The sequence below is a fragment of the Motilimonas sp. E26 genome, from assembly GCF_021278025.1.
In the GTDB taxonomy this organism is placed as follows: Bacteria; Pseudomonadota; Gammaproteobacteria; order Enterobacterales; family CBDFNC01; genus Motilimonas.
This window is the reverse complement of sequence record NZ_JAIBHJ010000019.1, coordinates 1-57671: the sequence shown is the minus strand read 5'-3', so window position 1 is coordinate 57671 and position 57671 is coordinate 1. Positions and strand designations below refer to the sequence as shown.

The window sequence follows — 57671 nt, the reverse complement described above, 5'->3', positions numbered from 1 at the left end:
GTTAAAGTACTTAAGTTCGATCGTGAGCGTACTCGTGTATCACTAGGTCTTAAGCAACTAGGCGAAGATCCATGGGTAGCAATTGCTAACCGTTACCCAGAAAGCACTAAGCTGACTGGTCGTGTAACTAACCTAACTGATTACGGCTGTTTCGTTGAAATCGAAGAAGGCGTTGAAGGTCTAGTACACGTAAGCGAAATGGATTGGACTAACAAAAACATCCACCCATCTAAAGTTGTTAACGTGGGTGACAGCGTTGAAGTTATGGTTCTTGATATCGACGAAGAACGTCGTCGTATCTCTCTAGGTCTTAAGCAATGTATTGCTAACCCTTGGGAATCTTTCTCTAGCACTCACAACAAAGGTGATCGTGTTAGCGGTAAGATCAAGTCTATCACTGATTTCGGTATCTTCATCGGTCTTGACGGTGGTATCGACGGTCTTGTACATCTTTCTGACATCAGCTGGAATGTTGCTGGTGAAGAAGCCGTTCGCGACTTCAAGAAAGGCGACGAAATCGAAGCTGTGGTACTACAAGTTGACCCAGAGCGCGAGCGCATCAGCCTAGGCGTTAAGCAAATCGCTGAAGATCCGTTCAACAACTACATCGCTGACAAGAAAAAAGGCGCTGTAATTGTAGGTAAAGTAATCGAAGTTGACGCTAAAGGCGCTAAACTAGAACTTGCTGAAGGCGTTGAAGGTTACATCCGCGTAGCTGACATTTCTCGTGACCGTGTTGAAGACGCAACAACTGTTGTTTCTGTAGGCGATGATCTAGAGTCTAAGTTTGTTGGTGTTGACCGTAAGAACCGCATCGTAAGCTTATCTGTACGTGCTAAAGATGAAGCTGAAGAGAAAGCAGCTATCGAAGGCCTAAACAGCAAGCAGCAAGACGAAGGCGCATTCAGCAACGCAATGGCTGAAGCTTTCAAAGCGGCTAAAAACGACTAATAATTATAAATAAAGGGTAAAAATTTATACCCTTATATTTGTAAACTGGGCTACTTAGAGTAAACTAAAAAATAGTTACTGAATAAGTAGTTACAGAGTCAGAAGAGGGGCTTTGCCCCTCTTATTTGTTTCTGCAGTAGCACAAACAGTTTTTAACCCTATGGGAGCACCTATGACAAAGTCAGATCTCATTGAACGACTCACCAGCAGACATTTACAATTATCAGCTAAAGAAGTTGAGCTAGCGATTAAAGAAATCCTAGAGCAAATGACTGAAACTCTCGCCTCCGGCGATCGCATTGAGATCCGAGGGTTTGGTAGTTTTTCATTACATTATCGCGCACCTCGTGTCGGTCGCAATCCTAAAACCGGTGAAAAAGTTGAATTGGATGGCAAGTATGTGCCTCACTTCAAACCTGGCAAGGAATTAAGAGAGCGTGTAAACCTAAGTCTTGGATCTTAGTTGCGATATTTAAAAACGGCCTTGTGCCGTTTTTTATTGCCTGACAATTAGGATAGAAACCTGATTTGGTGTAATCTATGCCGAATTATGTATCTCTCTGTGTTTATGGGCATTTTGGAGGCCAAGTGAAAGCTGTTATTACTTTTATTTCTCTCGCAATTCTATTCGCGATAGCTATCTTTGTTGGTTTAAAAAATGACACGCTAGTGACATTCAACTATTTAATTGCCCAATCAGATGTCAGGTTGTCAGTTTTAATTGCGATTACCTTTGGCATTGCTTTTACTTTAGGCGCTGCGATCAGTAGCTTGTTATACCTAAAGCTTAAAATCAGCAACAAACGCTTAACCAAAAAAGTTACCCGTCAAACAGAAGAGCTCGCACATTTAAGGAAGCTTCCGTTAAAGGATTAATCCCGAATGCTTGAGCTGTTATTTTTGCTGTTACCCATAGCTGCCGGCTATGGCTGGTATATGGGTCGACGTGGGCTACATCAAAACCAACAGCAAAGTTCTAATAAATTAAGCCGTGACTATGTTACTGGCCTTAACTTTTTATTGAGTGACCAGCCTGATAAAGCCGTCGATTTATTTATTGAACTATTGGAAGTTGATAGTGAGACTATTGAAACCCATTTAGCGTTAGGTAATTTATTTCGCCAGCGCGGTGAAGTAGACAGAGCTATTCGTATCCACCAAAATCTGATTGCGCGCCCCTCTCTCACTGCCGAACAAAAACATTTAGCCATGTCACAGTTGGCGAAGGATTATAGTGCCGCGGGGTTAATTGATCGCAGTGAAGCATTGTTTTTACAGCTGGTGGTTGAGCCTGATTACAAAATTCAAGCACTGCAGCAATTATTACTGATTTATCAACAAACCAAAGAATGGCTCAAAGCCATTAAAGTGGCCCAGCAATTACAAAAAAGCCAAGTTAAAACAGCCGTGCGGGATATTGCGCATTTTCATTGTGAATTGGCCAATGAAGCCCATTTAGCGGGTGAAATAAAGGCCGCAATGTCGGAACTGAAAAAAGCGTTGCAAGTAGATAAACGTTGCGTTCGCGCCAGTATTGGCTTGGCCGATCTGATGATAGAGCAAGCCGATCACAAGCAAGCGCTAAAGTACCTTGCCATGGTGGTTGAACAAGATATCGACTTTGTCAGTGAAACCTTGCCACGTCTTGAAGTGTGCTTTCGCCAGGCTCACGATCCACAAGGGATGATTAGCTGGCTTGATAATGCATGGAATAAAGGGGCTGGCGCATCTGTAGGCTTAAAAATCGCTGACTATATTGCACAAAAGCAAGGTATTGAAAGTGGTGAAGCCGCAGTAGCGAAACAATTGGTTAAAAACCCAACCATGAAGGGCTTTTATCAGCTAATGGTTTATCACCTCGAGTTAGCTGAAGAGGGGAGAGCTAAAACCAGCTTAGACAGTTTAAGAAAACTGGTGCTAGAACAGTTAAAGATGAGCCCGAATTGTCGCTGTCGAAAATGTGGCTTTGCCACTAAATCAATTTTTTGGCAGTGCCCCTCATGTAAGAGCTGGGGCTCAGTAAAACCGATACGCGGATTAGATGGAGAATAAAATGAATACCAACCTTGTTGCCGATCCTAAAGTTGTGGTGGCGCTTGATTATGCCGACCAAAAGGCAGCGCTTAGTTTTATTGATCAAATAGATCCGGCTAGCTGTCGTTTAAAAGTTGGCAAAGAAATGTTTACCCATTTTGGGCCTAGTTTCGTCAAACAAATTGTCGATAGAAAATTTGATTTGTTTTTGGATCTTAAGTTTCATGACATCCCTAACACGGTAGCTAAGGCGGTTGCAGCATCTGCTGATTTAGGTGTTTGGATGGTTAATGTACATGCCAGTGGTGGTCGTCGCATGATGGAAGCTGCCAAGGCATCTTTAGACAGCTATGGTAAAGATGCTCCGCTGTTGATTGCGGTGACGGTGCTTACTAGCATGGAAGCGCAGGATTTAGCGGAAGTGGGGATTAATGTATCACCGCATGAGCACGTACAACGTTTAGCCAAACTCACTCAAGATTCTGGCCTAGACGGTGTTGTGTGTTCGGCGCAAGAAGCCAGCATGCTAAGCCAATCTCTTGGTAAAGAATTTAAGCTTGTCACTCCCGGTATTCGACCTGTTGGCAGTGATGCTGGCGACCAACGTCGTATTATGACGCCAGCAGAAGCGATTCAAGTAGGCTCGCATTACTTAGTTATTGGCCGTCCAATTACCCAAGCAGCAAATCCTGCTCAAGTGTTGGCAGAAATCAATCAAAGCTTAATGGTGTAATGCGACAAGGTCATTAGCCCTTTGCAGTGGCGAGGGCTAATGCTTTGATTTTTTGTGTTTAAATTGAAACGTAAAAAAGCCGATTAAATAACAACACAATCCTATTATGGCGCCATATAAATGGGCATCGACCATGACATTGGCCTCAATTAAGTTGGCCATCATGGTTGGCTCTGAGCCAAATTGCTCAAATGCTAACTTGCCGATTAGACCAAACAGCAACGGCCAAGCCAATGACACTTTCTGCGCGATGTCTTTACAAACGCCATAACTAAATAGGCCGTGCAGTGTGCCGGATAAGCCGACATACCAAATAACGTCAGGATTAAATAGCCACAAGCTAAGGCCTACTAAACTACTAATAATGATGATTAGCGTGGATAAGCGCAGCCAAGGTAAGTGAGGCTTAAATAGTTGCCAAATCACAATGAGCCCAGCGCTATTGATAGCGAAATGGTAACTGTTAGTATGGCAAAACGAGGCGGTTAAAAAGCGCCATGCTTGCCAAGGTAGCTCGGGCCTTGAGTAAATCAACCACAGTTGAGCCCATGTTTGATTCAGCATGATCATCGCCATGGTAAAGATTAGAATAACGATGAATAAAAAAGTGGACCTCATCTGTCTGAGCGCTCCAAGAAAGAGGAAAAAGCATGTCGACTCGGCCATGGTGCACGCGTTGCAATAAGGCTCAAGTAGCTTGTATTTGTCATATGATCACTGAGATAGACAATCAATACAAACTGATCATTCTACAGCATCCCAGTGAAGCAAATAAAGCCATCGGTACGGCGCGAATATTATCGCTAAGTTTGAAGCGCTGCGAGCTTGTTTGCGCTGAAACCTTACCTGTCGGGTTCATCGAAGCTGCCCCCACCTATTTACTTTATCCCAGTGAGCAAAACACAACTCAGGCAGGTGACACGTGTATCCCAGCGAACAGTCAATTTGTATTACTTGATGGCAGTTGGAAAAAAGCCTTTCGTTTACTGCAAACCAATCCTAGTTTGCAAAGCTTGCCTCGTGTGGCAATAGATGTAAAACAGCAAACACAGTATAAGATACGCAAGTCATCTAAACAGCAAGGCGTGTCGAGTGTTGAAGCGGGGTATTATTTATTAAGTCAATTGGAAGGTAACGAAGCTAAATATCAACCGTTACTGGCGGTGTTTCAAGAAATGATCGATTTTCAGCTCAAGCAAATGCCGCCCAGTGTTGTCACAAAGCATTACGGTAAATAGCCTGAATTTGAGATAAGAAACAGTACGCTTTGTGCTTCTATCGCTGAACACGAAATGTTGCCGTAAAACAAACTTTACTTGGCAGCGCGAATCTTAAAGAGTACTGAAGTTAAATGGCCAATAAAAGTAACGAGAGGCATCTATTAGCCCCTCCCTTAGCACTTACTCGTAACTTAGTGGGTCAGTCATGCCATTGGCAGCAAAGGCGCCTAAGCGCTCTTTACACGCGCCACATTTACCGCATGCTTGCTCGCGACCATTGTAACAAGTCCAAGTGTATTGATAATCTAACCCCATATTGATGCCGTCACTTAAAATAGCTTCTTTCGAAGCGGTAAGATAGGGAGTCACTATTTCCACAGCTTCATAATTAGCGATTGCTGCCACATCATTCATTCGGCGCACAAATTCAGGTCGACAATCTGGATAAATATCGTGATCGCCGCCGTGAGCGCCATACATTACTTGCTCGGCTTGGATTGAAACGGCATAACCAATGGCCAGAGAGAGTAAGATCATATTACGGTTAGGTACTACCGTTGATGACATATTTTCAGGATCGTAATCGCCTTCTGGAATATCGATATCTGAGGTGAGAGATGAACCACCAATAAGCTGATTGATGGCAGAGATATCGACAATTTTGTGATTTATATTGTTGTTTTGACAAAACTGACTGGCAACATCAACTTCTTTAACGTGACGTTGGCCGTAATTAAAAGTAAGGGCATAAACGTCATAGCCTTGCCTGATAGCTTTGTTTAATACAGTAAAAGAGTCCATGCCACCGGAGTAAATCACCACTACTTTTTTGCTCATAAGTCTTGAGTTTCGCTTATTATTCACATATAACAGCCGATTTTACGCAAAACAGGTGTATAAACCAATGGCTCAGCGCTACCCAATCAACGAAATATTTCAAACTATCCAAGGGGAAGGTTTATTCACTGGCGTACCCGCTATTTTTGTTCGCTTACAGGGTTGTGATGTCGGCTGCCCTTGGTGCGATACTCAGCACACTTGGACGGTTTCACCAGACCAAGAGACAAATCTGCACCAAATAACAGACAAAAGCGACACTTCAGCGGCTTGGGCGAATGTCACTACCGCAGAAATACTCAATGAATTTGTCCGTTTAGGTTATCAAGCTAATCATGTGGTGATCACTGGCGGTGAGCCTTGTATGTATGATTTGCGCGAGCTCACTCAAGCATTGGCAATGCAGGGCTATAAAAGCCAAATTGAAACCAGCGGCACCTATGAAGTATTAGTGGATGACGCGGCATTTGTAACAGTATCGCCAAAAGTAAAAATGAAAGGGGGGTTAGTGGTACGCCCTGACGCACTATTACGTGCTAATGAAATAAAGCACCCTGTGGCTACCGAGAAAGATATCGATGCCCTTGATGCGCTGTTAGCGCAGTGTAGCTGGACCATACCACCTCAGATTTGTTTGCAGCCCATTAGCCAAAAACCAAGAGCAACCCAACTCGCCATGGAAACGTGTATCGCGCGTAATTGGCGCCTATCTATTCAAACTCATAAGTACTTAGGTATCGATTAATTATGGACCAAGCACATATTGCACAAATGAAAGCCGCATTAGAGCAAGTGATGCCTTTTGGTAAATATAAAGGCCTACGGCTAATTGATTTACCTGAGCCTTATCTGGTTTGGTTTTCTCAGCAAGGTTTCCCTGAAGGGCTACTAGGTCAGCAATTGGCTTTAGCTTATGAAGTCAAACTTAATGGGTTAGAAACCATACTAAAACCATTATTAAAGCGCTAATTTCTCTTTAATTAGTCTATTGCTACACTTCAACTCAGCGCTGTAATATAATCAATTTATTATAAATACTTTGTTTTAACCAATACTCAATGGAGATGAAAGTGAGCATTTTAATTACGGGCGGTGCCGGCTATATAGGTAGTCATACTCTAGTAGAACTATTAGCGGCGGACTATGACGTAGTAGTAATTGATAATTTGTGCAATTCTAATGTGGAATCATTGGCTCGTGTTGAAACAATAACGGGTAAAAAAATACCCTTTTTTGAAATGGACATTCGAGACAAAGGGGCACTTGATCGTTTATTCAGTCAGCATGATTTCGACAGTGTTATTCATTTTGCAGGTTTAAAAGCAGTAGGTGAGTCGACACAAATACCACTGACTTATTACGATAATAATATTTCAGGTACGGTGACTTTATGCGAAGTGATGGCAAAGCATAATGTCAAAAACATCGTTTTTAGCTCGTCTGCCACCGTATATGGCGATCCTGCTACTGTGCCGATTACAGAAGATTTTCCAACGTCAGCAACCAATGCTTATGGTCGCAGTAAATTATTTATTGAAGAAATATTGGCAGATTTATATCGTAGCGATAATTCATGGAACGTAATTAATTTACGTTACTTTAATCCAGTGGGTGCGCATGTAAGCGGTACTATAGGCGAGGACCCCAATGGTATTCCAAACAACCTAACCCCGTATATTTCGCAAGTGGCAGTTGGCAAATTAAAGCAAGTTAATGTCTTTGGTGACGATTATGATACGCCAGACGGTACCGGTGTGCGTGATTATATTCATGTCGTGGATTTAGCTAAAGGCCATGTAAAAGCTGTTGAAAAATTAGCGCAAAACCCTGGATTGGCGACATATAATTTAGGCACTGGTCGCGGCTATTCGGTGCTTGAAATGATTGAAGCGTTTGCTGCAGCATCAGACAGAACCATCCCCTATCAAATTGCACCTCGTCGCCCAGGTGATATCGCACAATGTTACGCAGACCCCGCTTTTGCTAAACAAGAGTTGAACTGGCAGGCAGAAAAAACAATTGAAGACATGACCGCAGATGGTTGGCGTTGGCAGTCAAATAACCCGCAGGGTTACAAGGAGAAATAACCCGTAGGGTTACAGGGAAAAAACCACATATAAAATGACAATAAAAAAGGCCGGAAACGGCCTTTTTTATATTCGCAACGCGATGAAAAGACTTAATACAAACTATATTAGAAAATCTTCTAAGCGTTTACCTTCGTCTAATGCTCGTTGTATGGCTTTAGGTTTACGACCTTGACCCGTCCATTTTTGAGTTTGGCCTTCATCATCTACATATTGATATTTAGGTGGACGAGGTTCACGTTTTTTTGTTTCAGTGGTGATTGCGCCTAATAATTCAGCAGGGTCAATGCCATCGGCTTTAAGCATTTCTTTATATTCTTCGAGCTTCCGAAGCTTATCTTCGTTTGCTGCGCGAATTGCTTCTTCTTCAGCTCTGCGATCTTCAACAATTTTGCTGAATTTAGTGAGTGATTCTTCTAATTGTTCTAGGGTTAGTTCTTTTGCAGCGGCTTTTAAGCTGCGAGCATTTAACAGTGCTTTAATTATATCGCTCATTTTTATTACCATCGTTTGGATTAGTGAGAGAGAGATACAATATAGACTTATTTTTTTAATATTTCTAGTCTGAATTAGTTTCTAAATTAACTTAAAACTATTGATTAGAAAGTATTAATTTAATACTGAAGCACCATTGTATTTATTTGATTTCTTTTACCCATCTATTCAACAGGGGAAAACCATGAATAAAAATTAATCTTTTCCATGAAATGTCCTAGATGAACCACCGTAGGGCTGATATTCGTCTAATCATTTTTTCACTTATTGTTTGAAAAATGTTTGCAATCTCGCTCTGATGTATTCGAGGGTTGATTTGCATTTGTTAACTTTATGTTAATTTCTATTTGGCTCAATGGTGGTATTTGGGTGTCATTTAAATCTGAATATTTGACTGTAAGCTTTATTTTTGGCTATTCATTTGTTATTTTCTGGTGCTTAATCGTAGAGGAGCGCTATAAATTAGTATTTTCAGTTAGGGTGATGCCTTCGAGCTGGAAAGAAAGGTTATAGCGCCGAAATCGAGCCGTTTATCAAACGACTCGGTTGGGGTTGTATTGAATAAGTACAACACTGTCATAGTTAATCACTATGGGGAGCTACCGCATGACTTGTTTTGCTTATTCCCCATTACAAAAAAAGAAAACAAATGGAATTAATAAGCTTATCTCACTCCGCGCTTTCGCTCTTGCCTCCTGTTGTTGCGGTGTTACTCGCGATCATTACTCGACGAGTTTTATTATCATTAGGGCTAGGCGTATTACTTGGCTCTTTTTTAGTCGCAGATAGCAACCTTCTTTTAGCTTTTGAATACTTGTTTAAAACGGTCTTATCATTGTTCTGGCAAGAAGGTGAAATAAATAAATGGAATGTCGATATAATCGTATTTCTGATCTTGTTGGGCATGATGACCAGCTTAATGACTATTTCAGGTGCAACTAAGGCCTTCGCTTCCTGGGCTACAACGCGAATAAAGAACCCGCGTGGAGCAAAAATACTCACGGTGCTTTTAGGTATTTTTATTTTTATTGATGATTATTTTAATAGTCTAGCGGTGGGAAGCATTGCGCGGCCTGTTACCGACCAATATAAAATATCTCGCGCTAAACTTGCCTATTTACTTGATTCAACAGCCGCACCTATGTGTGTCATTATGCCAATTTCTAGTTGGGGCGCATATATTATTGCCATTATCGGCGGTATTTTAGTAACTCATAACTTAACCGATTTGAGCCCACTAATGGTGTTTATTGAAATGGCGCCGATGAACTTTTATGCGGTGTTTGCGTTATTACTCGTACTATTAACGGCTTGGTTTAAATTAGATATTGGCGTAATGAAAAGCCACGAAGAAGCTGCGCAAAATGGCCAATTATTTAACCCTAAGTCGGGTGTGCCAGCAGGCCAAATAATCCCTCCCGCACAAGTTAATCAGGCACAAGTAAAGGATTTATTGATTCCTATTCTAAGCTTGATTATTGCCACTGTATTTTCAATTATATATTTGGGCGCACAAGCAACTGAAGGGCCATTTAATCTCATTTTGGCTTTTGCAAATACCGATGCAACAGGGGCATTGGTTTATGGTGGACTAATTGGACTACTTGTCACCATAGCCATGGTGCTGCGTGGTCGTATTCAATCTAAAGACTTTTTTGTCTCTCTTTGGCACGGCGCTCGTTCTATGTTTCCCGCCATTGTTATTTTGCTATTTGCTTGGTCTATGGCCAGTGTAATCAGCCAGTTAGAAACGGGTAAGTATTTATCTAGTTTAGTGGATGGTAGTATTCATACGGCTTTTTTACCTGCGATCTTATTTGTTCTCGCTGGGTTTATGGCGTTTGCCACGGGCACGAGCTGGGGCACGTTTGGCATCATGTTACCCATTGCTGCCGATTTAGCCATGGGAACAAACGCAACATTACTTTTACCTATGATGGCCAGTGTTTTAGCGGGTGCGGTGTTTGGCGATCATTGTTCACCTATTTCTGATACCACTATTTTGTCTTCAACGGGCGCAAGTTGTCATCATATTGATCATGTTGTGACACAGCTTCCTTACGCTCTGTTGGTGGCGGGAGTCACACTAATCGGATATATGGTACTTGGCTTTAGCGGCTCAGTATTAGCAGGTTTATGTGCGGCGCTATTGTGTTTTGCGATAGTGGTTGGTTTATATGTCTATAAAGAAAAGGTGTCCAGTCCAAAAGAGGTGATGGCCGCTTCTTAATAACGATATTTAATAAATGGCATCGGTTAGACAAGCCGCTGAGTTGATGCCATTTATTACTGCCAGGTTTATTTTGTTGTGGTTAAGCTAAATGCTTTAGCCCAAGCAAGGGATTCAAGATAAACCTGTGCAATTTTCTCTGGCGTAGTGTGCAATTGCACGGCATCATCATCTATTTTTTGCCATAATCCCATTTCAAAATGTTCAATGCTGCCTAGGCACAGGGCCAGTGGTCCTTTGCGTTGCAATAAAGCGTCCTTAACTCGATCATCTAATTGAATCTGTTCTATTAATAAATTCATAGGTTGGTCTAGTAGGCTATCAAGTAGTGAAAATAACCCAGTAATAAACGCTTCATCAGGTGAGCATGATAAGGACGACTCACTGATTATCCTTTCACAAAACCGTGCCCGGATCACTGACATCACGTATAGCTCAGATGGTTTATCTTTACTGGATAGTGATGTTGCTACCAATGAAATAAATTTTCTTAGTCGCTCCTCGCCCAAATAAATACTGGCCTGTTTGAATGAGGCGATAGGCTTGGCGTCAGATTTTATTTGTTTATTAACAAACATTAATAATTTGTAAGAAAGAGAAACATCATGGGCAAAAATATCTTCTATCTGATTAAAATTAATATTTGGCTTATTAATTTCACTTAAAAGCTCCAGCACCACCAACTGGCTTGGTGAAAGGGCTCGATGTTTAAGTAGCTCTGGTCGGCTAAAAAAGTAACCTTGAAATAAGTTAATGCCTAGTCGGCTTGCCTGTTCAAACTCTTCATGAGTTTCTACTTTTTCAGCTAAGTATTGAATGTTGTGATGCCGGGAAAATCCAATAACTGACCTGATGTCTGCGAAAGAAGTTGCACGTAAGTCAAACTTAATAATATCGATATAGCGAAAAAAGCGTTGCCAGTCGGAGGTGTATTCAAAGTCATCTAAGGCGAGCGTGTAGCCCAATTTATGTAAAGCTTTGACTTCTTCTAGTAATTCCTCTGTTGGTTGAATGTCTTCGAGTAGCTCAATCACAACTTTTTCTTTGGGTAGCATACGAGGCAGTTGCTGTAATACGGCTTGATAAGAAAAATTGATGTAGCAGGTTTTATTGTCAGCAATGTTTTCAAAGCCTACATTCAGAAAACTGTTGGACACTAACGTCCTAGTCGCATCATCAGAATCGATGTTAGGGAATATGTTTTCAGCGCTGTCTCGAAACAAAAGTTCGTAGGCGACCACTTGTTTACGCTGGTTTAATATCGGCTGGCGGGCTACAAAAGAATACATAGGCGAAACTAAAATCCTAATTATCGTATAGTCGTTTCAGTATCAGGGATCGATTACTAATAAAATAGTTATTTTATAGCAAAGGATACAAAAAAAGCAGAGCTTGCTCTGCTTTCACATTTTTATGACTTTTAGTGCAAGGCTAAATAGACCAGTTAATAGTCGATTCTAGCTTTTGCTCAAGTTTGCCAACAGGCTCATTTTTATCAGCAACGATAATGAGGTTCGCATTTTGCACCGGCATCACTAGTGCGCGCATGTCTCCCTTGCTGTACATAGGATCTATGGTTAAAGACTTAGATTTTGGCACAACGAATAAGGTTACCTTACCTTTCTCGCCGGCCATGATCATATGAAAAGCAGGGGCACCATTAAACGAACAGTGATTGACGTAATAAATGTGGCCTATATCTTCCTTAACGGTACCGCCATATTTGATTAATTTTGCATTAACGGCATTAAGGTCGGCGTTTTCATTAATTTGTTCGGTAAAAATCCACTCATCTTGTACATGTTTAATTGCAATTTCCCCCATATTGGGTGACGTTGGAAATTGCACTAAGTTAACGCTCATCCCTATTAAAAAGGCAATAGAAGCCGCGAGGGCTAGATGCCAACGACTCGTTCTTTGCTTCTCTTGGAATTGTTCAAAAGATTGATTGAGTAAAATGCGATCCGCTAAGCCTTCAGGCACCGGTATCTCTTTCAGACTGGCTTCAATTTGTTCATCAAAATGCTTTATTTCGTCTAAAAATTTTTTATTTTGCTCGTCTTCAAAAGCGGCAGACAAGAACGCTTCATCTTGATCGTTAGGGTTACTATAAGCGCGGCGACGAAATTCGAGATCATCCATTATTTTGCCCCCTTAGTTGTGTTTTGTTATCCAGTGCTTCTTTGAGCTGATTGCGCGCACGAAAAAGCCGAGTCATCACGGTATTTTTGTTTAAGTTCAGTTGCTCGGCTATTTCATCACCTGACAGTCCACCAAGCACCTGAAGAATTAAGGGCTGCCTATACTCTTCTGGCAATTTATCTATTTGTCGGCGTAACCACTCGTTTTCCATGGTTTGTTCACTGTCTGTTGATACCGTATCAACCACGGTATCAGTTTCCATATCGACCATATCAAATTGTTTGCGTTCAAATCGCCTTGCATTCTCGCGGCGTAAAATGGTGATTAACCACGCTTTTGCCGCCTTTTCATCTTGTAATGAGTCTAATGCTCGCCAAGCCCGTAAAAACGTGTCCTGAACAATGTCTTCAGCCACGTGTTTGTCACGGCATAACCAGTACGCGTATCGGTATATATCGCCATGATAAACCTGTACTAGGGCTTCATAGCGCTTTTGTTTATTAGCCATATCTTTAATGACCGTATTCGGGGGCTTTTTATTTCCCAGAATTTTACTCAACATGTAAAAATCTCCTGAGCATAATGATTATGCTCATCTTTATACCGGATTAATTGGCCCTAACGTATTGGTTGGGGTAGGCGATTTCCGTTGTGCCCCTAATGCCTTACTAAGCGAAGCCCCTTGCCATGCTTCGCCTTTTGCAATGGCCTGTTGTAATTCTTTTATGGCTAATTGTAGTTCAGTAGAAACGGGAATCTGACTGACAGATTTAATCTCAGGCCATTGCTTGTTAGACCATTCAATTAACCCTTGCCATGCATCTTGGCTATTATTGGCTTTAGCACTTGCCAGCAATTGTTTATAAGGGTCGGATAACTTTGTTTTGGTTATGCCATTTTTTGCTACAGGGTAGCGGGGTTTACGTAAATAAAGAAATAAGGTTATCAGCCAAGCAATGGCAAACAGCAAGGTTAAATAGGGCCACATTCCAGCGTCTTTAACAACGGTGGCTTGCGATGGCGTTATGTCAGGTAAGGCAACTTCAGGAGCATCATTATTGGCAACCACCATCAGCTTACGTGCCGGAACCTTGGCATATTCAAGTTGGTCTGTTTGACTGTTCCACCATGGAATAACCACCTCAGGTAAGGTTAATTCACCTGCTTGTTCTGCAATAATGGCATGGCTACTGATACGCTGTGCAAACGCGGTGCCTTGATGAATAAAACCACTTACCTCATCTTTATCCGGATAAACTCGAATTGCATCTGGGTAATTAAACGTGATTTCAGGCAGTAATTTTTCACTGGTGTTGGCTGCAATAAGTGTAAAGGTGCGGGTGACGGGTTGGCCAACGGTCAGCGTGGTTGCATTGCCTTGCAGCTCTTCACTTAACATGACTTCATCACTGACTAACCATTGTTTACCAGTAAAAATGGCGGGTTTATCTTTCACCGTTAATTTTATGTCATCAGCTTGAATATCTAATACCTGACGAACGGTGCGAGGGCGGTAGCCGCTTTGGCTAACGGTTTTATATAATTCACCGGTTAACTTAGGGCCAGCAATGGTTAGCTCACCCGCTTGATTGGGTGTGATTGCAAACTTGCGGGTGATTTTCTGGTATTTCATGCCATTTTTCACCACTACCTGTTTCTCATCTTGCCCCATTTGTACCACATCGGCTTGACCTGATTCTGGGCTCGATAAACTGGCATTTTCCAACATGGCACCGATATAAAGGTCCAAAGTGTAAATTATTTGCTGGCCGACATAGACATTATTTTGGTCCAACGCGGCTTCAATAAATACGTCTTTATTTTTTTGCTGGCCTCGTTGCTGGTCTTGATTAAGCACGGTAAGTTTAATCGGTAAAGTTGTTTGTCCCGCTATAGTTAACGGGGGAATCAACACTTGCCCGGGCTGTTTCGCCATTAATGAAATGCTCCAGCGAGTCGTGCTGGAGAATTCGCCATTAATGAAGTTCTTTTGCCGGCTGACTGAAGGCCGAAATACATCAAAATAGGGCTCAAGGGCCTTGGTGCTAAGAGCATCAGGATCTAAACTCTCATCGGCTTCGACCTCTAAAGTGAAAACCTCTCCGACATAGACAGGGTTTTGGCTGACGCTGGCATTAATGGCCGCCAAACTTGAGAAAGACCATAGCCCACACAAAAGTAATAAAAAAGCGTTTATCTTGTTCACTGCTCGTTTCACTTGTTGTTCCTTGCTGTTAGCGGTTTTCACGTTGACGTTTTTGATATTCAAGACGCATTTTATTGCGTAATAAAATGGCTGGATCATCGGGCATTTGTTGCAATAAATAAGGCATTTCAGGGCCTTCCTCTTCAGGCTCTGCGTCGCCTTCAATTGCTTGGCTTATTGCCTGCTGAGCTGATTGTTGTTCGTCACTCGGCTCAGGACTGGCTACGCTGCCTTGTTGGCTTGACGGGACCGGGCTGGGCTCAGTTTGTGCCTGATCATTTTGTTGAGACTGGTCTTGTTGCTGTGCATTATCATCTTGTTGTTGATCACGTTGGCTTTCAGCATTTTTCGCCGCTTGGTTTTGCGTATTTTGCGCTTCGCTGTTTTGCTCAGACTGATTTTGCTGTGATTGTTCGCTGGATTGTTGCTCCTGCGATTCCTGTTGCGACTTATCGTCTTGTGACTGTTGTCCTTGAGATTGCTGCTCCTGCTCCTTGTCTTGTTGCTCTTTATTTTGTTGCTGTTTATTTTGTTGATCGGATTGCTGGTTATCTTGTTGTTGGTCCTGATTTTGGTTTTGCTGCTGTTGCTGTTTGAGCAATTCTTCAATTTTAGCTTTATTGTCTTTAGCTGACTTCAAGTTAGGGGCTAACTTAAGGGCTTGATCATACGCCGCTATTGCGCCTTCAAATTCTTGCTGCATGGCAAGGGCATTGCCTAAATTGTAAAAGCCCTCAGCAGTTTTAACTTGCTTAAATGCCTCGGCGGCGCCTTGGTAATCTTGCGCTTTATAAAGCGCGGAGCCTTGCCAAAGGGGAGCATCAAACTGTTGTGCGGCTTGTTCGTAGTTTTGTTGCTCAAACGCATCATAGGCTTGTTTTTGGCTGTTTTGCCACCAACTGGCTTGACTTGGTTGAGGGATTGTCAACATGCCCACCAAGATGAACGAAGCCAGCTGACCACGGCGAAAAGCCAATAAGAAAAAAGGTAAGATCAGAAACATCAGCCAGTAGCCATCATCAACGGCTTGATTAGTTTGCTGTTGTTCCAGGCCATCGGTGCGGCTGATCTGAGCGTCTAACAACTCAATATTATTGAGCAGCTCGATATCTCGTTTGCTGGCACTCAGAGGCACGTAAATGCCACCACTTGCTCGAGCCAGTTGCTGCATGGCTGGCGCATCCAGTTGTGCAACCACTATGTTGCCTTGTTCATCTTTGAGTAAGTCACCGTTAGCTAAGCTGATCGGCGCACCTTTTGCTGTACCCGTTGCCAGCACCGATATACGCCACGGTTGCCCCTTTAAACGTGATTGCATTTGCTCAACTTGGCTGGCGCTAAAACCGCCGCTGATAAAAATGATATCACCGTGTTGATAGCCTGAATTAGTAAGCAGTTCAATTCCTAAATCTAAGCCTGATAGGGGATTGTTACCCATTGCTGGCATAATGTTGGGCGCTAAATTAGGGATAAGGTTTAATAAGTTACCCGCGTCTGAGGTAAGCGGGCTAATGGTAAAAGCGTCGCCTGCGTAGGCGATCAAAGCTTGCTCACCTTCGGTGCGTTGCTTTACCAAGTCTAGCGCTTTAAATCGTGCTTGGGTTAAACGGTTCGGCTTTAAATCCGTGGCCAGCATATTAGCAGACATATCCATTACGATAACGCGGGCAGGGCTAATTTGTTTTATTGGTACTTCATGACTGCGAAAACTCGGGCCAGAAAGTGCGATTACAGCAATAACGAGCAGCGTAGCAATTATATTAACACCCTGTTGCGATGCCGTATCGCCTGTCACTAGCTGCTTACTTAAATGGGGCGCGATTAACTGTTGCAACGACTGTTTGGGGCAGCGGCGCTTTAATTGCCACCAAACTAATGCCACCATTGGCAGCAACAATAGATAATAAGGGCGGAGTAATTCCATGTTAATTGCGCTCCTTAACTAAAACTAAACGACAGCTAAATAGCATTAAGCTAAGTAACAAGGGCCAGAAAAAGAGATTTTTCTCAGGCCGAAAACTTTGCTCTTCATTGGCGATAGGTTCAAGCTGGTCGAGGGTTTGGTAAATTTGCTCGAGATCTTCACTGCTGCGGGCGCGGAAATATTGTCCTCCTGTCATCGTCGCAATATTTGACAAGGTTTTTTCATCTAAATCAGCGGAAGGATTCACTTTGTGACTACCAAACAGACTGCGTTGGATCATTACATCTGCTCCTAAGCCAATAGTATAAATTTTAATGTTTTGCTGTTTGGCTAATTCACCAGCCTGCTGCGGGGTTAAACTGCCAGAGGTATTTTGACCATCGGTCAGTAAAATCAGCACGCGCTGTTCATTCTCCGCTTCAATAAAGCGTTTTACGGCCAAGCCAATTCCTTCGCCAATGGCTGTTTTGTCACCGACTAGGCCAATTTCAGTTTCCTGCATTAATGTTTGTAGTGTGGCTAAGTCAAATGTTAATGGCGCTTGTAAGTAGGCGTGATCGGCGAACAAGATCAAGCCTAGGCGATCGCCACTGCGACGGGCGATAAAATCACTGATCACTTTTTTACTCACGGCTAAGCGATTGACTCGGCTGATACCCAGCTCCATGTCTTCAATTTCCATACTGCCGGATAAGTCTAGCGCGAGCATCACATCTCGATGTTGCTGGGTGATGCGAATGGGCTCTCCAACCCAGGTTGGTCGCATTAACGCTAATACAAAAAACAGCCAGGCCAGCCAAAGTAACAGCTGAGGCCATTTTGTTTGAACATTGACCGTTGTTTGCTGCTCGCTAATGGGGGCGAGTGGTAGCCACAAACTTAATTGCTGGCGGGCGAGGGGCTTTAACAGTAGTAATAGCAAAGGTAAAGGCAGTAATAATGCTAACCATAAATAACTAAACTCAAACATGGGCCGGGCTCCCCTTGCTGCTAGTTACTTTTAATGTTGTATGATTGGCTGGCAAGGCGTGGATTAGCCAGTTTTTCGCAAGGGTAAAATCAGCGTCATTGGCCATGACACTGCGTTGATAAAACGCGGCTAGCCAGCGCGATTTAACATCGCTAAAGTTTGCTTTTTGCTGGCTGCTTTTACTTAAGTAATCCAACCAAGCTGCGCCGTGCAGCGAAGCGACTTGCTCGCGTGGATAATAATGTAATGCAGCTTGTTTGAGTAACGCGCTCAGCTCGGTAATGGATGCTTGGGTCGCTTTTAGTTGCATGAGCTGTGCTATTGCGGCCCGTTTCACCTTGCGTTTAGTGCGATATTGAATAAAGAACACCACGCCTACGACGATTAAAATAACAATTACCAAGGCAATCAGTAGGGCTAATAGAGACGGCGGCCAACTTGAAGGTGCTGGTGGCAATATAATGTCATGCAGCCCCAAATCTGGCACGGAGGGATTTGCTTGCATTGTTGTTACACTCCAAAAATTTTAATCACGGATATCACTTCATTAAGACACATCTCAGCGTGGTCATATTGACATTTGTTGCAGTAACGGCTGTCCAGCATTCACTTGACGGTGTCCAATTGCACGACGCTTAAGGCGCAGCTCTAGGGATTGTTGACGTAATAGTGCTTGCTGCTGATAGCGGCGATTGTCCTTACCTAAATTTAGCCAGCCGCGGCCTTGCTCGCTAACCACATTCAAAGAAGCGGTGGCGCCCGTTGGGATGCTCTGTTCTAAAGGATCATGAAGCTGCCAAGCGGTGACTTGATTGTGCCGCTTAATTAACGCCAGCTGTTTTTCACCTTCGTCATTTAAATGAGCAAAATCACTGATAATGTGGATCTGACTGCCGGTATTGGCCAAGCGGCGGAGCCGGGTAAGCTGCTCGGTAAAATACTGTCCCGGATCGATATGTCGTTCGCCGCTTTCAGGCTGGTTGGGCGCGTTTTGCAAGGCTTGGGGCTGATTTCGGTGTAAATTTTGTAATTGATGAACTAATTTTAATACACCGCTGGCTCGGCCTTTCGGACGCAGCTCTTGGTGCTGATCTTGATTAAAGATCACGCCGCCAATACGATCGCCTCTTTGCTTAGCTTGCCAAGCCAGTTGCGCAGCCAAATGAGCCGCTTGAACGGACTTTAATAATAACTGAGAGCCAAAAATCATACTGTCAGAAAAGTCGACCAAAAGCAGCACTGGGCGCTCTTTTTCTTCTTTAAACACCTTGGTATGGGTACTGCCGGTGCGTGCTGTGACACGCCAGTCAATGGCGCGCACGTCATCACCGGCTTGGTAATGACGAACTTCATCAAACTCCATGCCTCGGCCTTTAATGAGCGAGCGATAAGGGCCCGCTAACATGCTTTTAGCCATGCCTTGGCTGGCGCGAGGTTTCTTTTGTTGTTGATAATACAGCAACTCTTTTAGTGTTAGATTAAGTCCGTCACTATAAGGTAGGGCTGGATTGATCATGCAGGTAACGCCACTTGTTGAACAATTTTTTGGATCACTTGGTTGGCATTGACGCCATCAGCTTCTGCTTCATAGCTCAGTAGTAAACGGTGTCTAAATACGGGATAGCAACAGCGGATAATGTCATCTGGTGTAACAAAATCACGGCCTTCTAACCAAGCGCGCGCGCGGCTGGTGCGAGCCAGGGCTAATGTTGCCCTTGGGCTCACGCCGTAACTGATCCAACTGGCTAACTCCGCTGAGTATTTTTCAGGGTGGCGCGTGGCCATTACAAGATCGACAACGTATTGTTCAAGTTGCGGCGCTAATGTCACCTTCATCACGGCTTGGCGAAGGGAGAAGATATCTTCAGGTGTTAATTTAGTTAGTGGCTTTTTCTGCGCGCCTACAATCTCACTTTGATTTAAGCGTAAAATCGCTTTTTCTGTTTCGCTATCTGGGTAGTCTAGCTCTAGATGCATGATAAAGCGGTCTAGTTGCGCTTCAGGTAGTGGGTAAGTACCTTCTTGCTCAAGCGGGTTTTGCGTTGCCATCACTAAAAATAGCTCAGGTAAGGGGTAGGTTTTTTTACCGACGGTCACTTGGTGCTCGGCCATGGCTTCTAATAATGCTGACTGCACCTTAGCCGGGGCGCGATTGATTTCATCGGCCAAAATTAAGTTATGAAACAATGGGCCCGACTCAAATACAAACTCACTGGTTTGTGGGCGAAAAATATCCGTGCCGGTTAAATCGGCGGGTAATAGGTCGGGTGTAAACTGAATACGGTGAAAATCGCCTGCTATGCCATCGGCTAAGGCTTTTACGGCGCGCGTTTTGGCAAGCCCTGGGGGACCTTCTACTATTATGTGGCCGTCTGCCAATAAGGCAATCAACAAACTGTCCACTAACTCGGCTTGGCCCAGAATTTCGTTATTTAGATACGCTCTAAGCGCTTGAATATTTTGTGCTGGCATGAGAAAAACTTTAGTCTGTTAAATAAGTGTGCAAATCTTACCCTTAAGCAACAGATCTGAAAAGACCGACTATGATTAAATAGTTGAATTATAATAAACATTTACATTAATTTACGCTGCTAATAATTCAAGGTGCCCGTATGTCAGCTGTTTCACCATCGTCGACGTTACCACGTATCGCTATTGTTGCGGGGCTGCGAACCCCCTTTGCTAAGCAAATGACGGCTTATACTGATATCCCCGCATTAGCGCTAGGTAAGCTGGTGGTGTCTGAGCTGCTACAGCGCACCGACTTGCCTGCTAGCGCCATTGAGCAAGTGGTATTTGGCCAAGTGGTACAAATGCCTGCCGCGCCCAATATTGCCAGAGAGATTGTGCTTGGCACGGCCTTACCCGCGAGCACTGACGCCTATTCCGTTTCACGTGCGTGTGCGACTAGCTTTCAAGCGGTGGCCAATATTGCCGAGTCTATTCTAGCGGGCTCCATTGAGACAGGCATTGCTGGTGGCGCGGATTCCACCTCTGTGTTACCCATTGGTGTGTCGCAGCAGCTAGCAAAACAATTAGTGCGACTCAATAAAGCCAAGAATGTGCGGCAGAAATTACAGTTATTATCCCAGTTGAAATTGGCCGATTTAGTGCCCGTCGCGCCGGCTATCGCGGAATATTCCACCGGACTATCGATGGGGCAAACGGCGGAGCAAATGGCTAAAAGCTGGCTTATTAGCCGAGCGGATCAAGATGCGTTTGCTCATCGCTCACATCGTCTTGCTAGTGACGCATGGCAACAAGGCTGGCTAAAAGAACATGTTATGCCAACGTGGACCCCGCCTTTTCGCGAAGCCATCTTGCAAGACAATAATATTCGCACCGATTCACATTTAGCAGATTACGCCGATCTCAAGCCAGCATTTGACAAAAAACACGGCTCAGTAACGGCGGCAAACTCAACGCCACTGACTGATGGTGCGGGTGCCATTATGTTAATGAGTGAAGCGAAAGCAAAGGCACTAGGGATACCTGTACTGGGTTATATTCGCAGTTGGGCATTTGCTGCAATTGATGTCTGGCAAGACATGCTACTTGGTCCTGCTCACGCCACGCCTATCGCTTTAAGAAAAGCTGGTTTAAGTTTATCTGATATGGATTACATTGAAATGCATGAAGCCTTTGCTGCGCAGACTTTGGCCAATATAAAGATGTTTGAATCAGAGCAATTTGGCCGTTCCATCGGCCTGACTGGCGCTATCGGTACCATAGATATGGATAAGTTTAACCCGCTTGGCGGTTCAATTGCTTATGGTCATCCTTTTGCAGCTACGGGAATACGAATGATATTGCAAACCTTAAGTTATTTGCGTCGCCGTGGCGGCGGGTTAGGCTTATGTACCGCTTGTGCCGCAGGTGGCTTAGGCAGCGCGGTTATCTTGGAGGTGAATTAATATGGCAGATTTAACCTTGATCCGAGCCGAAGATAACATCGCGCAAATTTGTATTGCAATGGCAGATGCGAGTGTGAATACCTTACAAGAATCGGCCATCGAAAAAATGTCAGCGCTGTTAGATGAACTTGAGCAAGACAGCAGCATCAAAGGGTTGGTTATCTACAGTGGCAAAAAAGATTGTTTTATTGCTGGTGCAGACATCAACATGTTAGATCAATGCCAAACCGCGCAACAAGCGCAGGCTTTGTCTGAAGCGGGCCAAAAGCTATTTAAGCGTTTAAGTAAACTACCGTTTCGCGTCGTGGCTGCCATTGACGGTAGTTGTTTAGGCGGCGGCTTAGAGTTAGCGTTAGCGTGTGATATGCGCATCGTGTCTGACAACCCGAAAACCCGCTTAGGTTTGCCTGAGGTGCAACTTGGCTTACTGCCAGGCAGTGGCGGCACCCAGCGTTTGGTTGCTCGAATTGGTTTGATGAAGTCGCTGGATTTGATCTTGACCGGTAAGCAGCTAAGAGCAAAGCAAGCATTGGCATTAGGGCTGGTAGATGAAGTATTGCCTAAAGACGTGTTACTCAATAGCGCTATGGAATACGCAGCATTAAGCAAAAAAGTGAAACGCTCGAGTCGCCAAAGTGTTTCCGAAACGTTGCTTAATTCATTTATTGGCCGCGGTTTTTTACTTAAAAAAGCGCGGCAACAAGCCTTGGCTAAATCGAAAGGTCATTACCCCGCGATTGACGCAATTTTAGATGTACTCAGTGTGCGTAACATGAGTAAAAAAGCCTTCACTACTGAAGCTGAGCAGTTTGCGCAATTAGTGATGACAAAGCAGTCTCAAGCTTTGAGAGGTTTGTTTTTTGCTTCAACCCAACTAAAGAAAAAGCGCGAAGATGCCAATGATCAGGCCATCTCGCAAGTTTGGTTATTGGGCGGTGGCTTTATGGGCGGCGGTATTGCTTATAGCTGCGTTAATAACGCAAATGTAGCTGTGCGGATCAAAGATATTCATCAATCCGGTGTGGCGCATGCGATGGCTTACGGTGATGGCTTATTACAGCAAAAGCGCAGTAAAAGGCATTTTTCACGGATTGAATATGACCAAGTTATGGCGCGTTATTCAGGCACGTTAGATTATCAAGGCATGGGTAAAGCCGATTTGGTGATAGAGGCCGTGTTTGAAGACCTTAAGTTGAAACAACAAATGGTCGCAGACGTAGAGCATTATGGTCGAGAGGACACTATTTTTGCTAGTAACACGTCATCGATTCCTATCGCCGCCATTGCCAAGAATGCTAAGCGACCAGAAAACATCATAGGGCTACATTACTTTAGCCCGGCAGAAAAAATGCCTTTAGTTGAAGTTATCCCCCATGCAAATACCAGCGAAGCTACGATTAATCGCACGGTAAACTTTGCCTTACGCCAGGGAAAGACCCCCATAGTAGTGAAAGATTGCGCTGGTTTTTACGTTAACCGTATTCTTGCGCCTTATATTAATGAAGCGGCTCGCTTATTGTTAGCGGGAGAGCAAATAGCGAAGATAGATCATGCCTTGACTCAATTTGGCTTTCCGGTGGGACCGCTACGTTTATTGGATGAAGTTGGCTTAGATGTAGCGGCAAAAATTGCGCCTATTTTAAGTCGTGAGTTAGGCAAGCGATTTACGCCACCCGATGTATTTAATCATTTACTGGGTGACCAGCGTTTAGGTAAAAAAGCCAGCAAAGGCTTTTATCGTTATGATCATGCTAAGTCTCTAAATCAAGCCGATGATAGGGTTTATGATGTGCTGGATATCCGTTTAAATGCCAATCTAACGGATGACGAGATGGCGTGGCGTTGTGTATTGCAAATGGTGCTCGAAGTGTGCCGCTGTTTAAATGAAGGCATCGTGCAAAGTGATCGCGATGCTGATGTTGGCGCGGTATTCGGTATTGGCTTTCCGCCCCATTTAGGTGGCCCTGTTAACATGATTAAACAACTGGGCGCAGCGGTAATATTAGATAAATTGGCCCTGTTTGCGAAGCTATATGGCGATCGTTTTATCCCTGAAGCTGATGTTGTTAATATGATCAAGGCTATATCAGCACCATCAGTGCCGTAGGATTGATTTAGTTAGCTGCGTGCTTATTGTTGGCTGATAACCCAATGAGCACTCAGTATTGCGTTGCTAGCCAGAGCAATATCTTTTATCATTTTACAAAAAATTGATAAAGGTTGTTTGTAGTGTTTGAAGTGATCATTGCAGCCATCATAGTGATAGCCATTATTGGCCTATTAAAGGTTTTCACTGGACAAAGAATTCAGCGTCGAGAGGCGTACATTTTGTCCTTTCAGTTCCCCGTATCCATCAAGGCTAAAGTGCTGCAAGTTTACCCGCATTTAACGGAGTCAGAAATAGACTTAGTGATGCAAGGGCTACGGGATTACTTTCAAGTGTGTAACTTAGCGGGTAACAAAATGGTGTCGATGCCTTCTCAGGTTGTAGATGTCGCTTGGCATGAGTTTATTTTGTTCACGCGTAATTATGCCTTGTTTTGTCAACAAGGGCTGGGCCGTTTTTTACATCACACGCCCGCCGAGGCCATGACCTCACCAACTATAGCCCAAGAGGGCATTAAACGAGCCTGGCGTTTTGCATGTAAAAAAGACCGCATTGACCCTAATGCAGCGTTTACCCTGCCGCTATTATTTGCCATTGATGCCAAATTACAAATTGCCGATGGTTTTACTTATCATTTAAACTGCCAAGCTGCTGGTGCCAGTGGCTATTGTGCTGGGCACATTGGTTGTGGCGGCGGGAGTGGTGATGGTTATGATAGTAGCGATTCATCTTGTGGCGGCTCAAGTTGTAGCAGCTGTGGCGGGGGAGATTAAGCTAAATCAATGAATTGTTATTTATAGCTAAAATGGTTTATTCATGCATTGTTATGAACTGAGTTTGTGGATATTCTCAAAATAAAAAACTAGTACTGGAAAAAAACATGCCCACAAAAGAACTGCCGTTTGAGATCCGTCCTTATCAGCCAAGTGATTTGAACGCCTTGTATGAAATTTGCTTATTAACAGCCGATGGCGGTAAAGACGCTTCCCATCTATTTGCAGACAAAAAGCTGGTAGGTCATTTTTACGCTGCCCCTTATGGTGTGTTTGAACCTGACGTTTGTTTCATCGTAACCCATAATGAAAAGCCCTGTGGCTTTGTCGTCGGTACGCGTTGTTCACAAAGATTTGCACAGCGTTGTGAAAATGAATGGTTTCCTCAACTGAGGGCACAATTTCCGCTACTTAACTCGGCTCCAGTCAGTTTGAACGACAAGTTAATATCTTATCTTCATCAAGGCTATCAACCGCGACCAGAATATCGTGACTATCCGGCCCATCTGCACATTAACTTACTGCCAGAAACTCAAGGACACGGTATTGGTCGTAAACTGATGGAAACCTTTATCGAGAATCTGAAACAGCTAAACGTGTCAGGTTTGCACCTTGAAGTGTCGGCATCGAATCAAACTGCGATCCGTTTTTATGAGAAAATGGGCTTTAGCCAAATCGCTCAGTTTGAGCATTCGTTTGGTTATGGCATCAAGTTTTGACTTATTGAGCTTGTTGTAAAAAATGCTGCCCTTCAAGACTCACCACTGGGCAGTTTAGTGCTTAGTAATACTATCCAAAAAAGTGCTCTCATTTCTTTCCCTTAAAAGCTTACTATCTTTTTGATACCAAAAGCTTAGTTATCAGTTTAAGTAATGCCAAAGCGGCTGCTTAAAAGTTAGATGAAGGTCGAGAAGATCTTGCTTTTAGTCGCGTCAGGTGAATTTTTCCATAGGGGACAGTACGCTAAAACGCTTTATCTCCGGCGTTCAAGTTATGAAATAGCGAGTCAATTTGCTTCACTAATTTAACCACGGCCACATAAACAGGCTCTACATGTACATCGCCAACGTTCAGATAGTGTACCCTGTCAGCAAACGCGGCAAAGTTTTCGTTGAGCATGGGCAAATGCTCAGTGCGATCAAGCGCAATAATATGATCATATTCGACGAAGTCTTGGGGTAATACGCTGATTGGTTTGCGGTTTTGGCTATGGCATGTAACTGCGATAGCCTTAAGTATCTCAACCACTTCGTGTGCAATATTGCCAACGTTGCCATTGCCTTCTAGTAACTGTGAAATACCACGCGAATCAGCGTGGTAGTCTAGATTAGCCTCCTGACAAAGATGGTAAAAATATTCTTCAGCCATGCGGCTACGATAATAGTTGCCAGTACATAGAAACAAAACTTTTTTCATTACTTCCCCAGTTAGGTAATAAATGTAACGTTGCTAGTACCCAAACATAGCGTGTTACTTACTGAGTTATATCGTTTTTTTACTGCGTTTTTGTTGGTACATGCGCTGGTCTGCTAGGGCCAAGCATTGTGATTGGTTCGCACTTTCCAAAGAGCTTGCAATACCGTAACTGATACCGCTAGTGGGCCACTTTTCGTGTAAGCGTACTTGGCAGTCTGTGATCATCTGCTTAATGTTTTGTATCGTTGGTGTAAATTGATTGGCAGATTTTAGGCTAAATAAGCAGATAAACTCATCGCCGCCGGTGCGAAAAATGTCGCCTTCTCCCCTAAACGCCTCATTCATGAGTTGGGTACCAAATTGTAATAGCTCGTCACCTTTACCATGGCCCTGTTTGTCATTAATGGTTTTTACACCATCATAATCAATAAAACAGACAAGATAATGCTTGGGCAATTTTGCTAATGCTTCATTCAATGCGTGTCGGTTACCCGCATGAGTAAGAGGGTCGATACGAGCTTGGCTGTAAGCGCGGCTGTAATCTTGTTTTTTATGCTGTAACCAAGTGGCTAATGACAGCAAAATACAAATACAATCGGCAGCGAGGGCTACTAATACCACCAGCTCGGCTTGACTTGCTACTGGCAATAATGGGCTATGAGAAAGCATATAGTAGATTAAAGATGCGCCATACAAAATGTTACCAATGAGGTAATACTTTGCTCTGAAATCATTAAATATCATCATTTTAAAGCCGGTTAAAATGGCTAATGGTACCCAAAGCACAGCAATGATATGGGCGATGGCAAATGATATTGAAAAAGGAACAAAAGGAGTCACCACGCCAAAAAATATACAAGCCAGTGCCACATAATTAAATAATTTTGCCCATGACTTTCGGTGATAATTCATATTAAACAGAAGTTTAGTGAATTGACAGGCTGCCGCTATGGCAAATGGAAATAAAATCATACCAAGGTAAGTAGTATTAATAACCTGAATATTAAACAGATCATCAATCAAGCCAGAGGCGGCCGCCCAACCTAAACCATGTAAACCAATATAGCCGGAGCAGGCAAGAGTCACAGTTAAACGTGTTTTTATGTATAAGGCCAGTGCGATAATGGCTAACGCCAGCATGGTAGCAATAGAAAAAATCGTCAGTGCATTAGTCATAAACAGTTGCTGAAAAAAGTGCTGGCTGCTAATGATTTTGAGTGTAAGCGGCTTAGCATAATGGTCAGCTTTGATATACAGCCATAGTTCGCCACTTTCATTGGGGTTTAATGTGAGTTGAAATACTTGGGCGTGCATTAGTTTTGGATTGTCGGTGTCATGGTGCTGCGAAAAATCCACTTGGTGCAGTGATGTTGTTTGGTCGGACTGCCAAAAGCCGAGCCCTATATCAACAAAATTGGCATTAATACGAAAAAAGCGGCTACTGGCGCGGTCCTCGCTGTTTGTCAATGTCAGGCGCGCTAGATAAGCGCCTGACTGATTTGTTAAGGAAGCGTTTAACGTATTTGCATGTGCAAATAATTGGCTTAAATCAGTTAACGACACAGGTACAGCATGGTTTTTTAGATCTATCGCCCGCCAAAGTTCAACATCGTCAATAACCACCGTTTCGTTGCCAGCAAGTGTGGCGGAGGGGGAGGCAAAGCCAGTGACCGGAATGCAAATGACGAACAATAAAACAAGGCTGTATAGCGTGATCCGAGCAGCGGTCCACATGGAGCATGGGAAAAATGCCATTTCATCAAATATTTCAATTAAGTATGAATAAATCCTAGGGTCTGTTGATCTTTCGTGATTGTTTTTGCAGCGAATTGTTGGGTATTTATACAAAACAATCGTTGTAGGCAGCGCTTTTGTGGTGTAGCTAGCTACACGAAAAGGCGATAACGCAGTAGAAATACCCAACAAACGCTGTCCTACGGATTCGGCTAAAAGCGTTTTGCCCATCGTTGAGCAGTATTTACTTAGAATGCTAAGCTACACACTGCTCGCCTTGCTCAAAACGCTTTTATCTCGAACAAAAATTAACCAGCAAAGATCAACAGACCCTAGCACAGGCCTAAGACATTCACCTTGCGAGCCAAGCGTGATTAATGCGGCACTCAGCACATCTCGATAATTGTTTATGATTAATTATGATAAAACCGCTGTTACGTTGAGAAAAACCAAGTGTTTATTAGATAGTTTGCTCGGATGTAAATTCACTAACGGCATTCACCTTGAACATGGCTATTTTTAATGGCGCTGCGGACGCTTGAAAGCACTAAATTTTGGCATGATGACGTCAACGCGTTCGTTGGCATCAAAAAATCGATAGTGTCCGGTAATATATTCAACTGCGATTAAGGTATTTTTATCACCTAGTTGGTTGATTGTGGTGATTTGGAATAGCTTGGTTATTTGGTTAATGTCAGCATCAACCAAGGACGCTAACTCTGCCATCGATTGTTGTTTTAGCACTGTTATTGGTAGCGATGAGACAGATATTTGCGTGAAGTAGGCCAGCTCAGGTTCATCTTCTTGCATTAATACTGCTGATAAGCGCGCTGTCCCGATGGCGGGTATACTGCCAGGTAGCCCATAGGTATAAGGCATGCCTTGTACCCAAGTCCACTGTTCATTGGCAACAATGGATTGGCCGAACAAACCACATTCAATACGGGCAATGTTGTTTAGTGGTGCTGGCAGCACCAACATGCGCTCTTTTGTATCACTCGTGCAGTTTACCTTCTCATCCGCTGCCATTGCAGCTGCGGTAACAAATAGCAGCATCAAGCAATAAATTTGAGTTTTCAAGTTGACCTCGATTGAATCTAATGTGGATTGATTTTTAGGCAGTTTTGTAATGGTGATTGTCAGGAATTAGTTTGGACAAGACTGACTCTGTAAAAATAGCTTAACAAAACTGTTGATACGACTCTTTAACCATTGTGGTCCTTGATCTGACATATCATTATGTTTTGCTTTCGGGATAGTGATGACGCAGCTGCCATCGCGACTCATCTCCCGCTCAGAAGGCAGCACCCCTTTATCAGCAGGAAAATCACTAGCACGAATTGAAAGCACTTTAATTGAAGCTGAGCGTGGTAAAGGTACACGTCGATGATCTAAAGTTATGATTGACTTAATATAAGGTTTTCCCTCATTACCGAGCCAAGCTGAAATATCTCCGCCATTAGAATGACCGATTAATAGCAAGTTATTAAAATCATAATGAGAAAAGCGCGGTTGCAGCTCGTTTCTGAGAAAGTTAAGGGTAGTTGCGCCACGGTGCCAATTTTCACTTCTGGTTGCAAAAAGATCCCCTGTGACCGATAGCGCAGGGTCGCCCGCGAGCTCATGGCCAATTGCGATAACCAAATAACCGAGTTCAATGAGTTGCTTGGTTAAAAACTGGTAATGAGTATGAGGTACACCATAGCCGGCACTGAGAAATGCAACGGAACACGGTTGTTGAGGCTGACAACTCGTTTTCTGAACAGGATATGATACCTCGATTGGAATAGACCGATTTCTAGACTGATCATAAATGATTTCAGCTTGCGCCGAACTAAGGCAACAATACATTAAGGCAATCAGCCCAAGTTTGCTTATCATTAGTTTTTCCTAAGGCTAAATTTCTTTATATTTTAAGTGGTTGCAGGGAGTTCTATGGTATACATAACTCAACTACCTGACAATCCTCAGCATCACTTAAATCATGGCTGACCAAGATCGCAGGGATCTGTGCGGCTTGAATATGGCTGAGTACAAATTGACGAAAATTCTGTCGTAAGGGTTTATCTAACTTTGCAAACGGTTCATCCAGTAATAGCAATTTTGGCTCAGCCAGTAAGGTGCGAAGCAAGCTAATGCGTGAACGCTGACCACCGGATAAGGTGGCCACATCACGGGTATTAAAACCTGCCATATCAGCAGCAATTAAAGCTTGGTTTATTTTTTCTCGACGTTGATCAGTACTGAGTCCTTGAGGCAGGGCAAAGGTTAAGTTTTGCGCCACATTCAAGTGAGGAAACAGTAAGTCTTCTTGAAACATCATCCCCACTTTACGGTTTGCTAAGTTTTGCCCAATCAGTGAGTTATTGTTTAAGCGTAAGTCGCCATGGCATCTAAAAATAGGCTCAATGGTGCCAGCGATGGCGCTTAGTAAGGTCGATTTGCCTGAGCCACTTGGCCCCATAATACACACTTGCTCTCCCCCCTGTACATTAAAGTTAAGGGGCGCAAACAAGACTTTGCCTTCCAGTGTGATTGAAAATTGTTCACAGCAAAAACGCATATTGTTTAATCCTTTATGACTGCTGGGGTCGTTGTTTATCACAATTGAAGCCAGCTGTTTAAATTCGCATGCCTTTGCGATGGCGGAAAATTATCCTCGGCAAAGCGAGGGCCGCAACAAACATTAGCAAGGGTAAACCTTGTAACAGCAGTGCATATACAGCGATTAAGCGCCTGTCAGCACCTGCGACCAATGCGACTAGCTCGGTGGCAAGGGTAGGGAAGCGTCCGCCGCCAATAAATAAAGTTGGCAGGTATAATGTCATGCTGACGGTAAAGCCTAAAGCGAGACTACTGAATAAAGCAGGGAGCAACATCATTAATTTTATTTGGAAAAAGCTGCGCCATGGGCTGCCACTCAATAACATGGCTTGGTGCCAATAGCGTGAGTCAAAGCGGCGGTAATAAGGTGCTAATGACAAAAAACAATAAGGCAATACAAACATCAAATGGCCCCACAGTAACGGCAAATATTGCCCATCAAGGCTGGCAAAAACTAAGCTGACCTGAATACCAAATAGATAAGCAATATCAGGAATAAGCAAGGGCAAATAAAACAACGCCACATAACGCAGCGGATTAGCGCGGTGTTTGGCAATTTGTGCCTGACGTGTTTCTAATTCTAAAATAACCACCGAGAGCAGTAATGCAATAGCCGCACTGAGCAGAGCCAAACTTAAGCTATTGATCAAGGTGGGGCTAAATTGGTCTAAGGTCTGTTGCCAGTAACTCAAGCGCCATTGACTAGGGAGCGGGTCGGGAAAGCGCCATTGCTTGGTGATAGACCAAATAGCTAAGACAAATAAGCTACTGATAATTAAAATTAAATAGCTAACTGCTACGGCAGTGCCCAATTTATTGATATGGCTTAATAGGCCGCGGCGTTGACCATTAACTAACCAACCTTGCAGCCAAGGCCAAGCGATACGAGGCAGTACAAATAACACGGCGATTGAGGCTAAATTGAGGCCTAACAACCAAATGGCGCCTGCAGCACCTTGCAGGCGCAGAGCAATATCAGCGTCATTAAACCAAGAGTAAACCAATACAGATAACGTTGGCGGAGTTGATGGGCCTAAGATCACGCTCACATCCACTGCGCTTAACGACCATGCCAGCACCGCACAGATGGGTAAACGCAGTGGCGGTAATAGTTGCGGTAGCACCAATTTTAACCAAGCTATGCTGCTGTGATAGCCCATACTTTGTGCCAGCGTAATAGTTTGCTTAATCGGCACACTCTTGGCTGCCGACAGTAACATCAACAGTAGAAATGGGGTTTCTTTTAATACCATTAACAAGATCAGTGATACACCCCAAGGATCTTGTGTGGTTTGCCAGTTTGGCGGGTAGTCAAAGCCGGTTAAAGCCGGAGACGTTAATCGTAATAGCCAACCGGAAGGCGCAATAACAAAACTTAAGCCAACGGCCAATGCGGCGTGGGGGATTGCCAGCACTGGGCTTAAAGCGGCATTGATCCAACGCCAGCCGGGCCGCAAATAAAAGCAGGCAAATAAAAACAAAGCTAAACACAGCGAAATAAATGTACTGATCCAGCCGACTCGCAAAGTTAACCACGTCGCGCTAAAAGTAGTTGGATGATTAAACAGTGTTGAAAAAGCCGTGGTTGATAACTCGTTATGACCTAAGCTGGGGAGATAATTAAGTGCGGGTAATAGTGTACCGAAAAGCCCGATAGCCAGTGGCAACAAGAATAGGGCGATGAAACAAAAGGCCAGCAGCCAAAAAGACAAGCGGGAAAAAATAATGACGACCTTAGCCTGTAAAAAACAAAACGATTGCGCCTACCTGAGTAGGCGCAAGGTAGGCTTATTGCGTTTTTACTGGCTCAATATCAAGCACATGCAGTAAACGCTCTGGCGTATCGGGCCAAACTACAGGAATTGCTTTGGGATTGTTAGCACTAAACCATCCTTTAAAGCTAACATCATCATATTGGAAGTTAAAGTTTGAACTAAACACTGGCATGGTAATTTGACGCTCACCGATGTAGTTCTCAATACGATGCATAATGTTTAGTTTTTCTTGCTCATCGGCAGTTTGGTTGAATGAATCAATCAACTTATCGAGATCTTTATCTATATAGTGATGGCCACCGAAACGCGCTTTATCCATTTGTTCAGAATGAAAAGCGGTGTAGTAATAACGATGTGGGTTAGCGCCGGCAAAGTAGTTGGTAAAAGCGGCATCAAAGTCGGCGTTTTTCACTAGTTCATTTAACACGCCAAATTCAGGTGTGCTGATCTTCGCGTTAATACCTATTTTGTTTAATCCCTCAATGCCAATCTCTACGGTTTGAATATGATCCGACCAACCTTTTGGCACTAAAATTTCAAACTCAATTTTGCTGCCATCGGGGTTTTCAACAAAGCCATCACCATCAATATCACGATAGCCCGCAGTTGACAGTAAGATTTGTGCTCCAGCAATATCAAGTTTGTTGAATTTGCCATATTTACTTTTAACCGATGGGTCTGCCCAAGCCTTAAATTGATCGCCTAAACCTGACGGGTATTCATTGACAGACCAGTATCCTGCTCCTGCAACATTGACGATTTTCTCTCTGTCCATTGCCATCGAAAAAGCGCGGCGAAATTGAATGTCGTTAAAGGCTTTGCGGTTGTTCTCATTAGGAGTTTTAAAGTTCACCATAAATGAAGCAGAGCCTGCAGCGGGGAACCAATATTTAGTGCTGGCGTTTTTACTAAGAAGCACTTCTTCAATATTTGGAATAAACGATGAAGTCCAATCTAAACGTCCTTTAATTGCTGCAGCCAATAATTGTTTGTTATTTTGAATAATCGGGCTTTTTAAGCAATCAATCGCCAAATTATCATTGTCATAGTAATAAGGGTTGCGGCATTGGGTATATACCTGCCAAGAGAACACTTCTATGTTTGTAAATGGTCCAGTTCCAACTGGATTTTCATTTTTGAAAGTGGTTAAGTCACCAGCTTTAGTGAAAATGTGTTTCGGCACGATAGGGGCGCGAACAATTTGCGTATCAATGCCGGTATTTACCTGGCTCAGTTTCACTTCTACTTTATAGTCAGATAGCTTATGTACGCTGAGGATATGGCTAGCTAAACCTTGTACGTCTGTTTTTCCACCTTTAGCTGCTAGGTTGAGAGAATAAACAACATCGTCTGCGGTAAACGGCGTGCCGTCAGACCATTTTACGTCTTCGCGAAGGTCGAAATACAAAGACATCAGGTCATCTGAAAAATAGTGTTTTTTTGCTAACCGATAATGGGGGGTGCCCCCTTTCATTTCGTTAAATACCACCAACGGCTCGTAAATAAACTGCATGGTTGTTGGCAAGCGGTCGGTTGCTGCAAATGGATTAAAGTTACGTTGCCAAAGAGGACGAAACTCAGACACTATGGTCAGGGAAACTTGGTCAGCCGCATTGACTGATGGCGCAGTTAGAGAAAGACCTAACAAAAGTGCGGTGGATAGTTTAGTGATCTTCGCGAGCATTCGAATTCCTTTTTACCCTTAATCGGTGATACAACAAAATTCTCTGATTAGGAGAAATAATCGGTTTGAAACATTAAGCCATTAGCATGCAAATTATCTTTCATATAACCAAGCCAAAGGGCATTTTGGCTATAGTTGTTTAACAATTAACTGTATAAACATGAAAGGCCATCACATCTAAGCATTAGCTTAAACCTTATAAAGCACACAATTACATAATACTAGCTTAATCTATTGGCTTTTTCAGCCACTGAGATCAAACTCACTCGCCTTGGTAACTTCGTTACTGACTCGGTAATGCAATGTTATTGTCACGTTATAAGATTTGATCATCAAGCTAACTTCATTGATACCGCGTAGTTGCTGGCGAACTGTTAGTCTTACACCCTGACATAAGCGACAGATTACTAGTTTGATCCGTAATTGCAAAACAACCCAATAAATTTGCTTTGTAGGTCTAATTTTAGTGCAAAATTCGTAACTTGCGTGAGCAGTTAAGTATGAAAAATAGACTAATACGCGACTTTCCCTTTCATCTAAAAGTTAGGGTGATTGTAATCTGAGATAAAATCAGTATCGTAGCGCGGATTTATGTAAGTTTGGAAGCAACGATGATTCGATTCATTTTAGGCGGTGCCCGCAGTGGTAAAAGCCGCCATGGCGAACAGCTAGCATTACTCTCTCCATATCCTGTGTCGGTCGTGGCAACGGCACAAATATGGGATGATGAAATGCGCGAACGAATTACAAGGCATCAGCAAACCCGCCCAGCCAATTGGCAAACACTTGAAGTGCCCCATAATCTTGGCGATGGGATAATGAAGTACAGCCAAGAGAACACTTGCCTATTGGTTGATTGTCTAACGCTGTGGGTGACGAACGAGCTTTTGCGTTATGACATAGAAAAAGAAAATGATCAGCTAACTGCCCACTGGCAGCAACAAAAACAACAGTTTTTGTTAGCGTTAAAGCAAGCGCCGGGTGACATCATTCTGGTCAGCAATGAAGTGGGCACAGGCATCGTACCTATGGGGGCAATCAACCGGCGATTTGTTGATGAAACAGGTTGGCTACACCAAGCCATTGCAGAGATTGCCGACGAGGTTTATTGGGTGGTAGCCGGCTTGTCGCAGCGAATTAAATAACCCAAGTTTTGGATAAGCAGAATAGTCTATTTCTACTCTTGTAATTAGCTTAAGCAAAACTGAGATTAAATAAATTTAAATCATATACATTAGTGCAACAGCACAATTATCCCTACAAATAAAATAAATGAAGGAAGTAACATGTCGACTCAAGATGAAAAAGCACAACGCCATAAAGAGCGCCAGCAACGTATAAAAGAAAAAGTAGACGCACGTATTGCTAACGCCACCGATGAAAAAGGGGTGTTAATGGTGATCACCGGTAATGGTAAGGGTAAGTCTACCGCAGGTTTCGGTACTGTCACTCGCGCGGTGGGTCATGGTTTGAAGGCGGCGGTCGTTCAGTTTATTAAAGGCACATGGGCTTGTGGTGAGCGCGATCTATTAGCGCAGCATGGCGTTGAATTTTTTGTCATGGGCACTGGTTTTACTTGGGAAACACAAGACAAAGAAAAAGACACGGCAGCGGCGCAACAAGCATGGGCTGAAGCTGAAAAACTTCTTCAAGATGAAAGCCTAGATTTCGTGTTACTTGATGAATTAACCTACATGGTTACTTATAAATACATTGAACTAGAGCAAGTGATCCAAGCACTGCAAAATCGTCCTGCGCACCAGCATGTTGTGGTCACGGGCCGCGCTTGTCATCGAGGTATTATCGATATTGCCGACACGGTCAGTGAAGTACAAAGTATCAAACACGCTTTTGAAGCGGGCATTAAGGCGCAGAAAGGCTTTGACTATTAATGATTAAAAGCTTTATTTCTCTCGTTAAGGCTAGCGCCTTAGCGGGGGTAGGGTTAATGCTAGTTACTGCTCATGTCGCAGCCGAGTCGCAGCAAGTTGTTAAACAACCTGTTAAACGTATCATCACTTTATCCCCTCACTCAGCCGAAATGCTCTTTGCAATTGGTCAAGGCGATAAAATTGTCGGTACGACTCGATTCACTGATTACCCCGAAGCGGCCAAAAGCATTCCCGTGGTAGGTGGATATAATGGTTTGAATATTGAACAAATTATTCAACTTGAACCTGATGTGATCATCAGTTGGGGCAGCGGTAACTCAGTTCGAGAACTAAACCAATTGAGTAGTTTAGGCTTAACGCTGGTCGACAGTGATACCAAGACACTAGCAGGCATTGCCGATACCATTATCATGCTAGGTGAATTAACCGGCGCACAAGAAAAAGCCAAGCAAGTTGCGAACGATTACCTTAAACAGTTGCAACTAGCACAGGCAAAATATAGCGATGCGCCGAAAGTGACGGTGTTTTATCAGCTATGGCCTAATCCGCTTCGCACCGTCGCAAAAGGCAGCTGGGTGCAGCAATATATTGAAGTGTGTGGCGGTGAAAACCCTTTTTATGATAATCCTGCGCAATATCCAGTGATCAGCACCGAAAGTGTATTATCGGTAGCGCCACAAGCTATTGTCATGACCGATGAAGTGGGGCAAAAACAGACCATTAATTGGCAACAATGGCGCGGTATTCCTGCTGTGGCCAATGAGGCCATTTTTACTTTAAATGCCGATTGGCTGCACCGTGCGACGCCGCGCTCTATTTTAGGGGTTAATGCCCTCTGCGATGCGTTAGACCAAGTAAGGCAGCAAAAACTCAAACCTACATCAAGTTAGGCCTAAAGGAAAGCCTTGGGCTAGCGCTCAAGGTTAAACTTAAATACAATAAAAACAATTCTCATTACATATTGTTTTTCATGTCCCGTATCCTTATTGTTGACCCCGATGTCAAAGCTTGTACACGCAACAAAATACAACTCTCTCAGGCAGGCTATGAATGCCAAGTGATAGCGTGTCCCGAAAAAGCCCTTGCGTATCTTAGTCGTCAAATGGTTGACTTGGTCATCAGTGACATTAATTTACCCGCAGCGCAAGGACGTGCGTTTATTCAGCGAGCAAGGCAGCGTTTTGATATGCCCATCATCGGTTTGTTGGCGTGTTTTAGTGCAGAGCAACGAACGAAAGCTTATCGTCATGGTGTAGACATCTGCGTGACTAAATCGGACAACAGTAATGAATTGTTGGCCTGTGTGTACGCCATGTTACGTCGTGTGAGCATCGAGCAGCAGCGTAAACCGTTAAAATCAGACGATATGCAATTTAATCAACGCTTGAAACGCCTTCCTTTAACTAACACAGAAATGGAGCTACTGAACTATTTATTTGCCCGAAAGGGAGATGCGGTTTCTAAAATAGAGCTGCAAGAAGGTGTGTTGCAGCGCGAATACAGCCCATTTGATCGCAACCTTGATGTGCACATAAGTAATATTCGTAAAAAAATGATTAAGACAGGGCTTAACATGGCATTGATCAAAACAGTGAGAGGAGTGGGTTACCGGTTTGAGCTGCCACAGTAGGCAAATGCAAAGATTGTAAATTAAATGCAAATGAAAATGGTTATCAGTTATATTACCAGTCCTTAAAGCGTTAGTCACCTCAGGTGGCTCCTAAATTAGTTACTTGCTGATGAAGAATTTCGGGGCAAGTAGCATAAGTTGTTTTCGGAGATAACGGAATATGTTTGCAAAAAGCCCGCTCAGTTTGATTATTGCGGCCATCTTAACCCCTTCTTTTGTTTTGGCTCAAACGACGAGTAACGACGATGATGCCATGGTCGTGGTTGGTCAACACTCAAGTTATAAAGTGGATACTAATTCAACGTCAATGCGTATGGAAACCACGCAGTTAGAAACGCCAGGACAAGTGAATGTAATTGATGAGCAAATTATCGATGAGCAACGGGCGAGTACGTTGGGTGATGTGTTAGAAAATGACGCCAGTATATCCGCTGGTGGTGATAGCCGTAACCGTGAACGATTTTCCTTACGTGGTTTTGAATTAAGCAGCAGTAGCAGCTTTTTACGTGATGGTAAGCAGCATTGGTCACACTATCGTCAGCCTATTGAATTACTTGAACGTATAGAAGTACTAAAGGGACCCTCTGGCTTATTGTATGGTAAATCGGCTCCGGGCGGCTTAGTTAACATGGTGTCAAAAAAGCCAACTCATGACACCTTGGTTAATTTTTCTCAAGACGTGGGGGCAAATAATGCTTTTCGCAGTGTGCTTGATGTCAGCGGCTCGTTAAACCAAGCGCAAACTTTGCGTGGCCGCACTGTGCTCGCTAAGCAAAGTTATGATAACTGGCGTCGCTATACCGATGGTAGCACCCCTTCAACAGAGCGTTTTGTTGGTGGGCTATTTTTGGACTATGACTTAAACGATAAAGTACTGCTGTCGATGCATTACGATCGCACCAATGATCATGGCAGTGTCGATTCTGGTGCCTACATTCAAGATGGCAAAGCCGTATTGGGCAACAAGCATATCTGGGATGCGCAGTGGTCTAAAATTGAAAACGATGTTGAAAACATTGGTTTTGACATCAATGCTGCGTTATCAGAAAACTGGAACCTCAGCGTGGCATATAACCATCAGGATTTTGAGCGTCGCGACGTTGAAAGCTTCTCAGACGCAAAGTCTTACGATCCGGCAACCGGGCAATTTAAATATCGTGGTTACGATCGCTGGGACAACTGGCGCTTTGACACGGCATACGTTGATTTAACGGGTCAGGTAACAGCCATGGGAATGGACCACCAACTTCTAGTTGGCGCAAATTGGTTAAAGTATTACTACGTCAGACAAATACAACAAATTAAAGGCCTAACGGGGACTGTGGGTCAGCCTCTCGCTAAACCGGATGGTTTGAACTATCAAAATGGCAAAAAATCCGATGCAACCAAAACCGACTCATACGGTATTTATTTACAAGATTTAGCGACCATCAACCAATATTGGCAAGTGCTTGCGGGTGTGCGTTTTGATCGTGAAGAAACTAAAACCGACTCGTTTAGCAATATTTTGCCTAAAGCGGCGGTGATCTTACATCCCAATGTGAATAGCTCAATTTACTTCACCTACTCAGAAAGCTTTGAGCCGAAAAACCCGATTGATAACCCTCGTGATGTTAACAATGGCATGGAGCTCGACCCTATCAAAGGCAAGCTACTAGAGCTGGGAACCAAATGGGAATTATTGGATAACCGCTTGTACCTGTCGGGTGCTTTGTTTGATATCAGCCAAGAAAACATCCTGATTAGCCAAGATGCTCCTAATGGCCAAATAGAAACCACACAAGCGGGTGAACAAGTGCATCGCGGTATTGAGTTTGCCGCCACAGGTTACATCAGTAATGCACTGTCATTAAATGCATCGATGATGGCGTTAGACGCTGAAATTAAAGATAAATTTGATGCCAGCATTAATGGTAACCGCCCTACAGATGTACCTGAGCTATCAGGTAGCTTGTGGGCTCGCTATTCGTTTGAGCAAGGAACAGACGTAAACCTTGGCGCAATTTATCAAGGCGCGCGATACGGCGATGAACAAAACACCTATAAGAAAGACGCTTACACCCGTTTTGACTTAGGCGTGTCTCATACCCTTAATTACGATGAAAACCTAGACGTGATTATGCGCGTTAATGTTGAGAACTTACTAGACACAGACTACCTGAAAGGTGGCGGTCAATCTGGTACGGCAGTCGGCGAAGGGCGCAACCTTAATGCATCTGTGATGATCCGCTACTAAGGCATACAACAATAGCAGGCAAGGCTCGCCTTTGCCTGCATTTCATTAGTGCACCGCTTTTGGTACTGAAAATACAATTATCATGTTGAAAAATAAAAGTGTTCAGTCTTGGGCACGGGTTTTACATATCTATATTTCGATGGCGTTATTAATGGTGGTGCTGTTTTTTGTGGTGACGGGTATCACATTAAATCGTGCTGCTTGGTTTGTTAGTGATACGCCCGCTGTGCGGTTGGTTGAATTCACTGTGCCAGCCGGTTTATTACGAAGTAACGATCAAGCAGACACGCCAAACCAATTTGCATTAGTTGAGTTTGTCAAAAGCCATGGCGGGCTATCGGGCCAAGTGTCGGGCTACGAGTTGTACCGCGATCGTGATGGTGATGAGCTAGTGGCGGGTGAAATTAGCTTTAGCTTCAAAGGACCGGGTTATAGCGCCTCGGTGTTTATCGATATGTTAACTGGTCAAGGAGAAGTGGAAGAGCAGCGTTTTGGCTTAATAGCAGTGCTAAACGATTTACACAAAGGTCGAAATAGCGGTGCAATTTGGCAGCTATTTATCGACATTAGTGCGTTATTAATGCTGGGTTTTGTCCTAACCGGTGTGTGTTTGTTAGTGCCAAAAAAGAAAAGCTTCATAGCTGGACTGAAATGGTGTGGTTGGGGCAGTTTAGCGACTTTTTTACTCTATTGGATCGCAGTTCCCTAATCGGAGTTGGTACAAGGATAGCAATGAATAATTTTACTTCACCTAATGGTATTAAACGTCAGCTTGGCGTCATCGCCTGTTTAGTTTTTGCGCTGGGCTGGCCCAGTGTTGGCTCTGCTACAACGGTGCCGGCAGCGGCTAAGTTAACATTTGAGTTAGCCTTGCCTGACATTAAAACCAGTCAATATAACCGACCTTATGTGGCCGTTTGGATTGAAAATGCAGATCGCGAAGTGGTGCGCACGGTGACTTTGTGGCTCGGCAAAGACGAATGGCATAAAGATTTACGTAGCTGGTGGCGAAAAATTGGCCGTTACCAACAGCCGTGGATTGATGGCGTAACAGGCGCCACTAAACCCGCGGGCAGTTATAAATTTGACTGGTCATTAGTCGATGATCATGAGCAAAAAATTCCCGCAGGTGACTACACGGTTCATATTGAAGTCGTCCGTGAGCACGGCGGTCGCAACTACCTCAAGCAACCCATACATCTTGGCGAAAAAGGGGTCGTTAAAGTGTTAGATCCTACTGCTGAAACAGGGCTTATCAGCCTGATTTATCAGCCCTAACCAAGCTTATCGTTGCTAGTTAATTTTAACGATTAAAGAAATAGGAACTTGTTATGATTTTTAAACAGAGTGTTAGCCAACTAGCCATCGCTAGTTTTGTTATTTCGGGGTTACTCGCCAGCGGTTTAGCTCAGGCGCATCCGCGCTGGATCTTGCCTTCTCACTTCAATGTCTCTAAATCGGACGGTGAGTGGATCACCTTTGATGTGACAGCCTCACATGGCACGTTTGTAATGGATAAACCTGCCAGTGCCGAGTCAGCCAGTATCATCTTGCCAACGGGTCAGGTGTTGCGCCCTGATCATGTGAGTCGTGGTAAACGCCGCTCGGTATTCGACTTTCATTTTGTTGAAACGGGTACCCATAAAGTAACGGTGAATAGTGAGCCTGTCTATTACACCCGTTACAAAGCCGGTAAGCGTGACACGGAGAAGTGGCTACGCGCAGATAAAGTCAGTCGCTTGCAATTACTGCCGAGTAATGCACGAGATATCACTACCATGCTATCGGTCAGCAGAGTTGAAACCTACATTACTGTGGGCAAACCGACCACTGATGCCTTTAAGTTGCAAGGTCAGTATTTAGAGTTAAAACCCATTACGCATCCGGCGGACATTGTTGCGGGATCGCCCGTGACTTTTCAACTTTATTACCAAGGTCAACCAAAAAGCGGCGTTAAAGCCGAGATCACCCGAGATGGCACCCTATACCGTAATAGCCAAGAGCAAATTGAGGTGACCAGTGATGAGCAAGGTAAAGTGACTTTTACTCCAGTGAATGCAGGCCGCTACATCTTTAAAGCCAGCCATAAAGGTCCGCTGGAAGGCAACCCATTAGCAGACGAGTCGGGTGCAACGTTGCATTTAACTTTTGAAGCCGTTCTGCCTTAGTGAGAAGAGAAGATCATGTTATTTAGCAAAGGTGTTAAGCACCCCCAGATCAACTTGCCGGCTTTTGCTGTGGCTTTTACAGCATTATTTGCCGCACCTGCTTGGGCGCATTTTCCGTTAATGGCTTGTTGGTATCAGCAGCAAGCCTTAATTTGTGAAGCGGGATACAGCGATGGTAGCGGCGCCGTGGACTATGACGTCAAGGTATACGACTACAGTGATAATGTGATTGCGATGGCGCGCACCGATGCGCAGTCACGGGTACAGCTGCCGCGACCGCAAGGGGATTTTTACGTGGTGTTTGATGCTGGCCATGAGATGCCCGTTGAACGTGATGGCAGTGAGATCAGTGAAAAATGAGTGTGCAGCAAGTTATTCATGCCGCTAATGGTGTACGTGAAATGCGCTGGGTTGCTTTGGTCATTACGCTGCTAGTTGTAATTGGGGCTGGGCTGCTGCCTTTTCATCAAGCTCAGCAACAGGGCAGAGCATTAGCCAGCCATGAAGTTGATGTTAATCGGTTAGATCCTAACATCAACGCCATGGTGTCTGAGTTACGCTTGGCGGACATGGAAATTCAGCTACTTAAAGCTGCGTCAGCGTCTGGCTCCGCTGAGCACTGGCCGTCTATTGCGCAGCTTGAAGCCATGTGGCTAAGTCCTTTTGTCCGCGACAAAGGTTGGCTTGATAAAGGACAGCACCAATGGCAGCAAATTAGCCCTGGAGTTTATCAGGGGATCAGCCTGTCAGCACAAACATACCCACAATATTTACTGAATGTATCAGCCACGCCGTCACAAATATGGTTTCGTGGCAACGTCGGCCATGGCCATGAAGAGGCCGATATTGAAGCTAAATCTTCGTCCTCTTACATTAATGTCGCGATCAATGACAACCTGCTTATCAAGCAAGGTTGGCAACAGGTTATGGGTCCCCGAGCCACAAAGTAACCTGTTATTTGGTCACAAGGAAATTACATGAAACAAATCTATTTATGTCTACTGTTTTGGTTTAGTTTGCTCCTTCATTCAAATGGTGCAATAGCTAAAGACAAACCAACTATAGGTATTACCTTACAACCCTATTACAGCTATGTTAGCGCCATTGTTGGGGACACCGCTGAGGTATTGCCTCTCGTGGTTGCGGGCTTTAATCCCCACAACTATCAACCGCAGCCAGAAGATCTTGCCCGTGTGCAAAAAATGGATGTCATAGTGGTTAACGGTATCGGTCATGATGACTTTGCTCTCAAGGTGATCAAAGCCGCTCAGCGTAGTGATCTATTGGTGATCGATGCGAATGCCAGTGTGCCTTTATTATCTGCCAGAGGGCAAAGTGTGGGGCAGGGGGCGGTAAACCCACACACTTTTATGGGGCTAAGTGCCACCATGACGCAAGTTTATGAAATTGCTAACCAACTGGCGGCATTTTATCCAAGTAACGCCAGTTTGTATCGGCAAAATGCGCGTCATTATGGCCAACAGCTAAGAACCATGAAATACCAAGCCATGCAAGCGCTTGCGCAAGTTGATATGCAAACTATCAAGGTGGCAACCACTCATGATGCATACGGATATTTATTGCAAGAATTCGGTATTGACGCACCCGCAGTGATTGAGCCTGCTCATGGCGTGGCCCCAAGTGCCAGCCAGCTACAAGATACTATTAATCAAATTCGCAGCAGTGGCATAGATGTGTTGTTTTATGAACTCGACATGCCTAACCGATTTGTGACCACCATTGAGCAAGCGACAGGTGTAAAGCTGTTCCGCTTTTCCCACATGACCCATGGTGACTATGAGCCAGAAAAGGTAATGCTTGAGATGCAAAGTAACATTAATACCCTAATCGAAGCCATCCATTACGCCAATGCGTCTGCCCAAAAAGAGGCCGTTCAATAATGCAAATAAACGAACGGAACGCTAATTCAACTGAAAAATGTGCATTTCAGATATGATGAATATAAAAATCACTGGGCCACAAATTCAACTGCAAAATGTATGTTTAAGTTATGGCGAGCACGGCGCGCAAATATTAGGCCCGATCACCCATACTTTAGCTGCCGGTCAATGCCATGTGGTAATGGGACCAAATGGGGGAGGTAAAACGTCTTTATTGCGTTCAATGCTGGGCTTAACCCCATTCACTGGGCGCATTCATCTTGATTGGCCTAACGGCCGTGGCCGGGTTGCTTACGTGCCGCAAAAAGCCAGTTTTGAACCCAGTCTGCCGTTAACCGTGATGGACTTTATGTTACTTAACCAAAGTCAAATCCCACTGTTTTGGCGCCGCAAAGCGAAAACCATCAAGCGGATAAAAGACCAGCTTGGTGTGCTGGGCATGGTTGAAAAAGCAGAGCGTAAAATGGGCCGTTTATCGGGCGGTGAGCAACAGCGGGTGTTATTCGCTCAAGCCTTATTGGATGCGCCGGATCTCATTATGCTGGATGAGCCCGCCAATGGCATGGATGAGCAAGGGATAAGCTTAATTGAATTTTTAATCAAAGAATTAGTCACCAAAGGTGCCACCGTTGTGGCGGTACATCACGACTTAAACGCAATCAAACGTATCGCTCATCAGGTGCATGTTATAAATAAAACCTTGCTAACCAGTGGTAGCGTAGACCAAGTGTTACCTAAAGCGCAGCCGACTGACTTTGTGAGCTTATGCCAGCTTAGTCAGCATCAGTCTAACCATCAAATAAGGGCGATGGCGTGATCCAAAGTATTCGAGATGGCGCGGCTTATGCGGCCGAGCAAGGTTGGTTAAGTGAAAGTTTTAGCTATGGCTTTTTGATTAATGCATTATTAGCGGCGCTTATTTTAGGGCCTATTTTAGGTGGTTTAGGCACATTAGTGATAGCTAAACGCTTGGCATTTTTTTCTGAAGCGGTGGGCCATGGCGCATTAACCGGTATTGCCCTTGGTATTTTGTTAGGCGAGCCAGTGCAAAGTCCACTGGTTGGACTGTTCACCTTCTGTATGGTCTTTGCTCTATTGCTGCACTTTGTCCGTAGCCGAACCCAAGTGCCTTATGACACCTTAGTTGGGGTGTTTTTGGCGTTGGCCTTGGCCGTTGGGGCGGCGATGTTGACCTTTGTTGCGCGTAAGGTCAACGTGCATATTTTAGAAAATGTGCTGTTTGGTTCGATTCTAACGGTGACGGATCAAGACCTATGGCTATTGTTGATCAGCTGTGTGGTGATTCTGGCTTGTTTACTGCCAACGTTTAACCGTATTTTGTTGAGTAGTATCAGCCCTGACATCGCTAAAGTGCGAGGTGTGCCAGCTACATTTTTCGATTATCTATTTGTCATCATGATCACTTTAATCACTATTGCTGCGGTGAAAATGATTGGTGCCGTGCTGGTGGGCGCGTTGTTGTTGATTCCCGGTGCAACGGCTCGTTTATTTACGCCTAATATGAGCAGCTTTGTCCGTTGGTCTGCCGTGCTTGCGACCGTGAGTTGTTTATTGGGCACTTGGTTGCCAATGGAGCTGAAACTACCGGTGCCATCTGGTGCGGCCATCATTATGGTTTCAGCCACTTTTTTTCTGATTGCTTGTTTGTATCAAATTATTTTTAAGGAGCGCGGTAGTGCTGTCTAATCTTTATTTCGTCAAGTTGCCATGTGTTGCCATTATGCTGCTGAGCGTACTTGGTTTAGCCAAACCTGCGATGGCTGATAATGCAAACATAGTAACAACGACCCCAGTTACATTCATGTTAAGTCAGGCTCTCACCGTCAATACGCCATTGCTGTCAGACTATCTGGCACCCGCGCGTTATGGTTTAACCCGTATGCCTAACTGGTTTAAACAGCATGGCATTAACATGGCTGCAAAGGCAAAATCTGTGCAAGTGGCCGTGACACTCGGTTCGGTATGGGCCAGCGACCCGCTTTATTTGGCGATGCGAGAGCATAATATCAGCATTATTGAAGTGGATGCCGCGCAAGCCCTGCGGCCAAACGGCAAAAGTGTGATGTTTCAGCGCACCGAGCAAGGCGTATCACCTTATGTCTGGCTAAATAGTGCTAATTTGGTTGCGATGACCCAAATAGTAAGCCATGATTTTCAGCAAATTTGGCCCGAACTCGCGCCAGTTATAGCGCAAAATGAAGCTAATTTACTAAATCAAATTAAAGCGTTACGTTTATCACAGCAAGCCTATGTCAAGCAGCAGCAACTTGACGCTGTCGTGCTACTGTCACCCGAGCTTGAAGACTTAGCCGCAGGGTTACAGCTATACGTGTTACATCGTCAATTTAAGCCTGCATTAGCCTGGACCGACGCTGATAAAATCGCATTTGCACAAGCCCTTAGTGAGCCTAATGTCATGATACTCTCAACGCAAACGCTTACGGATAAACATCCTTTACGCTCATTGGTGTTGCCACAACAATGGTGGCAAGTTGATGCCATAGATAGATTAGGTAAGCAAGGAATCGAGCCCGAAGAGCCATTGCTACGTTGGCAGTTTTAACTTATCAATTAACAGTGTTGTCCCACTGTTTCACAAACGCTTGCAGTGGATTATCAGTATGGGTAGCTTGAATGTTATTGATGGCTTCAATCACCGCTTTCCCTGCTGGCGTTTTTGAACAAGCCATATAAACCTTAATCATTGGAGCCGATTCAGTAATGGCCACAGAGGCAAGCTCATCTTTAGCAAAACCTTGCTGAGCTTGTTCGTAGGAAATTATCCAAGAATATTCAATAATAAAGTCTACCCGACCCGCCAGCAGTCTATTAACGAATTGAGAGCTGAGTTTGTACTGAGTAGAAACATGCATTTTATCGTGATACTGATCGAGTATTTTATCGCGATTAGCACCATAGCTGCGTCCTGCTGCGATGGCAAATACCAGCTCATCTAAGTGCTTCATAACCGTTTCTAGACTAATAGGTTGCTCTAAAGATTGTTCCAGTTTTGCTTCCAATTGAGCCTTATTCCGAGCTAAAAAATAGAGCCGATGGGGGGAAAGTATTTGCAGTGGTTGTGAAAAATAAAGATCCTTTTCACGCGATTTATTTTTTAACATCGAGCTGCACACTAACTGTTTAGTTTGCGCCATCGTTAACAATCTTGGGATAGTTCCTTGTTTATTTACATGACGCCATTGCGGCATATATTGTTGAAACCAATTAACAGACTGGTTGGCAAATCCCATCCCCTTATTAGGGCCAGTAGCAATAAAACCGGGGGGAAGGTCATATTCCAGCCAAGTGATGGTTTCTTTGCCATAACTGGTGCCACTGAAAGCGCAAAGCAGTAAAATGAGCATGCTATAACGATACATATATTTTATTAACACCATAAGCCTGCCCTTTTTGCCCAGTTAATTAAGTGTAGGCAAAATGGTTGAATATGACTATTAGGCACAATTGATTGTTCGTGAGCATGTATTCAACAGCAACTAAGCTAAAACCAATTAAAATAATATTCAGTGATTACTCTATGCCTAAACAACTAACATTAATTAGAGGCTTACCTGGTAGTGGTAAATCTACTTTAGCGCAAACCCTTGATGGCGTTCATTTAGAAGCTGATCAATATTTTGTTAACGAGCAGGGCATTTATTGTTTTGAGCCAAGTTTATTACCAGCAGCACATCGGTGGTGTCTAGATAAGACGCGTGAGTATTTATTAGCGGGTCACTCTGTTGTCGTTGCTAATACGTTTATTGAACACTGGGAAATGCAACCTTACGTTGACTTAGCACGCTCCCTTAAGATCCCATTAGAGGTAAAGGTTTGTAAGGGGCAGTATGAAAATATTCATGATGTGCCGGCTGACACGATCAAAAATATGCGTCAGAAATGGCAGCACTAACTACCATTTCGATAGCCTCCAATCTGATAAATTTGTGAGCTTGTAAGCGCTATCACCGATTAACACTTGTGTTGTGACAGAACATCGCTTTTAGTGAATGTTATCAATGATATTCATTCGTTAGTGGTGGTTAATTTGGACGTGTTGCAACAGTTCTGCGAAGAATTAAGAAAATTTGTCTCTGAGAGTCGGGTGATTCTTGACCCTTTGCGCACATTAGCTTATGGGACCGATGCTAGCTGTTATCGGTTGGTGCCCAAAGCGGTATTATTACTTGATAATGAAACCGAAGTGAGCCGCGTATTACAACTGGCGGCTGAATTTGCTTTGCCTGTCACCTTTCGCGCTGCCGGCACGAGTTTATCGGGCCAAGCGATTACCGACTCTATTTTAATCAAATTAACCAACAGCTGGCGCAATCATGAAATACTCAATGACGGTAAGTTAATTCGCGTGCAACCAGGCCTTATTGGCGCGCGGGTCAACCAAATTTTAGCGACATTACAGCGCAAAATCGGTCCTGATCCGGCTTCCATTAATAGCTGTAAAATTGGTGGGATTGCGGCCAATAACTCCAGTGGCATGTGTTGTGGCACGGCGCAAAACTCGTACAGTACCTTAAAAGCGATGCGGCTTATTTTAGCCGATGGGACGATATTGGATACGGCTAATGAGCAAAGTAAGCACGATTTTAGGATTAGCCATAAACATCTGCTACATGAGTTGGCGCAATTAGCGATTCAAACCAAAAATGACGCGCAATTAGCCACGTTGATCAAGCATAAGTTTCGCCTTAAAAATACCACGGGTTACAGTATTAATGCCTTGGTCGATTTTACCGACCCTATTGATATTTTGATGCACTTAATGATTGGCTCAGAAGGAACGCTTGGCTTTATTTCAAACATCACCTATCACACCGTGCCAGAGCAACCCTTTAAAGCGAGCTCTTTAGTGGTGTTTGAAAACATTGAAACCACCTGTTTGGCGGTGGCCAAATTAAAGCAAATGAACGTGGCAGCGGTTGAACTGATGGATGGTGCAAGTTTACAAGCCATTGCCGATAAACCTGATATGCCAGCCTTTATTGCTCAGTTAAACATTAACAATGCTGCGTTGTTGATAGAAACCCGCGCGAATGATCAATTTATGTTAAGCCAGCAAATAAGCCAGTTGGCAGAGGTTTTAGCTGAGTTTAAACCGATAGATAGTATCGCTTTTACTCAAGATCGTGCTACTTGCGAGCAACTTTGGGCGATTCGCAAAGGGCTATTCCCAGCGGTAGGCGCGGTGCGTGATACAGGCACCACGGTAATTATTGAAGACATTGCAGTGGCCGTAGAGCAATTAGCCAGCGCCACACGCCAACTGCAGCAATTATTTTCAGAATATGGCTACCATGAAGCCATTATTTTTGGTCACGCCCTTGATGGCAACTTACACTTTGTGTTTACTCAAGATTTTAATAGCCCAGCGCAAATAGAGCGTTACCAGAATTTTATGCAAAGGGTAGTGCAGCTCATTGCCTTAGACCACCAAGGATCGTTAAAAGCCGAGCACGGCACGGGGCGTAACATGGCACCGTTTGTCGAACTAGAGTGGGGCAAAAAAGCCTATGAGCTAATGTGGGAAATTAAAGGGTTGTTAGACCCTGACAATATTCTCAGCCCAGGAGTGGTGCTCAGTGAAGATCCTTTTATTCATTTAAAAAATCTAAAAACCTTACCAGCTGCCGATGCCATTATTGACAAATGTATAGAGTGTGGCTTTTGTGAGCCCAACTGCCCAAGTAAAGATCTCACCTTAACTCCGCGCCAACGTATTGTTTTATGGCGGCATATTCAGCAACGGCGTAATCTTGGTGAAAGTGAAAAAACCTTAAAGCCTTTACTCGATGCCTTTCAATATCAAGGCATTGATACTTGCGCCGCCACCGGTTTATGTGCCGACAGTTGCCCCGTTGGCATTGATACCGGCGCCCTAATTAAACAATTACGTAGTCAGCAACTGGCAAGCCATTCCAAACTTGCTAAGTGGAGTGCGGCGAACTTTGGTCGCGTCACCAACTTAGCCAAGCACGGCTTAGACCTCGCTCAATTAACCAGTCGTTTACTTGGCAGAGACGGATTAAAACGTTTAACGGAAGGGCTAAATCACGCCAGTGGCCATCGTTTTATAAAATGGAGTCAATTTACCCCCGTAAGCGCGCCGGATTTCAGTGCCATACAAAACTTGGCGGCTAATTTACACGTGCAACCTGAGCAGGAACAACCGACCGTGGTTTATTTCCCAAGTTGTAGCAGCCGTGTGATGGGGCCAGATCCCGACATGGCAGCGCACGGCGAGTTGAGCTTAATGGAAACCACCATTGCGTTATTACATAAAGCAGGTTTTAGAGTGATTATGCCGGAAGCCACCACCGAACTTTGTTGTGGTATGGCTTATCAAAGTAAAGGCAGAATGAACTTAGCCCGGCAAAAATCTCACCAACTTGAGCACGCGCTGCTTACTACCAGTGAGCATGGTAAATATCCAATTTATATGGATACCAGCCCTTGCGCAATGACCGCTAATGCGGGCATCGCCTCCACCTTGAAAATTTATGATTCAGTTGAATTTATTGATCAATTTGTGTTGCCGCGCTTAACCCTAACACCACTTGATGAGCCCGTTATGCTGCATATTACTTGTAGCACGCATAAACGCGGCTTAGCCACGACAATGCAGCGTATTGCTGCGCAATGTACAACCAACTTAATCGTGCCTCCTGATATGCAATGCTGTGGTTTTGCCGGTGATAAAGGCTTGCTATTTCCTGAGCTCAATACGGCTGCGCTGGCAGATCTAAAAGGGCAAGTGCCTGAAGGTTGTCACATTGGCGTCAGCAACAGCCGCACTTGTGAAATTGGCTTGTCAGAGCACAGTGGTATTAGCTACAAGGGATTGGTCTATCTGGTGAATCAAGTGAGTGAAGCGCTAAATTAAGTGATCATAATGGCGAGAAATATTGTGGGAGTTAACCCTATTAAACAAGTGAGGGTTGAACAAAGTGGCGCGCTACCCAGCAAATGGGTAGCGCGCTTAGTTTACGTGTTTGTCTTTATTCGATGTAATGCGCGATCAAAATCAGCACCGTGATTGACACGCTGATGAGCTTCATGTTCAAGACCAATGTCTTTTAAAATATGAGCGCTCAGTTGCTGCGTGCTTAGAGCCTCAATTTTTTTCTGCTTTTTAACGGTTCGTTTAGTGTCTAATTGAATAAAGAAATCAGCAAGGGTTAAATAAATTGATTGAGCCATGGGTGTATCCTCTTTTTAGTTAAAGAGGTCAATGGAAAAAACAGCTCACAATAGAAGGGACTAAATGGGCCGTGTTATCCACGACCTCAAATATATTAGGTGGTGAATTTATTGTGTTGTTTTACCTGCTCGATCGCCTTGGTGACGGACGATACCTGCGGATAGACGAGTAGAGATCTGCACGGTGTTATGCATAGGCTTATTCATGTGATCTCCTTTCGTTAGCAATAAATTCAAAAAATAAGTACTAGCCAGTGTGGGTTTGATGCCGCAGTGACTAGATTTGATATATTAATGACTTAATTTCTTTTGGCAAGCTGTAATTTTTTCAATTTAGTCATTAACTAGCTGTTTTTACTTCACTTAATGGTGTAATGATGAATATTTATTTAGCGTCGTTAATTGTGTCAGGGAGGCAAATAATATGGGGTGATCACCTAAGCTTAAGCATTATATTTTGCAAATTGGTCTGAGCTAATATTAGTTTCGATATTTTAGGACTGAATAAGCCAAGCACTTCGGCGCAAATATGGACAATCAATCACGATTGAATGTAGTTTTTATGCAACGTTTTCGAATAATTTTTCGGATTTAATTTAGTTAAAAATATTTTAAAAATTATCTTCTATAACATCTTTAACTATGCAGCCTGCTCTTTCGCTGTAATCATAAGGTTGATACCATTTTTAAAGTCCTAGCCTTGGTTCATTTACTTGCTTTAACAGCCGAGGAAGCGCATCTTGCGTTCCCGCATGGCTTCTGGATAATACCCCCAACCAAGGAGTTTACATGGCAAAACGAAATAACCCTTCCCCAGAAGTGGTTGCAGAAGCAATGCAAGTAGCAAAAGCCACACAAAAACCGGGGCAGACCATTACATACGGGAAATATAATGTAAAGAAGCAATAATGCATTAGGGGACTATTGAAATAGAAATTTATACTTTTTAACCTTTACAAAAAGAATAAGTAGTCTAATTGTTAAATATACATAACATACGGTGCTTTTTGTAATGGATTTTAGAGTAGATAAAGTCGCTATAAACAATGTTCAGCATGTCTGTTTTATTGATAAAGATCATTCACCCATCACCATAAGTCAGGTTATTAATTGGGCTAATACATATATAAGTAAAGAAAAAGGCCACAATACCATCACATCGCAAACTGTGGAGGCGAAGCACTTACTCGTAGGCTTGAATTATTTTACTTCTCATCAGATAGATCTTGTAAAGCGAGTTGCTTCAGAGCAATTTCTCACTGAGTCCGAAGTATCTGACTTTTCAAGACATTGCTTTAAAAAAGCTTCAATTATTCAACAGGATAATGAGCCTAGATGTAAGGTTTTATCATTTTCATCAAAAGATCTACTATCTCCCGCCTTTAAAAGTGCAACATTTCAAGCTCAAAGAGTAGCTAATGGGACCGCTGCCGCTAGAATTAAGACCATGAAAAACTTTATCGAGTACTTGCACAAGAGGTTGCACAATACCTTTACCGGTAAAATTCAAAATTATAGCCGTACCATTAGGAGCTTTACACTTGAGATCAAAAAGGCAAAAACTGAAAAACACAAAGTTATTGATGTTGATAAGCCTATCTTTGATGAAGAGGTGATCCGCGCTATCTTCGAGATAACCCAAGAAAGACACCCCGAGAATCCTTTTCGACCTAGAAGCCAATGTCGAAACCGATTAATTCTCGATACGTTTTTCTGTACAGGAATGCGTAAAGGAGCCTTATTACAAGCTAAAACGTTGGATTTACATGATGAGAATATTGAGTTTATTGCAATTGTAAATCGCATTAATATTGATGATCCAAGACTTCACCGACCTACACAAAAAACACAATCTACTACTGCGCCTATTGAACCTCAATTAATGAATAATTTAAAAAGGTACATTAACGTTTCACGTAATACGCACCCGTCAGCGGAAGAACACGATTATATTTTTATTTCAGAATCTGGAAAAACGGCAGGACAGCCACTGAGTAAAACAGGCGTTGATTACATTTTTAAAACCTTATCTCTTGCTATAACACATAAATTGGGAAGAAGCGTCAATGTAACCCCACACATGATAAGGCACTACTGGAATTTGGACTTTAGTGAAAAAGCTCGAGATGCGGGAATATCAAAAACTGAGACTGAAAGGCTCCGTAGGCATATTATGGCTTGGAGTGCTAAATCTACCATGCCTGATGTATATGATATGTTCGATAGGCTTCGACAAGTAAGAAATATAAAGCAAGGTTTTCAAAATGATCTATTTGATGAGAAAGAAAATGGCTTTAATTAACGCATTAAATTACAGAAAAGACCTTTATCTTACAAGAACGGCTAAGAACAAAGCTTTCGAGTTCATTCCTGCTGCTCAGGAATGGCAGCTTGATATTAAATGGAGAATGAATTTACGTTTTATCCATGAATCTAATTTATCGAAAGAACAAAAAGAGGACATAATTTCTCTACTGGCATTCAGAGCACAGCATTTGTCCCAAAAGGGTCTAGAAAAAACGATCTGGGGGCTTATTGCTATTTTCAAGGAAAGACCTAATACCTTTACCGCAAGTAGCTTTGATAAAGCTTTTAAAATATATGTTCCAGATAGTTATAAAGGTGCTATTAAGTACTCTATCAAAGCATTTATTAATGCCGCTAATGAATTTAAAAGCCAAGTCTTCAATGCTTTCTATCTAAATCATTGCCAAAACTTGGGAGGAAGAAATGCTAAAAGGAGACATTTAGACTCCGCAAAGGGAGCACATACACCTGCTGAGTTCGATTCTCTTTTTGAAGGGGCTCGTATGCTGATCCAAAAAATGCATCAAGAGCTGGATAAACCACGTCCGTTTTATGCGAAAAATAAAAATTCCAGTGTTGGCTTTTTAATGGGCGGGATGCTATGGATCTTGATGCTCTCCATTCTCAGAAGGCCTGTCCAGTTGGCTCAAATAAAAATGGGCGACTTTAGAACAAGTGACGGTGAGTTTGTAGGGTGGGGCAGCAGTAATTCAACTATTCTGATGGATTACGATGAACTTAAGCTCCAAACTTACCGAGCCAAAACTGGTTTACCCCCTCGTTCTGACTTGGATACAGATTTACACCTCTTAAATCGCCAAAACAGCCTGCTCATTTTGAAATACAGCTCCAAGCTTTTTCTAGAACAAATACACCGTCTCAAGGAAGTTGGTATAACCCTGTCTCCATCAGAGACAAAAGACTTATTTAAGAAATATCCCATATTTCCATCGTACACAGCCCTCGTTAGTTCAAAGCGATTTGGAAGTAAATGTGATATTTTACAGTATCTTAGTTTTGATACGCTTGCTGGGCATTCGGATGTTAATTCTCTAATTACATTATCCCAAATAGCTGCAGAAAATATATTAAGACCAATCTATTTTTCTGATCGAGTGCCAGATCCTGCAAGGGTTTCTGGAAATAATCGAATCCGACATACAGTTCTTACATCTATGGCGAGAGAAGGTGTGGATGTGCATACACTTGCTGCTATCACAGGAGTATCAGTGAATTCAGTAAGAATGTATGTTGATATGTCGCCTGAAGAGCGCATTTTGGTAGATGAAATACTAGGGAAAAATGCTGCCCTTTCAAGCTTTGGTAAGGTTCGTATTCAAGACCAAATGTATGAAGATGACGACTTGGCATTTAATGAATACGGTGATTCTTTTGGCTCTCATGAAAAAAGTTCTCGCTGTACTGGCTGTAGAGAAGTTCTCCCCGTACCATTAAGTTGTTATGGTTGTGATAACTTCAATGCTTTCGTTGATGCAGATCATACATCAGAGCGTGATAAAGCAATAAAAAAATACAAGTTTAATATCAATAATGGTCAGTCAGAGGATTCTCTTAAACGTTTGGCGAAAGCTATTGAATATATAGATATTACTATCATTAAATGTGAGCAGCGTAAGTATCAATTAATGGAGATAGGCACCCATGATTAATATGTACCTGAATAGAATGATTAATGATTTTGAGGTAGAAAAATGGGACCCTCGGTTAAAAAATCATGATGATAGCTCCTTCCCTTTAGTGGTGAGTGATAAATTAGAAATAAAACCTTTTCAAGATAAGTCCGAGTATTTAATTTTTGCGAATAAACACAAGGCTAACATGATGATATCTCGTCGAACACCTTTGAAGGAAGCTTGGTTGCTTCCAAGAGAAACAAAAATGGTGTTTGCCCTCTATCTTAATTATAAACTATCATCTAGCACTATCTCTTCTGCTAAAAGTATCGCGCAAAGAGCACTATCAATTCTGACTTTGAAACCTTACCTAATACATGAGCTAACTCAAAGTAAATACTTAGAATTTATTGATGTAGAGAAAAGTACCAATCTTGTTCGCTTTAATGACTTCATTAGTTGGTGTGTAAGTAAGCAATATTGTGAAGGTATTCGCACCCAAGAGTTAGCTATTTGGGATACGTATGACGGCGCAAAGCGGATAAAAGAGAAGCTCCCAGAAGTTTCTAGTATAATTGCGCTAGGAGATATATTTTGTCAAACTATCCCCGAGAATAAGGCTTTATGGAATATATCTGCTAACTCAAAACAAGCCAATGCTATAGCCTCTATGTACTCAGCACTTTGCTTGGCTTCTCCAAATCGAATGTGTGCCGAAATAATAACCTTACAAAGGCAGAATCTTTTAAAATTTGAAGTAATAAAAAAAGATGATAAGAGCCATAATTTATATTCTCTTATTTGGCAGGGAAGTAAGAAATATAAAGATAACGAAAATCACATTGGTGGTTGGATGGTTGAGCAGATCAATCGAGGTATCGAGTACTTTGATTCAGTCACATATCCTTATCGAATTTTAGCTGAATTTTGGGTGAACCAAGACAGTACTATAAAAATGTTATTCCCAGCAATGAATGCCACGGTTAAAAAGCGTCTAATTAAGACTAAGCTCTCACTTACTAGTATCCCAAGCTTTATTCAGCTTGGTTATCTCTTGGGTTTTTATGAAAGTGAAAATTTTCAGCTTAATATCAAAGGTAGAGAGAAGCAGAAGTCAAATATTCACATTTCAATGCTGGACAAGAACTTTAGGGTATATTGTAGTGGCGATTCGGGAGTTGGTGAATTGCTTGGATTTTCAAGGCTAAGTCCGCAAGCCAAAATCTTTGTATATGGAAACAGTTACTATGGCCAATTTCATTCTATCAAAGAACTTCAACTATCGACCTTTCAAGCATTTACAAAAACATGGGCGAGCTTTCCATACCTATCTATGGGAGATGGTAGAAATAAGAGGCACATCACAAGCGCAATGTGGTGTTTTAATGGTGCATCTATTGGTAGGGAAGGTGGTTTTTACCAGCTTGTATCTGCCAGTACTATAGAGGGTCTTATCAAAAGAAAGCTAACAAGAGGGGAGCTTCTTAAGGACTTTGGTTTCTCAGCTCGTTTGAAGGTTACCCCGCATATGCTTCGGCATTACATGAATCATCATGGCTATATCAATGGGATTCCTGACTATATTTTAAATATATGGTCAGGTCGACATGATTCTAAACATTTGCTTCATTATATTCATGAAGAAGATGAAGACAAACTTGCTCGCATTCCCATGCTTACTGAGCAAGTTAAACTAGACAACATTAAGGTGAGTAGTGAAGTAGAGTTTGCTAATGCTAGAGGGGGGATATCAGGTTCGACGAGCCGCACTTCTGTTGGCTTTTGCAGTAAAGATTTGCGTTTCTCTCCCTGTCAGTACCTGTCTAAATTTGAGACTCAATGTACTTTTTGTGAGCACTCGTGTCATATTGCACACGATGAGGTTGGTATTAAGGTTTTAAAAGAAGATTATGAGATACAATGTGAGCGTCTAGATAATCACCTTTTATCTCCTAAAAGGAATAATGAGAATGCAAGAAATTGGTTTAAGATGCACAAAGCAAATGTTTATTTACTTGAGCAACTGATTGAAACATTGGAGGATAAAAGCATTGATGCTGGCTCAATAATTAGGGTAATAACTGATAATCAACAAATTCGTATTGCAGATTTAAAAAAACAAAGAATATCGCACAAACAACTTCGGCTAGATATTATGGACGAAAATATACAAGCCGGTTTAAAACTGCTTAACTATAAGCCAGAACCGACAGATAGAGACATAGAAATGAAAACCTTTATAGACGATTTGTGGAGCCATTTGTAATGGCTAAACCGATCTTAAGCATGACAGATGTCCGAAATATTGAAAAAACACTTAGTTCTTGGAATGGCAAGCTTACTTGGGACTTGCTTGTTGTAAGCGTCAAAGACAAATTCAACATTAATACGACAAGGCAAACCCTTAACACATACGGTTCAATTAAAGCGGGATTTACTGATGCAAAACGCCGGTTAAGAGGGGTCCCAAAATCGGTGACGACGAATCCTAATATTACCTTAAAACAAGCCGAGCTTGTCACTCGAATTGAGGGACTTCAACGTGATAACGAACAGTTAGAAAAGCAACTTAGTTATCTAAAAGGCTTGCTTCATGTTATTAATATAGAAGCATCGGAGAAGAACCCACTTTTGAATGAAGTGCTTGCGTCCGTGAAACGGAACTACATCAATTAAATTCCCTGATCAACTGCCGAAAAGAAACACTGGCTGTTCTGGCGGAATTAGCCATTACACTTTCAACTTTGTAATTATTGTAGTGGTACAACTATTTTGGCCACCTGATTAGAGGTGATAAGATCACCGTAACTAAGCAGGTATCAATATGTCAA

At 43.2% G+C, this 57671-nt stretch carries 55 protein-coding genes and 1 riboswitch (1 of these 56 running past the window's edge); of the genes, 34 read left to right on the top strand and 21 right to left on the bottom strand.

Annotation, left to right across the window (positions count from 1 at the left end; genetic code table 11):
• From rpsA to pyrF, 5 genes are all read left to right on the top strand, one after another.
• Positions 1 to 951 carry the 3' portion of a 30S ribosomal protein S1 gene (rpsA, locus tag K1M91_RS15300; RefSeq protein ID WP_232802978.1) on the top strand. Its footprint begins 726 nt before the window's first position, so 951 of the gene's 1677 nt are visible here — the last part of the coding sequence; its start codon lies off the left edge, out of view; its stop codon occupies positions 949 to 951.
• 172 nt (positions 952 to 1123) lie between these two features.
• On the top strand, positions 1124 to 1414 hold the full coding sequence (gene ihfB / locus K1M91_RS15295) for an integration host factor subunit beta (RefSeq protein WP_232802976.1): 291 nt from the start codon (positions 1124 to 1126) through the stop codon (positions 1412 to 1414).
• A 125-nt stretch (positions 1415 to 1539) separates the two neighbouring features.
• Positions 1540 to 1827 carry a lipopolysaccharide assembly protein LapA domain-containing protein gene (locus tag K1M91_RS15290; RefSeq protein ID WP_232802975.1) on the top strand — a complete coding sequence of 96 codons (288 nt, stop codon included), beginning with the start codon at positions 1540 to 1542 and terminating at the stop codon, positions 1825 to 1827.
• 6 nt (positions 1828 to 1833) lie between these two features.
• Positions 1834 to 3003: a lipopolysaccharide assembly protein LapB gene (lapB, locus tag K1M91_RS15285; protein ID WP_232802972.1), complete on the top strand. Its 1170-nt coding sequence runs from the start codon at positions 1834 to 1836 to the stop codon at positions 3001 to 3003.
• A gap of 1 nt (position 3004) precedes the next feature.
• Entirely contained in the window at positions 3005 to 3718 is a 714-nt protein-coding gene (gene pyrF / locus K1M91_RS15280) for an orotidine-5'-phosphate decarboxylase (protein ID WP_232802970.1), read from the top strand.
• Positions 3719 to 3754: 36 nt separating this feature from the next.
• On the opposite strand, the gene rrtA is transcribed toward pyrF, so the two are convergent.
• Complete coding sequence (gene rrtA / locus K1M91_RS15275; RefSeq protein WP_232802968.1) at positions 3755 to 4336, bottom strand: rhombosortase; 582 nt, start codon at positions 4334 to 4336, stop codon at positions 3755 to 3757.
• A 32-nt stretch (positions 4337 to 4368) separates the two neighbouring features.
• On the opposite strand from rrtA, the gene K1M91_RS15270 reads away from it, so the two are divergent.
• Positions 4369 to 4956 carry a tRNA-uridine aminocarboxypropyltransferase gene (locus tag K1M91_RS15270; RefSeq protein ID WP_232802963.1) on the top strand — a complete coding sequence of 196 codons (588 nt, stop codon included), beginning with the start codon at positions 4369 to 4371 and terminating at the stop codon, positions 4954 to 4956.
• A gap of 162 nt (positions 4957 to 5118) precedes the next feature.
• Here K1M91_RS15270 and queC read toward each other — a convergent pair whose 3' ends face one another.
• Entirely contained in the window at positions 5119 to 5775 is a 657-nt protein-coding gene (queC, locus tag K1M91_RS15265; RefSeq protein ID WP_232802961.1) for a 7-cyano-7-deazaguanine synthase QueC, read from the bottom strand.
• A 67-nt stretch (positions 5776 to 5842) separates the two neighbouring features.
• On the opposite strand from queC, the gene queE reads away from it, so the two are divergent.
• The 3 genes from queE to galE all read left to right on the top strand — a co-directional run bounded on the left by queE (position 5843) and on the right by galE (position 7862).
• The gene (queE, locus tag K1M91_RS15260) at positions 5843 to 6520 is read left to right on the top strand and encodes a 7-carboxy-7-deazaguanine synthase QueE (protein WP_232802959.1); all 678 of its coding nucleotides are present in this window, start codon (positions 5843 to 5845) and stop codon (positions 6518 to 6520) included.
• 2 nt (positions 6521 to 6522) lie between these two features.
• A complete protein-coding gene (locus tag K1M91_RS15255) occupies positions 6523 to 6744 on the top strand; it encodes a DUF3820 family protein (protein ID WP_232802956.1) in 222 nt (73 codons plus the stop codon).
• Between the two features lie 101 nt (positions 6745 to 6845).
• A complete protein-coding gene (gene galE, locus K1M91_RS15250) occupies positions 6846 to 7862 on the top strand; it encodes a UDP-glucose 4-epimerase GalE (RefSeq protein ID WP_232802954.1) in 1017 nt (338 codons plus the stop codon).
• 102 nt (positions 7863 to 7964) lie between these two features.
• Here galE and K1M91_RS15245 read toward each other — a convergent pair whose 3' ends face one another.
• The gene (locus K1M91_RS15245) at positions 7965 to 8357 is read right to left on the bottom strand and encodes an H-NS family nucleoid-associated regulatory protein (protein ID WP_232802952.1); all 393 of its coding nucleotides are present in this window, start codon (positions 8355 to 8357) and stop codon (positions 7965 to 7967) included.
• Positions 8358 to 8794: 437 nt separating this feature from the next.
• A riboswitch (Lysine riboswitch) is annotated at positions 8795 to 8967 on the top strand.
• A 39-nt stretch (positions 8968 to 9006) separates the two neighbouring features.
• On the opposite strand from K1M91_RS15245, the gene K1M91_RS15240 reads away from it, so the two are divergent.
• Complete coding sequence (locus tag K1M91_RS15240; RefSeq protein WP_232802950.1) at positions 9007 to 10587, top strand: Na+/H+ antiporter NhaC family protein; 1581 nt, start codon at positions 9007 to 9009, stop codon at positions 10585 to 10587.
• Between the two features lie 68 nt (positions 10588 to 10655).
• On the opposite strand, the gene K1M91_RS15235 is transcribed toward K1M91_RS15240, so the two are convergent.
• The 9 genes from K1M91_RS15235 to K1M91_RS15195 form a co-directional block, all read right to left on the bottom strand.
• Entirely contained in the window at positions 10656 to 11876 is a 1221-nt protein-coding gene (locus K1M91_RS15235) for an EAL domain-containing protein (RefSeq protein WP_232802948.1), read from the bottom strand.
• Positions 11877 to 12018: 142 nt separating this feature from the next.
• Positions 12019 to 12729: a DUF3379 domain-containing protein gene (locus K1M91_RS15230; RefSeq protein WP_232802946.1), complete on the bottom strand. Its 711-nt coding sequence runs from the start codon at positions 12727 to 12729 to the stop codon at positions 12019 to 12021.
• Positions 12722 to 13291, bottom strand: coding sequence for a sigma-70 family RNA polymerase sigma factor (locus K1M91_RS15225; RefSeq protein WP_232802941.1), 570 nt, complete (start codon positions 13289 to 13291; stop codon positions 12722 to 12724). The genes K1M91_RS15230 and K1M91_RS15225 overlap by 8 nt, the downstream gene beginning before the upstream one ends.
• Positions 13292 to 13327: 36 nt before the next feature.
• The gene (locus K1M91_RS15220) at positions 13328 to 14947 is read right to left on the bottom strand and encodes a BatD family protein (protein ID WP_232802939.1); all 1620 of its coding nucleotides are present in this window, start codon (positions 14945 to 14947) and stop codon (positions 13328 to 13330) included.
• A 16-nt stretch (positions 14948 to 14963) separates the two neighbouring features.
• Positions 14964 to 16859, bottom strand: coding sequence for a VWA domain-containing protein (locus tag K1M91_RS15215; RefSeq protein ID WP_232802937.1), 1896 nt, complete (start codon positions 16857 to 16859; stop codon positions 14964 to 14966).
• A gap of 1 nt (position 16860) precedes the next feature.
• The gene (locus K1M91_RS15210) at positions 16861 to 17829 is read right to left on the bottom strand and encodes a VWA domain-containing protein (RefSeq protein WP_232802935.1); all 969 of its coding nucleotides are present in this window, start codon (positions 17827 to 17829) and stop codon (positions 16861 to 16863) included.
• Positions 17822 to 18334: a DUF4381 domain-containing protein gene (locus K1M91_RS15205; protein WP_232802933.1), complete on the bottom strand. Its 513-nt coding sequence runs from the start codon at positions 18332 to 18334 to the stop codon at positions 17822 to 17824. Before K1M91_RS15205 ends, K1M91_RS15210 begins: the two co-directional genes overlap by 8 nt.
• Before the next feature lie 63 nt (positions 18335 to 18397).
• Complete coding sequence (locus K1M91_RS15200) at positions 18398 to 19345, bottom strand: DUF58 domain-containing protein (RefSeq protein ID WP_232802931.1); 948 nt, start codon at positions 19343 to 19345, stop codon at positions 18398 to 18400.
• Positions 19342 to 20301 carry a MoxR family ATPase gene (locus K1M91_RS15195; protein WP_232802929.1) on the bottom strand — a complete coding sequence of 320 codons (960 nt, stop codon included), beginning with the start codon at positions 20299 to 20301 and terminating at the stop codon, positions 19342 to 19344. The genes K1M91_RS15200 and K1M91_RS15195 overlap by 4 nt, the downstream gene beginning before the upstream one ends.
• Before the next feature lie 140 nt (positions 20302 to 20441).
• On the opposite strand from K1M91_RS15195, the gene fadI reads away from it, so the two are divergent.
• The 4 genes from fadI (at position 20442) to K1M91_RS15175 (ending at position 25342) form a co-directional block, all read left to right on the top strand.
• Positions 20442 to 21743: an acetyl-CoA C-acyltransferase FadI gene (gene fadI, locus K1M91_RS15190; RefSeq protein ID WP_232802927.1), complete on the top strand. Its 1302-nt coding sequence runs from the start codon at positions 20442 to 20444 to the stop codon at positions 21741 to 21743.
• Between the two features lies 1 nt (position 21744).
• Entirely contained in the window at positions 21745 to 23850 is a 2106-nt protein-coding gene (gene fadJ / locus K1M91_RS15185; RefSeq protein WP_232802924.1) for a fatty acid oxidation complex subunit alpha FadJ, read from the top strand.
• Between the two features lie 122 nt (positions 23851 to 23972).
• On the top strand, positions 23973 to 24623 hold the full coding sequence (locus K1M91_RS15180; protein ID WP_232802917.1) for a hypothetical protein: 651 nt from the start codon (positions 23973 to 23975) through the stop codon (positions 24621 to 24623).
• 107 nt (positions 24624 to 24730) lie between these two features.
• The gene (locus K1M91_RS15175) at positions 24731 to 25342 is read left to right on the top strand and encodes a GNAT family N-acetyltransferase (protein ID WP_232802916.1); all 612 of its coding nucleotides are present in this window, start codon (positions 24731 to 24733) and stop codon (positions 25340 to 25342) included.
• Positions 25343 to 25586: 244 nt separating this feature from the next.
• Here the strand turns inward: K1M91_RS15175 and K1M91_RS15170 are convergent, their stop codons facing one another.
• From K1M91_RS15170 to K1M91_RS15135, 7 genes are all read right to left on the bottom strand, one after another.
• Positions 25587 to 26039, bottom strand: coding sequence for a hypothetical protein (locus K1M91_RS15170; RefSeq protein ID WP_232802915.1), 453 nt, complete (start codon positions 26037 to 26039; stop codon positions 25587 to 25589).
• Between the two features lie 66 nt (positions 26040 to 26105).
• Entirely contained in the window at positions 26106 to 28004 is a 1899-nt protein-coding gene (locus K1M91_RS21545) for a diguanylate cyclase (RefSeq protein WP_348983270.1), read from the bottom strand.
• 288 nt (positions 28005 to 28292) lie between these two features.
• Complete coding sequence (locus K1M91_RS15155) at positions 28293 to 28853, bottom strand: hypothetical protein (RefSeq protein WP_232802914.1); 561 nt, start codon at positions 28851 to 28853, stop codon at positions 28293 to 28295.
• Positions 28854 to 28919: 66 nt separating this feature from the next.
• Positions 28920 to 29654 carry an alpha/beta hydrolase gene (locus K1M91_RS15150; protein ID WP_232802913.1) on the bottom strand — a complete coding sequence of 245 codons (735 nt, stop codon included), beginning with the start codon at positions 29652 to 29654 and terminating at the stop codon, positions 28920 to 28922.
• Positions 29655 to 29706: 52 nt separating this feature from the next.
• Positions 29707 to 30336 (bottom strand): ATP-binding cassette domain-containing protein, encoded by a 630-nt coding sequence (locus K1M91_RS15145; RefSeq protein WP_232802911.1) that lies wholly within the window; start codon positions 30334 to 30336, stop codon positions 29707 to 29709.
• Positions 30337 to 30394: 58 nt separating this feature from the next.
• Positions 30395 to 32089 carry a hypothetical protein gene (locus K1M91_RS15140; RefSeq protein WP_232802905.1) on the bottom strand — a complete coding sequence of 565 codons (1695 nt, stop codon included), beginning with the start codon at positions 32087 to 32089 and terminating at the stop codon, positions 30395 to 30397.
• A 76-nt stretch (positions 32090 to 32165) separates the two neighbouring features.
• Positions 32166 to 33836, bottom strand: a complete 1671-nt coding sequence (locus tag K1M91_RS15135) for an ABC transporter substrate-binding protein (RefSeq protein ID WP_232802903.1) — start codon at positions 33834 to 33836, stop codon at positions 32166 to 32168.
• 611 nt (positions 33837 to 34447) lie between these two features.
• On the opposite strand from K1M91_RS15135, the gene cobU reads away from it, so the two are divergent.
• From cobU to K1M91_RS15065, 14 genes are all read left to right on the top strand, one after another.
• Entirely contained in the window at positions 34448 to 34981 is a 534-nt protein-coding gene (gene cobU, locus K1M91_RS15130; RefSeq protein WP_232802901.1) for a bifunctional adenosylcobinamide kinase/adenosylcobinamide-phosphate guanylyltransferase, read from the top strand.
• A 141-nt stretch (positions 34982 to 35122) separates the two neighbouring features.
• Entirely contained in the window at positions 35123 to 35728 is a 606-nt protein-coding gene (gene cobO, locus K1M91_RS15125) for a cob(I)yrinic acid a,c-diamide adenosyltransferase (protein WP_232802893.1), read from the top strand.
• Complete coding sequence (locus K1M91_RS15120) at positions 35728 to 36618, top strand: cobalamin-binding protein (protein ID WP_348983269.1); 891 nt, start codon at positions 35728 to 35730, stop codon at positions 36616 to 36618. Before cobO ends, K1M91_RS15120 begins: the two co-directional genes overlap by 1 nt.
• Positions 36619 to 36698: 80 nt before the next feature.
• On the top strand, positions 36699 to 37358 hold the full coding sequence (locus tag K1M91_RS15115; protein ID WP_232802892.1) for a response regulator transcription factor: 660 nt from the start codon (positions 36699 to 36701) through the stop codon (positions 37356 to 37358).
• A 160-nt stretch (positions 37359 to 37518) separates the two neighbouring features.
• A complete protein-coding gene (locus K1M91_RS15110) occupies positions 37519 to 39594 on the top strand; it encodes a TonB-dependent siderophore receptor (RefSeq protein ID WP_232802891.1) in 2076 nt (691 codons plus the stop codon).
• Positions 39595 to 39676: 82 nt separating this feature from the next.
• On the top strand, positions 39677 to 40303 hold the full coding sequence (locus tag K1M91_RS15105) for a PepSY-associated TM helix domain-containing protein (protein WP_232802890.1): 627 nt from the start codon (positions 39677 to 39679) through the stop codon (positions 40301 to 40303).
• Positions 40304 to 40326: 23 nt separating this feature from the next.
• Positions 40327 to 40872 carry a DUF2271 domain-containing protein gene (locus tag K1M91_RS15100; RefSeq protein ID WP_232802889.1) on the top strand — a complete coding sequence of 182 codons (546 nt, stop codon included), beginning with the start codon at positions 40327 to 40329 and terminating at the stop codon, positions 40870 to 40872.
• A gap of 53 nt (positions 40873 to 40925) precedes the next feature.
• Positions 40926 to 41762 carry a DUF4198 domain-containing protein gene (locus K1M91_RS15095; protein ID WP_232802888.1) on the top strand — a complete coding sequence of 279 codons (837 nt, stop codon included), beginning with the start codon at positions 40926 to 40928 and terminating at the stop codon, positions 41760 to 41762.
• A 15-nt stretch (positions 41763 to 41777) separates the two neighbouring features.
• Positions 41778 to 42122, top strand: coding sequence for a hypothetical protein (locus tag K1M91_RS15090; RefSeq protein ID WP_232802887.1), 345 nt, complete (start codon positions 41778 to 41780; stop codon positions 42120 to 42122).
• On the top strand, positions 42119 to 42712 hold the full coding sequence (locus K1M91_RS15085) for a hypothetical protein (RefSeq protein WP_232802886.1): 594 nt from the start codon (positions 42119 to 42121) through the stop codon (positions 42710 to 42712). The genes K1M91_RS15090 and K1M91_RS15085 overlap by 4 nt, the downstream gene beginning before the upstream one ends.
• A gap of 27 nt (positions 42713 to 42739) precedes the next feature.
• Positions 42740 to 43663, top strand: coding sequence for a zinc ABC transporter substrate-binding protein (locus tag K1M91_RS15080; RefSeq protein WP_232802885.1), 924 nt, complete (start codon positions 42740 to 42742; stop codon positions 43661 to 43663).
• Positions 43664 to 43715: 52 nt separating this feature from the next.
• Positions 43716 to 44480, top strand: coding sequence for a metal ABC transporter ATP-binding protein (locus K1M91_RS15075; RefSeq protein ID WP_232802883.1), 765 nt, complete (start codon positions 43716 to 43718; stop codon positions 44478 to 44480).
• The gene (locus tag K1M91_RS15070; RefSeq protein WP_232802882.1) at positions 44477 to 45370 is read left to right on the top strand and encodes a metal ABC transporter permease; all 894 of its coding nucleotides are present in this window, start codon (positions 44477 to 44479) and stop codon (positions 45368 to 45370) included. Before K1M91_RS15075 ends, K1M91_RS15070 begins: the two co-directional genes overlap by 4 nt.
• On the top strand, positions 45360 to 46247 hold the full coding sequence (locus tag K1M91_RS15065) for an ABC transporter substrate-binding protein (RefSeq protein WP_232802880.1): 888 nt from the start codon (positions 45360 to 45362) through the stop codon (positions 46245 to 46247). The genes K1M91_RS15070 and K1M91_RS15065 overlap by 11 nt, the downstream gene beginning before the upstream one ends.
• A gap of 4 nt (positions 46248 to 46251) precedes the next feature.
• Here K1M91_RS15065 and K1M91_RS15060 read toward each other — a convergent pair whose 3' ends face one another.
• Positions 46252 to 47082, bottom strand: a complete 831-nt coding sequence (locus K1M91_RS15060) for a transporter substrate-binding domain-containing protein (RefSeq protein WP_232802878.1) — start codon at positions 47080 to 47082, stop codon at positions 46252 to 46254.
• Positions 47083 to 47222: 140 nt separating this feature from the next.
• Here K1M91_RS15060 and K1M91_RS15055 point away from each other — a divergent pair, with 140 nt between their 5' ends.
• Positions 47223 to 47597, top strand: coding sequence for an ATP-binding protein (locus tag K1M91_RS15055; RefSeq protein ID WP_232802876.1), 375 nt, complete (start codon positions 47223 to 47225; stop codon positions 47595 to 47597).
• Between the two features lie 93 nt (positions 47598 to 47690).
• Entirely contained in the window at positions 47691 to 50582 is a 2892-nt protein-coding gene (locus K1M91_RS15050) for an FAD-binding and (Fe-S)-binding domain-containing protein (protein WP_348983268.1), read from the top strand.
• Positions 50583 to 50683: 101 nt separating this feature from the next.
• Here the strand turns inward: K1M91_RS15050 and K1M91_RS15045 are convergent, their stop codons facing one another.
• On the bottom strand, positions 50684 to 50899 hold the full coding sequence (locus tag K1M91_RS15045) for a hypothetical protein (RefSeq protein ID WP_232802874.1): 216 nt from the start codon (positions 50897 to 50899) through the stop codon (positions 50684 to 50686).
• A gap of 1012 nt (positions 50900 to 51911) precedes the next feature.
• Between K1M91_RS15045 and K1M91_RS15040 the strand changes: the two genes are divergently transcribed.
• Genes K1M91_RS15040 through K1M91_RS15025 form a run of 4 tightly spaced genes read left to right on the top strand, consistent with a single transcriptional unit; the run spans position 51912 to position 57516 of the window.
• Complete coding sequence (locus K1M91_RS15040) at positions 51912 to 53201, top strand: site-specific integrase (RefSeq protein WP_232802873.1); 1290 nt, start codon at positions 51912 to 51914, stop codon at positions 53199 to 53201.
• The gene (locus tag K1M91_RS15035; protein ID WP_232802872.1) at positions 53176 to 54876 is read left to right on the top strand and encodes a hypothetical protein; all 1701 of its coding nucleotides are present in this window, start codon (positions 53176 to 53178) and stop codon (positions 54874 to 54876) included. The genes K1M91_RS15040 and K1M91_RS15035 overlap by 26 nt, the downstream gene beginning before the upstream one ends.
• Positions 54869 to 57106, top strand: coding sequence for a hypothetical protein (locus K1M91_RS15030; protein WP_232802871.1), 2238 nt, complete (start codon positions 54869 to 54871; stop codon positions 57104 to 57106). The genes K1M91_RS15035 and K1M91_RS15030 overlap by 8 nt, the downstream gene beginning before the upstream one ends.
• On the top strand, positions 57106 to 57516 hold the full coding sequence (locus K1M91_RS15025; RefSeq protein ID WP_232802870.1) for a hypothetical protein: 411 nt from the start codon (positions 57106 to 57108) through the stop codon (positions 57514 to 57516). Before K1M91_RS15030 ends, K1M91_RS15025 begins: the two co-directional genes overlap by 1 nt.
• Positions 57517 to 57671 lie beyond the last annotated feature (155 nt).

Coding starts and splice junctions, on each gene's coding strand:
- ihfB (WP_232802976.1), top strand. CDS start 1,124: ATGACAAAGTCAGATCTCATTGAACGACTCACCAGCAGACATTTACAA.
- lapB (WP_232802972.1), top strand. CDS start 1,834: ATGCTTGAGCTGTTATTTTTGCTGTTACCCATAGCTGCCGGCTATGGC.
- pyrF (WP_232802970.1), top strand. CDS start 3,005: ATGAATACCAACCTTGTTGCCGATCCTAAAGTTGTGGTGGCGCTTGAT.
- rrtA (WP_232802968.1), bottom strand. CDS start 4,336: ATGAGGTCCACTTTTTTATTCATCGTTATTCTAATCTTTACCATGGCG.
- K1M91_RS15270 (WP_232802963.1), top strand. CDS start 4,369: ATGTCGACTCGGCCATGGTGCACGCGTTGCAATAAGGCTCAAGTAGCT.
- queC (WP_232802961.1), bottom strand. CDS start 5,775: ATGAGCAAAAAAGTAGTGGTGATTTACTCCGGTGGCATGGACTCTTTT.
- queE (WP_232802959.1), top strand. CDS start 5,843: ATGGCTCAGCGCTACCCAATCAACGAAATATTTCAAACTATCCAAGGG.
- K1M91_RS15255 (WP_232802956.1), top strand. CDS start 6,523: ATGGACCAAGCACATATTGCACAAATGAAAGCCGCATTAGAGCAAGTG.
- K1M91_RS15245 (WP_232802952.1), bottom strand. CDS start 8,357: ATGAGCGATATAATTAAAGCACTGTTAAATGCTCGCAGCTTAAAAGCC.
- K1M91_RS15240 (WP_232802950.1), top strand. CDS start 9,007: ATGGAATTAATAAGCTTATCTCACTCCGCGCTTTCGCTCTTGCCTCCT.
- K1M91_RS15235 (WP_232802948.1), bottom strand. CDS start 11,876: ATGTATTCTTTTGTAGCCCGCCAGCCGATATTAAACCAGCGTAAACAA.
- K1M91_RS15230 (WP_232802946.1), bottom strand. CDS start 12,729: ATGGATGATCTCGAATTTCGTCGCCGCGCTTATAGTAACCCTAACGAT.
- K1M91_RS15225 (WP_232802941.1), bottom strand. CDS start 13,291: ATGTTGAGTAAAATTCTGGGAAATAAAAAGCCCCCGAATACGGTCATT.
- K1M91_RS15215 (WP_232802937.1), bottom strand. CDS start 16,859: ATGGAATTACTCCGCCCTTATTATCTATTGTTGCTGCCAATGGTGGCA.
- K1M91_RS15210 (WP_232802935.1), bottom strand. CDS start 17,829: ATGTTTGAGTTTAGTTATTTATGGTTAGCATTATTACTGCCTTTACCT.
- K1M91_RS15205 (WP_232802933.1), bottom strand. CDS start 18,334: ATGCAAGCAAATCCCTCCGTGCCAGATTTGGGGCTGCATGACATTATA.
- K1M91_RS15200 (WP_232802931.1), bottom strand. CDS start 19,345: ATGATCAATCCAGCCCTACCTTATAGTGACGGACTTAATCTAACACTA.
- K1M91_RS15195 (WP_232802929.1), bottom strand. CDS start 20,301: ATGCCAGCACAAAATATTCAAGCGCTTAGAGCGTATCTAAATAACGAA.
- fadI (WP_232802927.1), top strand. CDS start 20,442: ATGTCAGCTGTTTCACCATCGTCGACGTTACCACGTATCGCTATTGTT.
- fadJ (WP_232802924.1), top strand. CDS start 21,745: ATGGCAGATTTAACCTTGATCCGAGCCGAAGATAACATCGCGCAAATT.
- K1M91_RS15175 (WP_232802916.1), top strand. CDS start 24,731: ATGCCCACAAAAGAACTGCCGTTTGAGATCCGTCCTTATCAGCCAAGT.
- K1M91_RS15170 (WP_232802915.1), bottom strand. CDS start 26,039: ATGAAAAAAGTTTTGTTTCTATGTACTGGCAACTATTATCGTAGCCGC.
- K1M91_RS21545 (WP_348983270.1), bottom strand. CDS start 28,004: ATGGGCAAAACGCTTTTAGCCGAATCCGTAGGACAGCGTTTGTTGGGT.
- K1M91_RS15150 (WP_232802913.1), bottom strand. CDS start 29,654: ATGATAAGCAAACTTGGGCTGATTGCCTTAATGTATTGTTGCCTTAGT.
- K1M91_RS15145 (WP_232802911.1), bottom strand. CDS start 30,336: ATGCGTTTTTGCTGTGAACAATTTTCAATCACACTGGAAGGCAAAGTC.
- K1M91_RS15135 (WP_232802903.1), bottom strand. CDS start 33,836: ATGCTCGCGAAGATCACTAAACTATCCACCGCACTTTTGTTAGGTCTT.
- cobU (WP_232802901.1), top strand. CDS start 34,448: ATGATTCGATTCATTTTAGGCGGTGCCCGCAGTGGTAAAAGCCGCCAT.
- cobO (WP_232802893.1), top strand. CDS start 35,123: ATGTCGACTCAAGATGAAAAAGCACAACGCCATAAAGAGCGCCAGCAA.
- K1M91_RS15120 (WP_348983269.1), top strand. CDS start 35,728: ATGATTAAAAGCTTTATTTCTCTCGTTAAGGCTAGCGCCTTAGCGGGG.
- K1M91_RS15115 (WP_232802892.1), top strand. CDS start 36,699: ATGTCCCGTATCCTTATTGTTGACCCCGATGTCAAAGCTTGTACACGC.
- K1M91_RS15110 (WP_232802891.1), top strand. CDS start 37,519: ATGTTTGCAAAAAGCCCGCTCAGTTTGATTATTGCGGCCATCTTAACC.
- K1M91_RS15105 (WP_232802890.1), top strand. CDS start 39,677: ATGTTGAAAAATAAAAGTGTTCAGTCTTGGGCACGGGTTTTACATATC.
- K1M91_RS15100 (WP_232802889.1), top strand. CDS start 40,327: ATGAATAATTTTACTTCACCTAATGGTATTAAACGTCAGCTTGGCGTC.
- K1M91_RS15095 (WP_232802888.1), top strand. CDS start 40,926: ATGATTTTTAAACAGAGTGTTAGCCAACTAGCCATCGCTAGTTTTGTT.
- K1M91_RS15090 (WP_232802887.1), top strand. CDS start 41,778: ATGTTATTTAGCAAAGGTGTTAAGCACCCCCAGATCAACTTGCCGGCT.
- K1M91_RS15085 (WP_232802886.1), top strand. CDS start 42,119: ATGAGTGTGCAGCAAGTTATTCATGCCGCTAATGGTGTACGTGAAATG.
- K1M91_RS15080 (WP_232802885.1), top strand. CDS start 42,740: ATGAAACAAATCTATTTATGTCTACTGTTTTGGTTTAGTTTGCTCCTT.
- K1M91_RS15075 (WP_232802883.1), top strand. CDS start 43,716: ATGATGAATATAAAAATCACTGGGCCACAAATTCAACTGCAAAATGTA.
- K1M91_RS15060 (WP_232802878.1), bottom strand. CDS start 47,082: ATGGTGTTAATAAAATATATGTATCGTTATAGCATGCTCATTTTACTG.
- K1M91_RS15055 (WP_232802876.1), top strand. CDS start 47,223: ATGCCTAAACAACTAACATTAATTAGAGGCTTACCTGGTAGTGGTAAA.
- K1M91_RS15045 (WP_232802874.1), bottom strand. CDS start 50,899: ATGGCTCAATCAATTTATTTAACCCTTGCTGATTTCTTTATTCAATTA.
- K1M91_RS15040 (WP_232802873.1), top strand. CDS start 51,912: ATGGATTTTAGAGTAGATAAAGTCGCTATAAACAATGTTCAGCATGTC.
- K1M91_RS15035 (WP_232802872.1), top strand. CDS start 53,176: ATGAGAAAGAAAATGGCTTTAATTAACGCATTAAATTACAGAAAAGAC.
- K1M91_RS15030 (WP_232802871.1), top strand. CDS start 54,869: ATGATTAATATGTACCTGAATAGAATGATTAATGATTTTGAGGTAGAA.
- K1M91_RS15025 (WP_232802870.1), top strand. CDS start 57,106: ATGGCTAAACCGATCTTAAGCATGACAGATGTCCGAAATATTGAAAAA.